This window comes from Streptomyces ochraceiscleroticus, assembly GCF_000720485.1.
GTDB classification, from domain to species: domain Bacteria; phylum Actinomycetota; class Actinomycetes; order Streptomycetales; family Streptomycetaceae; genus Streptomyces; species Streptomyces ochraceiscleroticus.
This window is the reverse complement of record NZ_JOAX01000026.1, coordinates 169,612-215,650: the sequence shown is the minus strand read 5'-3', so window position 1 is coordinate 215,650 and position 46,039 is coordinate 169,612. Positions and strand designations below refer to the sequence as shown.

At 73.4% G+C, this 46,039-nt stretch carries 31 protein-coding genes and 1 other RNA gene (1 of these 32 cut by a window edge); 17 read left to right on the top strand and 15 right to left on the bottom strand.

From position 1 onward, the window contains the following. Positions 1-180 (bottom strand): ATP-binding cassette domain-containing protein (locus IG84_RS0129230; RefSeq protein ID WP_031063436.1); only part of this gene is annotated, 180 nt, incomplete at its 3' end. Continuing rightward, positions 173-1,084: an ABC transporter permease gene (locus IG84_RS0129225; RefSeq protein WP_031063431.1), complete on the bottom strand. Its 912-nt coding sequence runs from the start codon at positions 1,082-1,084 to the stop codon at positions 173-175. The genes IG84_RS0129230 and IG84_RS0129225, both read right to left, overlap by 8 nt. Positions 1,085-1,241: 157 nt before the next feature. Here IG84_RS0129225 and IG84_RS0129220 point away from each other — a divergent pair, with 157 nt between their 5' ends. Next, positions 1,242-1,913 (top strand): TetR/AcrR family transcriptional regulator, encoded by a 672-nt coding sequence (locus tag IG84_RS0129220; RefSeq protein ID WP_078649496.1) that lies wholly within the window; start codon positions 1,242-1,244, stop codon positions 1,911-1,913. A gap of 83 nt (positions 1,914-1,996) precedes the next feature. Here IG84_RS0129220 and IG84_RS0129215 read toward each other — a convergent pair whose 3' ends face one another. From IG84_RS0129215 to IG84_RS0129200, 4 genes are all read right to left on the bottom strand, one after another. Further along, complete coding sequence (locus IG84_RS0129215) at positions 1,997-4,318, bottom strand: bifunctional glycosyltransferase/CDP-glycerol:glycerophosphate glycerophosphotransferase (RefSeq protein WP_051862547.1); 2,322 nt, start codon at positions 4,316-4,318, stop codon at positions 1,997-1,999. Between the two features lie 135 nt (positions 4,319-4,453). After that, entirely contained in the window at positions 4,454-5,440 is a 987-nt protein-coding gene (galE, locus tag IG84_RS0129210; RefSeq protein WP_031063423.1) for a UDP-glucose 4-epimerase GalE, read from the bottom strand. A 25-nt stretch (positions 5,441-5,465) separates the two neighbouring features. Beyond that, positions 5,466-8,285, bottom strand: coding sequence for a stealth conserved region 3 domain-containing protein (locus IG84_RS0129205; protein ID WP_031063420.1), 2,820 nt, complete (start codon positions 8,283-8,285; stop codon positions 5,466-5,468). Beyond that, positions 8,282-9,313 carry a hypothetical protein gene (locus IG84_RS0129200; RefSeq protein ID WP_051862546.1) on the bottom strand — a complete coding sequence of 344 codons (1,032 nt, stop codon included), beginning with the start codon at positions 9,311-9,313 and terminating at the stop codon, positions 8,282-8,284. The genes IG84_RS0129205 and IG84_RS0129200 overlap by 4 nt, the downstream gene beginning before the upstream one ends. Positions 9,314-9,564: 251 nt before the next feature. Here IG84_RS0129200 and IG84_RS0129195 point away from each other — a divergent pair, with 251 nt between their 5' ends. The 3 genes from IG84_RS0129195 to IG84_RS0129185 all read left to right on the top strand — a co-directional run bounded on the left by IG84_RS0129195 (position 9,565) and on the right by IG84_RS0129185 (position 14,109). Beyond that, a complete protein-coding gene (locus IG84_RS0129195) occupies positions 9,565-11,388 on the top strand; it encodes a stealth family protein (protein ID WP_051862544.1) in 1,824 nt (607 codons plus the stop codon). Then, on the top strand, positions 11,385-12,962 hold the full coding sequence (locus tag IG84_RS0129190; RefSeq protein WP_051862542.1) for a glycosyltransferase family 39 protein: 1,578 nt from the start codon (positions 11,385-11,387) through the stop codon (positions 12,960-12,962). The genes IG84_RS0129195 and IG84_RS0129190 overlap by 4 nt, the downstream gene beginning before the upstream one ends. Positions 12,963-13,101: 139 nt before the next feature. Next, on the top strand, positions 13,102-14,109 hold the full coding sequence (locus IG84_RS0129185) for a class I SAM-dependent methyltransferase (protein ID WP_037800984.1): 1,008 nt from the start codon (positions 13,102-13,104) through the stop codon (positions 14,107-14,109). 37 nt (positions 14,110-14,146) lie between these two features. On the opposite strand, the gene IG84_RS0129180 is transcribed toward IG84_RS0129185, so the two are convergent. Then, positions 14,147-17,779, bottom strand: a complete 3,633-nt coding sequence (locus IG84_RS0129180) for a bifunctional glycosyltransferase/CDP-glycerol:glycerophosphate glycerophosphotransferase (protein WP_031063403.1) — start codon at positions 17,777-17,779, stop codon at positions 14,147-14,149. A 172-nt stretch (positions 17,780-17,951) separates the two neighbouring features. On the opposite strand from IG84_RS0129180, the gene IG84_RS0129175 reads away from it, so the two are divergent. Continuing rightward, on the top strand, positions 17,952-20,201 hold the full coding sequence (locus tag IG84_RS0129175; protein ID WP_245659634.1) for a bifunctional glycosyltransferase/CDP-glycerol:glycerophosphate glycerophosphotransferase: 2,250 nt from the start codon (positions 17,952-17,954) through the stop codon (positions 20,199-20,201). Positions 20,202-20,289: 88 nt separating this feature from the next. Here the strand turns inward: IG84_RS0129175 and IG84_RS0129170 are convergent, their stop codons facing one another. The 6 genes from IG84_RS0129170 to IG84_RS0129145 all read right to left on the bottom strand — a co-directional run bounded on the left by IG84_RS0129170 (position 20,290) and on the right by IG84_RS0129145 (position 31,223). Further along, positions 20,290-21,213, bottom strand: coding sequence for a class I SAM-dependent methyltransferase (locus IG84_RS0129170; protein WP_031063396.1), 924 nt, complete (start codon positions 21,211-21,213; stop codon positions 20,290-20,292). After that, positions 21,210-23,555 carry a bifunctional glycosyltransferase/CDP-glycerol:glycerophosphate glycerophosphotransferase gene (locus tag IG84_RS0129165; RefSeq protein WP_051862557.1) on the bottom strand — a complete coding sequence of 782 codons (2,346 nt, stop codon included), beginning with the start codon at positions 23,553-23,555 and terminating at the stop codon, positions 21,210-21,212. The genes IG84_RS0129170 and IG84_RS0129165 overlap by 4 nt, the downstream gene beginning before the upstream one ends. Before the next feature lie 142 nt (positions 23,556-23,697). Then, a complete protein-coding gene (locus tag IG84_RS0129160; RefSeq protein WP_031063388.1) occupies positions 23,698-24,582 on the bottom strand; it encodes a carbohydrate ABC transporter permease in 885 nt (294 codons plus the stop codon). Then, entirely contained in the window at positions 24,579-25,928 is a 1,350-nt protein-coding gene (locus IG84_RS0129155; RefSeq protein WP_037800965.1) for a carbohydrate ABC transporter permease, read from the bottom strand. The genes IG84_RS0129160 and IG84_RS0129155 overlap by 4 nt, the downstream gene beginning before the upstream one ends. A 4-nt stretch (positions 25,929-25,932) precedes the next feature. Beyond that, positions 25,933-27,273: an ABC transporter substrate-binding protein gene (locus IG84_RS0129150; protein ID WP_031063383.1), complete on the bottom strand. Its 1,341-nt coding sequence runs from the start codon at positions 27,271-27,273 to the stop codon at positions 25,933-25,935. A 194-nt stretch (positions 27,274-27,467) separates the two neighbouring features. Further along, the gene (locus IG84_RS0129145; RefSeq protein ID WP_031063379.1) at positions 27,468-31,223 is read right to left on the bottom strand and encodes an FHA domain-containing protein; all 3,756 of its coding nucleotides are present in this window, start codon (positions 31,221-31,223) and stop codon (positions 27,468-27,470) included. 539 nt (positions 31,224-31,762) lie between these two features. Between IG84_RS0129145 and IG84_RS0129140 the strand changes: the two genes are divergently transcribed. The 4 genes from IG84_RS0129140 (at position 31,763) to IG84_RS0129125 (ending at position 37,446) form a co-directional block, all read left to right on the top strand. Then, positions 31,763-33,472, top strand: coding sequence for a serine/threonine-protein kinase (locus tag IG84_RS0129140; protein WP_031063375.1), 1,710 nt, complete (start codon positions 31,763-31,765; stop codon positions 33,470-33,472). A gap of 257 nt (positions 33,473-33,729) precedes the next feature. Continuing rightward, positions 33,730-34,986: a serine/threonine-protein kinase gene (locus tag IG84_RS0129135; RefSeq protein ID WP_031063372.1), complete on the top strand. Its 1,257-nt coding sequence runs from the start codon at positions 33,730-33,732 to the stop codon at positions 34,984-34,986. A 159-nt stretch (positions 34,987-35,145) separates the two neighbouring features. Continuing rightward, positions 35,146-36,258: a peptide chain release factor 2 gene (prfB, locus tag IG84_RS0129130; RefSeq protein ID WP_031063369.1), complete on the top strand. Its 1,113-nt coding sequence runs from the start codon at positions 35,146-35,148 to the stop codon at positions 36,256-36,258. 309 nt (positions 36,259-36,567) lie between these two features. After that, positions 36,568-37,446 carry a hypothetical protein gene (locus IG84_RS0129125; protein WP_031063368.1) on the top strand — a complete coding sequence of 293 codons (879 nt, stop codon included), beginning with the start codon at positions 36,568-36,570 and terminating at the stop codon, positions 37,444-37,446. Positions 37,447-37,585: 139 nt separating this feature from the next. Here the strand turns inward: IG84_RS0129125 and IG84_RS0129120 are convergent, their stop codons facing one another. Further along, positions 37,586-37,795, bottom strand: coding sequence for a hypothetical protein (locus IG84_RS0129120; RefSeq protein WP_031063366.1), 210 nt, complete (start codon positions 37,793-37,795; stop codon positions 37,586-37,588). A 306-nt stretch (positions 37,796-38,101) separates the two neighbouring features. Here IG84_RS0129120 and ftsE point away from each other — a divergent pair, with 306 nt between their 5' ends. The 6 genes from ftsE (at position 38,102) to IG84_RS0129095 (ending at position 43,201) form a co-directional block, all read left to right on the top strand. Then, positions 38,102-38,791 (top strand): cell division ATP-binding protein FtsE, encoded by a 690-nt coding sequence (gene ftsE / locus IG84_RS0129115; protein WP_030250386.1) that lies wholly within the window; start codon positions 38,102-38,104, stop codon positions 38,789-38,791. 32 nt (positions 38,792-38,823) lie between these two features. Then, positions 38,824-39,735 carry a permease-like cell division protein FtsX gene (gene ftsX / locus IG84_RS0129110; RefSeq protein WP_030250383.1) on the top strand — a complete coding sequence of 304 codons (912 nt, stop codon included), beginning with the start codon at positions 38,824-38,826 and terminating at the stop codon, positions 39,733-39,735. A 67-nt stretch (positions 39,736-39,802) separates the two neighbouring features. Further along, positions 39,803-41,023: a S41 family peptidase gene (locus IG84_RS0129105; RefSeq protein WP_031063364.1), complete on the top strand. Its 1,221-nt coding sequence runs from the start codon at positions 39,803-39,805 to the stop codon at positions 41,021-41,023. 18 nt (positions 41,024-41,041) lie between these two features. Further along, on the top strand, positions 41,042-41,557 hold the full coding sequence (gene smpB / locus IG84_RS0129100) for an SsrA-binding protein SmpB (RefSeq protein WP_031063362.1): 516 nt from the start codon (positions 41,042-41,044) through the stop codon (positions 41,555-41,557). 141 nt (positions 41,558-41,698) lie between these two features. Next, positions 41,699-42,069, top strand: a transfer-messenger RNA (tmRNA) gene (gene ssrA / locus IG84_RS39335). 154 nt (positions 42,070-42,223) lie between these two features. Next, positions 42,224-43,201, top strand: coding sequence for an extracellular catalytic domain type 1 short-chain-length polyhydroxyalkanoate depolymerase (locus tag IG84_RS0129095; protein ID WP_031063360.1), 978 nt, complete (start codon positions 42,224-42,226; stop codon positions 43,199-43,201). A gap of 29 nt (positions 43,202-43,230) precedes the next feature. On the opposite strand, the gene IG84_RS0129090 is transcribed toward IG84_RS0129095, so the two are convergent. After that, positions 43,231-44,514 carry an MFS transporter gene (locus IG84_RS0129090; protein ID WP_031063356.1) on the bottom strand — a complete coding sequence of 428 codons (1,284 nt, stop codon included), beginning with the start codon at positions 44,512-44,514 and terminating at the stop codon, positions 43,231-43,233. 129 nt (positions 44,515-44,643) lie between these two features. On the opposite strand from IG84_RS0129090, the gene IG84_RS0129085 reads away from it, so the two are divergent. Both IG84_RS0129085 and IG84_RS0129080 read left to right on the top strand, forming a co-directional pair. Further along, positions 44,644-45,612: a LysR family transcriptional regulator gene (locus IG84_RS0129085; protein ID WP_031063353.1), complete on the top strand. Its 969-nt coding sequence runs from the start codon at positions 44,644-44,646 to the stop codon at positions 45,610-45,612. A 147-nt stretch (positions 45,613-45,759) separates the two neighbouring features. Next, positions 45,760-46,039, top strand: the 5' end (the start) of a protein-coding gene (locus IG84_RS0129080; RefSeq protein ID WP_031063349.1) for a nitrate/nitrite transporter. The gene runs 1,097 nt beyond the window's last position; 280 of the gene's 1,377 nt are visible here — the first part of the coding sequence; the start codon lies at positions 45,760-45,762; the stop codon falls past the right edge of the window.

Sequence of the window (46,039 nt, the reverse complement as noted above, 5' to 3'; positions counted from 1 at the left end):
CAGCGTGGACTTGCCCGAGCCATTGGTGCCGATCAGGCCGATCGACTCACCCCGGTAGGCGGTGAAGGTCACGCCCTTGACCGCGTGCACCTCCCGCACGCCCGTGGAGGGCTTGCGGCGCACGATCGCGGCGTCCTGGACCGCCGGCTGCTGGAGATCGGTGTTCTGCTGCTCAGCCACGGCCGTACCGCTCCTCCGCCTTCCAGAAGTACACAAAGCCCACCAGCCCCATCACGACCGCCCAGCCGGCGGCGCAGGCCCACACGTGCGGGGGGAGCTGCGCGGCGGTGAAGGAGTCGATGAGCGCGAAGCGCACCAGGTCGATGTAGACCGCGGCCGGGTTGATGTCCAGCAGGAACTGGACGATGTCGGGGATGTCCTTGCCGGCGGTCACCACGCTGATGCTGTACATGACGCCGGAGGCGTACATCCAGGTGCGCAGGATGAACGGCATGAGCTGGGCCAGGTCGGGGGTCTTGCTGCCGAGCCGCGCCATGATCATCGCGAGGCCGGTGTTGAAGACGAACTGGAAGCACAGCGCCGGGATCGCCAGCAGCCAGGACCAGCCGGGTACCTGCCGGAATGCCAGCAGGATCACCACGAGCACGCCCATGGAGAACATGAGCTGCTTGAGCTGCATCAGGCAGAAGGAGATCGGCAGGCAGGCGCGCGGGAAATGCAGCGCCCGGACCAGGCCGAGGTTGCCCGAGATCGCCCGCGTCCCCGCCAGCACCGAGCTCTGCGAGAAGGTGAAGATGAAGACGCCGGTGACCAGGAACGGGATGTAGTCCGGCACGCCCCGGTGGGTGCCGAGCAGCAGGCCGAAGATCAAGTAGTAGACCAGCGCGTTGAGCAGCGGCGTGGCCACCTGCCAGAGCTGGCCGAGCTTGGCCTGGCTGTACTGGGCGGTCAGCTTGGCGCTGGAGAAGGCGGAGATGAAGTGACGGCGTCGCCAGAGCTGCCGGACGTACTCCGGGAGCGAGGGGCGGCGGCCGCTGACCGTGAGGCCGTACTTCTCGGCGAGGGCGCGCGGGCCGGGGTCCGGCGGGGCGGCGGGGGCCGGACGCGTGAGGGTCTGAGACATCAGTCCGCTTTCGTGCGTGGACGCGGGCGCGGCGGGGCCGGCGGCGCCCGCGAGGCTGAGGAACTCACGACGAGACGGCTCCGTATCGTCGCAACCCGAGAGTAGGGTGCCGGGACGTCGAAACGCAACCGTTGCGTCGCGACGCTATGCTCCCTGCATGGCAAAGGACCCAGCACCGTCGGAAACGGCATCCCCGGCGACGGCGGAACGGCCTGCGCCGCCGGGCCGGGCCGCGCCGTCGCCCCGCCGGGCGCCGGCCGGCGCCGCCGTGCTGCGCGAGGAGAAGACCGCCGCGATCCGCGCCGCGGTCTTCGCGGAGCTGGCGGCGGTCGGGTTCGGCCGGATGTCGATCGAGGGCATCGCGCGCCGCGCCGGCGTCGGCAAGACCGCCGTCTACCGCCGCTGGCGCTCCAAGCTGCACCTCGTCCTGGACGTGGTCACCGCGCTGGCCGCCGAGGGGATGCCGGTGCCGGACACCGGCACGCTCCGCGGCGACGTACGGATGCTCCTGGAGGTCGCCTCCCGGGCGCTGCGCCACCCGATGGCCGCGCAGATCATTCCGGACCTGCTGGCGGAGGCGGCGCGCAGCCCGGAGATCGCCGAGGCGCTGCGGGGTGCGTTGCACGACAGCCAGGAGTCCATGACGCGCACGATGGTCGCGCATGCCGTGGAGCGGGGCGAGCTGTCGCCGGACGTTGATGTCCGGCTGGCGCTCGACCTGATTACAGGGCCGCTGTACTGGCGGGTGGTGGTCCTTCGGGGGGACCTGCCGAAGGGGTACCTGGACGAGCTGGCTGCGGCGGTGGCCACAGCGTTGGGGGCGCGTTAGCGCTCCGCTGGGGGCGCGGTTCGTTCGGCTGCGGGCCGTATGTGGCTGGTCGCGCAGTTCCCCGCGCCCCTGACGGGGCGCGGTCAGCCCGCCAGGTCCACGTCCACCCCGCCGGCCTGCAGCGGCAGCGTGGTCACGGCCGGACCCACGCCGGCCTCCGCCTCGCGCGGGCTCGGCGCCACCGTGCGCTCCGTGAGCGGTACGACCTCCGGCGTCGCCTCCTGGCCGAGGAACACCCGGCGGACCACGCGTTCCGCTGCGTGGCCGTCGTCCCACTGGCAGAAGCGGGCGCGGAACGCGGCGCGGCGGGCCGCGGCCTGCTCGCCGTCCCAGGAGCCGTCGCGGAAGGCGGCGATCAGCTCGTCCTCCGTGGTGGCGACGGTGCCGGGAGTGTCGCCCGGCTCGCCGGAGAGCAGGTCGAAGGTGACGCCGCGGGACTTCACGTACACGTCCCAGTCGTCCGCGTACGTGATGATCGGCCGGTCCAGGTTGGCGTAGTCGAACATGATCGACGAGTAGTCCGTGATCAGCGCGTCGGCGGCCAGGCACAGCTCCTCGACCGACGGGTGGCGCGAGACGTCGATCAGCGCGCCCTGCTCCTGGAGCTCGGCCAGCCGGGGGTTCTCGCCGTAGAAGTAGTGCGTGCGGACCAGCAGCACCACGTCGGGGCCCAGCTCGCGGGTGACGCGCTCCAGGTCCATCCGCGGGATGTACCCGTTCTGGTAGTCGCGGACGGTGGGCGCGTACAGGACGGCGGTGCGGCCGGGGGCGATGCCCAGGCGCGCGCGGATGTCCAGGACGTCGGCCGCGGTGGCGCGGTAGTACACGTCGTTGCGCGGGTAGCCGGTGTCCAGCGACTGGAAGGCGCAGGGGTAGACCCGCTCCCACTGTTCGGTGGTGTGCTGGTTGGACGAGACGCTGAAGTCCCAGCGGTCGGCGCGCTGCAGGAGCTTGCGCATGCTCATGCCCTTGGCGGCGGCCGGGTACTGCTGCTGGTCGATGCCCATCCGCTTGAGCGGGGTGCCGTGGTGGGTCTGGAGGTGGATCTGCCCGGGGCGCTTCACGATCGCGTCGGCGAAGTTGACGTTGTTGACGAGGTAGGTGGCGCGGGCCATCACCTCCCAGTAGCGCGGGGAGCCCACGATCACGTGGTCGGCGCCCTCGGGGAGGGTGTCCTCCATGCCCTTCTTGATCACCCAGACGCCGTGGATCCGCGGCGCCAGCTCCTTGGCCTTCTCGTAGATCGCGAGCGGATTGCAGGCGGGCGTGCGGTTCCAGTACGCGGCGTAGACGGCGAGGTGCGGGTCGAGGGGGCGGTGCAACTGGAGCTGGTAGAGGCGCGCGTACGCCTGCTTGCCGAGGGTGTGCTTGACCTTCTTCAGCCGCCCGGCGGCCTTCTTGCGGCCCCGCGCGGCCAGCTTCAGTGCCGTGTAGGCGGGGAACGAGCCGCGCGCGAGCGCGTCGTACTGGACGCCCATCACGCCCTTGGGCCGGACGAAGCCGGCGGGCAGGTAGCGGCGGTAGTGCTGGGCGGCGCGGCGGAAGAACTCCGCGCGGGCAGCGGCGGGCACGCGGTCGGGCCGGGCCAGGATGAAGAGATAGTGGTCGATCATGTGCTCGAAGAGGAAGGCGCGCCAGCGGTGCAGCCCCGGCCGCTCCTCGATGAACGCGAACAGCCGCTCGTACTGGTCGAAGGCGGCGAAGTGCTCCCGGCTGGGGGTGCGCAGCGCGTTGCCCTGGCGGCGCTGCCGGTAGTGCACGCAGACCTGGTCCAGCAGCGCGATGCGCTCGGCGCTGAAGAGCGATTCGTAGACGACGACCGCGTCCTCGTAGAAGCCGTCGGGGAAGCTGAAACCGCCGCCGAGGTAGAAGTCCCGGCGGTACGCCTTGTTCCACACGACGGTGAACAGGCGCAGCAGTTCGGGCCGGTCGTCGATGGTGCCGACCTCGGGGCCGGGCGCGGCGAGCACCTCGGCGTCACGGTTGCGCTTGGCCTCGCCCCACCAGAAGGTGCGCGCGTAGTCGTAGACCAGGACGTCGGGGTCCTCGGTCTCCGTCAGCCGGCCGGCTATGGACTCCAGCGCGTCGGGCAGCAGGGTGTCGTCGCTGTCGAGGAAGAGGAGGTAGTCGCCGCGGGCGTGCGCGACGCCCTCGTTGCGGGCGTTGCCGATGCCCTTGTTCTCGGGGAGGTGCAGCGGGACCACGCGCGGGTCGCGGGCCGCGTACTCGTCCAGGATCGCGCCGGAACCGTCGGGCGAGCGGTCGTCCACCGCGACGACTTCGAAGTCGCCGTACGTCTGCGCCAGGACCGAGTCCAGGCAGGCGCGGAGGTAGCCCTGCACCTTGAAGACGGGGACGACGATGCTGAAGCGCGGCGCCGCGTCGGCGCGGTCGGGTGCGGACATTGCGGTGACTACTCCTCGTATCGGACCGGGCACAGATAGCGGAATTGCCCGGAATGAGAGGGCTGTCCGCTACCTGTGAGACGGGAGTGACGAGGAGTTGGTTGTCCGGCGGTGTGAGAAAAGTACGGACTTTGTTCAGCCGCGGCGGGCTTCCGGGTGGTGCAGCAACCAGCCCGCCCAGGCCGAAGCGACCATGTCGCGCACGTCGTGCCGGGCCGTCCAGCCCAGCTCAGCGGTGATCCGGTCGGCGGCCGCGACCACTCGCGCCGGGTCACCGGGCCGCCGCGCGGTGACCTCCGCGGCACGGTCCCCGTAGCCGGTGACCTCCCCGATGAGGTCGACCATCTCGCGGACGGACACGCCCTCGCCGCGCCCGATGTTGAGCGTCAGGTCGCGGACCGGGCCGCGCTCGCCGAGCTTGCGCGCGGCCGCGAGGTGCGCGTCGGCCAGGTCCTCGACGTGGATGTAGTCCCGGACGCAGGTGCCGTCGGGGGTGTCGTAGTCGGCGCCGAAGATGCGCGGCGCTGCGCCCTCGGTGAGCTTCTCGAAGACCATCGGGACGATGTTGAAGACGCCGGTGTCGGCGAGCTCGGGGGAGGCGGCGCCCGCGACGTTGAAGTACCGCAGGCAAGCGGTGGAGATGCCGTGCGCCCGGCCCGCCGCCCGGGTCAGCCACTCGCCCGCGAGCTTCGTCTCGCCGTACGGGCTCATCGGTACGCAGGGCGTGTCTTCGGTGACGAGGTCCACGTCGGGCATGCCGTAGACGGCGGCCGAGGAGGAGAACACGAAGCGGCCGACGCCGCCCGCCACCACCGCCTCCAGCAGCGTCCGCAGCCCCTGCACGTTCTCCCGGTAGTACAGCAGCGGCAGTTCCACCGACTCGGCTACCTGCTTCTTCGCCGCCAGGTGCACCACCCCGGTGACCTCGTGCTCGCTGATCGTGCGGTCCAGCAGCCCGCGGTCCAGCGTCGACCCGACGACGAGCGGCACGTCCTCGGGCACCCGCTCCGCCACGCCGGTGGACAGGTTGTCCAGCACCACCGCACGCTCGCCCGCGCCGGTCATCGCGCGCACCACGTGCGCGCCGATGTAGCCCGCGCCACCAGTGATCAGCCAGGTCATCTCGCTCCTCGCTCCTTCTGCTCGGTCAGCCGCGCTCGTACGGCGACGGTACGGGGAAGTACGCGCCCAGGAAGGCGCGCACCACCCGGTCCTGCTCGGCGGCCGGCACCTCGGCGTCGGCGGAGTCCCCGATGCAGAAGACGCTGTGGCTGCGGGTGGCGAGCAGGCGGCTGAGGACAGTGTGGTGGTCGTACCGGCCGGCGTTCGCGAAGGAGCAGGAAATGGTCGCGGGCGTCGACTTCCCGGTCAGATATCCGTAGTAGTGGTGCAGGGACGAAGCGATGGAGAGATCGGTACGGGCCCGGAAGCGACTGCCCGCCGTCGCCGCCACCTCCTCGGGGAAGCGCTCGGCGAGCTCCGCGAGGACGCTGCGCCGCAGCGGGTGCGGGGCGTGCAGGAAGCTGTGCGTGGCGACCCGGCCGAACTCCCGCTTCAGCAAGGCCCGGTTGTTCTTGGCGGCGGCGAAGTAGCCCTCGTCGTCCTCGGTGACCTCGCCGGGCGGTACCGCGGTGGGCGAGCGGAAGAAGTGCGCGGTGCCGTTGCTGTGGAAGAACGCCGACGGTGGCACCGGACGGCCCAGGAACACATCGTCGTTGAAGTACAGGAACTGCTCGGACAGTCCCTCGATGCGGTGGAGCTGGCTCTCGATGGCGTGCGAGTTGAAGGTCGGCAGCACGGACGGGTCGGCGAACAGCTCCCGGTGGTCGACCACCTTCACGCCCGGGTGCGCGGTGTGCAGCCAGTCGGGCACCTGGCCGTCGGTGACGAGATGGACGGTGCGGACCCAGGGCGCGTACATCGCCAGCGAGCGCAGCGAGTGCCGCAGTTCGTCGCGGCTGCGGAAGCGCGCGTCGCCGCTGTCCACGTGGTCGGTGGCGAGGCCGGCCGCGCGCCGGGCCGCGTCCCGCCGCTCCCGCCAGTCCGGATCGGCGTCGTCGACCCAGGTGTAGACGACGTCGACGGGGAAGTCGACGTCCCACATCAGGGTGTCGGTGAAGGCGGCGAGCGTGGGGTGGTCCCGGTCCGCGACCCGCCACTTGGCGGTCGGCTCCAGGCCGGGCAGCCGCGGCCCGAGGAGGGTCGTGCCGCGCGGGGCCTCCCGCCACCCGTCCTCGTCCACGGCCCAGAACTCCACCGTGCAGCCGAATCCGGGGCCGTACCGCAGCGTGCGGCTCTCGCTGGTCACCGGCTTGAAGACGCGTACCCCCGCGACCTCGCCGGCCTCCCGCAGCCGCTCGGCCAGCAGCGCGCCCGGCGCGTGGCCGCGCGGCGAGACCAGCTCGCCGTACACCGGCTCGCCGGCCAGCTCCTCGGCGAGCGCGGCCAGCGTCCGCTCCCGGTCCTCCACGGCCACCGCGACCCGGTGCGCGAGCGAGTCGTCGCGCAGCAGGATGTAGCCAATGCCGTGTGCCGTGAGCGCGTCGGTGGCCAGCTCCAGATTGCGGTCGGCGACCTGCGGCGCGGTGAGGTCGTCGCGCAGCTCGGCGAGGCGCCCGGCGGAGCGCACCAGCCGGCCCGTCCGGTCCTGGGCCTTGAGCAGGACTTCGCGGGCCTTCTGCGCGTCGGCGGAGGCGGCGAGCGGGCCGCCGTGCGGGGCCGCCACGCTGAACGCCCGGCCGCCGCCGGCCGCGATGCGCAGCGCGGTGCGGTCGGCGCGGGCCGCGAGCCGGCCGGGGTCGTCGCGGCGGGCCATCAGCTTCTCGAACAGCCGCTCCCACTCGGCGGTGACCCGCGCGCCGGAGAAACGCTCGTACACGCCCGCGCGCGCGGCGTTCCCGTACGCCCGCAGCCGCTCCTGATCACCCATCAGTTCACCGAGCGCCGCCGCCAGCGCGTCGACGTCGCCGGGCGGTACGAGAAGCCCGTCCACGCCGTGCCGGACGATCTCGGCGGGGCCGGTGACGATGTCGTACGCGACGACCGGCACCCCCGCGGCGAACACCTCCAGCAGCACCAGCGGGAACGCCTCGTTCCGGGACGGCAGCAGGCACAGGCTCGCCTTCGCCCACTCCTCGGCCATCTCCCGCGTCCGGCCGAGGAGTTCGACCCGGTCGTGCGGCGCCAGGCCCTCGATCAGCTGCCGCAGCCGGACCTCGTGCGGCCCGTCGCCGAAGATCCGCAGCCGCCAGTCCGGATGGTCCTCGGCGGCCTGCGCGAAGGCCCGTACGGCGTGGTCGAGCTGCTTCTCGGGGGTCATCCGGGCGGCCACCACGATCGTGCGGCCCGCGAGGTCGGAGCGCGGGCGGTAGCCGTCGGGCACCGCGTTCGGGATCGCGGGGAGTTCGGGTGCCGCCGGGCCGAGGGACTCGCGGAACCACTCGGCGGTGCGCTCGGTCAGCGACACCAGCGCGTCGATGCGCGGCGCGTACCGCAGCAGCGGCTCGCCGCTGACGCCGCGCAACTGGGAGGCGCGGTGCTCCTGATGGACCGTGACCACCCGGCCCTGCACCAGCTCGGCGGCCGCGGCCATCAGGGCGGGCGTGGTGGTGACCAGCACGTCGGTGTCCAGCGCGGCGAGCGCTGCGCTCATCTCGATGTCCGAGAGCCGGTTGAAGGTGTGTTCCCAGGCGGGCTCGATCAGCTCGCTGGGGAGCGAGGTCAGCGTGCGGCAGGCCGCCTCGTCCAGGCCGCTGCGGCGCACCGGCCGCTCGTACGGCCCGGTCCGGTCGATCAGGTAGCGGCGCCGGATGTCCCGGCCGGCGGGGAAGAACGGCTCGGCGCGGGTGCGGAAGACGCTCAGCACCTCGACGTCGTGGCGCGCCGCGAGGTGGGCCGCCTGAGTGTACGCGGCCATTTCCGTGCCGCCCATCTCGTCGCCGAGGGTGAGCAGGAACGTGATCCTCATGGCCGGTCCTCCGAGGTCTCGTGGGCGCGGGCGGGTGGCGCGTACGCGGCGCAGCTGACGGCGAGGGTCCCGGCGGCGGAGAACTGGGCGTGCACTCGCAGCAGCCGGCCGTCCGCGAGCGCTATGGAGCGGTAGGGCGTACGGAAGACCCGCTTCGGGCGGCGTACGTCGGTCAGCCGGCGGCCGACCTTCAGCCGGGTCCGCCCGGACCGCAGCCGTACTTCCCAGGTGTGCTGGACGTGCCCGTCGGCAGCCATCGCGGGCAGCGGCAGGTCGGCCGTGAGGTGGCCCGAGTGCTGCTCCAGCGGCATCGGCAGCACGGTGCCGCCGCTGCCCTGCCGGACGGCCTCGGCCGTCCAGACGGCGTGCCGGGGCAGCGGGCCGACCAGCCGGACCTGCACGGTGACGCGGTCCCAGCGCAGGCCGAGCGCGACCAGTTCGGCCTGCGGCGCGGGCGCGGTGACCTTGAGGAGCGCACGTTTGTCCGGTGAGCGCACGGGGCGGAAGACGGCGCCGCTGCCGGGGTCGGGGGAGTGCGGGAGGGTCGGCCCGCCGCCGGTGCGGGGCGGTGCCGCGCCGAGGCCGGCCAGGATTTCCCGGCCCGCCGTGTCCGTCACGGCCAGCGACAGCCGCCAGATGCCGGGGCCCAGCGCGAGGGCGCCGGGCTCGGCGTACTCGGCGGGCTCGTCGTGCGGGGCGAAGTGCAGCGGGGCCGTGGCGGTGAGCAGCAGGGTGCCGTCCGGCTGGAGCTCGGGCGTCAGCGGGGCGGTCCGGCGGTGGCCGCGATGGTTCAGATGGAGCAGTGCGGTGCCGATCCCTTGGGCGCGGCGGGGGTAACGCACCGCCACGTTCAGGGTGCGGCCGCCCAGGACGGAGAGGTGGACGGGGCGCAGGACGGGCCGCGGGCGCAGCCGTGCGGCGAGCACCGGGACGGTGTCGACGCGCTCGATGCGGCGGCGTACGCCGCCCGCCGCGCGGCGGGCGCGGCGGCCGGCTTTCACCGCTCGGGACAGCAGGGCGTGATCCATGGCGGCCGGTGCTCCCTTCGGTGGGACGCGGGGCGGCGCCCGTTGGGCACGTGGCAGGGCATCCTTCTCGTCCTCTGGCGAGTCATCCCTTGAGTGAGCCTCCCCCATGGGCGCGTGGGCACCCATGGGAATCCGGGTGCACAGGGGATGTGTACCAGGGCGTACGGCGTCATAGTTGCATCAAACGCCCATAGGGGTAAATGACCGGACCGCGGGGAGACGCGAAGGGGGAGACCGGAGTGAGTGCACAGATGGGACAGCGGACCGCCGAGCCACGCCGCCGGCCCGTACGGCATCCGGGTGCGCGCCGCGCCGCGGGGACGGTGCGGCGGATCAACCCGGAGGCGTCGACCCTGGTGTCGGTCTACCGCAAAGCGGTACCGGAACACCTGCGGCGGGCCATCGCGACCCGCAGCACCCCGGAGCTGCGCCGCCGCATCAAGCAGCAGGTGAGCTGGCTGGCGACGGCCAGACACCTGGACGGGCTGCGCACCCGGGGCGTGGCGCTGTGCCACCGCGCCCTCGCCGCCGGGCCCGGCCGGGCCGTCACGATGGCCGACGGGCACCCGCGCATCGCCCTCGTGCAGCACGACCTCTCACCCGCCCGGGCCCGCCGCGACAACCTCGTCACTGTCGCCGAGACCCTGGAGCAGGCCGGCGTCGACCACTTCTGCGTACGCGGTAAGGAGCGCGGCCGGGGCGTGGTCGCGGTGGCCGAGGAGGACGGACCGCGGGCGCTCGCCGCGCTGGCCGCCCGGTGCCGCGCGCTGCCCGGCTACGTCTCGCTGCTGGCCCCCGGCAACGAGGTCCGGCACACTGCGCCCGGTTACGACTCCGGCGGCTGGCACCGGGCCGGGCGCGCCGGGCTGTTCCGCGTGACCTGGTTCCGTACCGACCCCGGCCGCTCGCTCGTGCTGGACGAGGCGTACGGCTGCGACGTGGAGTTCTGGCCGCGCGAGGGGGACCGGCTGATCGCCCCGCGGCGGAACGCCGTCACCGAGTGGGTGCCGGCGCGCGGGCACCGGATCACCGTCCCCGCCGCGCTCTTCACCTGCCCCAACGGCTCGGGCGACGACCGCGCCCCGCGGGTGGCCACCTACCGGGACTTCACCGTCCCGCTGCCCGGCGACATCACCTTCCCCGTCGACGTCGTCTACACCTGGGTGGACGGCGCCGACCCGGCCTGGCTGGAGCGCCGCGCGGCGTACACCGGGCAGGCGTACCACGACGAGGCGGCCAACGCCGCGCGCTACGCCAACCGCGACGAGCTGCGCTATTCGCTGCGCTCGCTGGACATGTACGCGCCCTGGGTGCGCGACATCTACCTCGTCACCGACGACCAGGTACCGCCCTGGCTGAACACCGCGCACCCGCGTATGAAGGTCGTCAGCCACCGCGAGATATTCACCGAGACGAGTGCGCTGCCGACGTTCAACTCGCACGCCATCGAGAGCCAGCTCCACCACATCGAGGGCCTCTCGGAGCACTTCCTCTACTTCAACGACGACGTCTTCCTCGGCCGGGAGGCGTCACCGCACGACTTCTTCCTGGCCAACGGGCTGACGAAGTACTTCCCCTCGCCCGCGCTCGTACCGCTCGGCCCGCCCGGCGACGACGACGTCCCGGTGTCCGTCGCGGGCAAGAACAACCGCGCGCTCATCGAGGCCCGCTTCGGCACCACACCGGTGCAGAAGATGAAACACGTCCCGCACGCCCTGCGGCGCAGCGTGCTGGAGGAGATAGAGCGGGAGTTCCGCGCCCAGCACCGGGCGACCGCCTCGCACCGCTTCCGCAGCATGGACGACATCTCGATCCCGTCCTCGCTGCACCACTACTACGCCTTCCACACCGGCCGCGCGCTGCCCGCCGACATCGCCTACTCCTACCTCGACCTCTCCCGGCCCAGCGCCGCCAACCGCCTGGACCGGCTGCTCGCCCGCCGCGACCGGGACGTCTTCTGCCTCAACGACACCCAGTCGCAGGAGACCGACCTGGCGGAGCAGCTCGCGCTGCTCCGGCCGTTCCTGGAGGCGTACTTCCCGCTGCCGAGCCCGTACGAGCTGCCGGAGCCATGAGCGGGCCGGGCGTCGTCGACCCCGAGGAGGAGCGGCCACCGTCCGCGGCGCCGGGCGGCCGCGCCCCGCTGACCGTGCGCGGCGGGACGCGCGCGGGGCGCCGCGCCACCCTCGTCGCGGTGCTCGTCCCGTGCGCCGTCACGCTCGCGCTGGGCCTGTGGGGCCTTACCCGCGGCACGTTGTGGCGGGACGAGGCGGCCACCGCGCAGCTCGCGGGCCGCTCGCTGCCGCAGCTGTGGCACCTGCTCGGCACCGCCGACGCGGTGCACGGCCTGTACTACGCCCTGATGCACGGCGTCCGTGCGCTGCTGGGCGGTGGCGAGAGCGCGCTGCGGCTGCCGTCCGTGCTCGGCGCGACGGCCGCGGCCGGACTCGTGGCGCTGACCGGCAGCCGGCTGGCCGCGCCACGCGTCGGCCTGTGGGCCGGGCTGCTCTTCGCCGCCTTCCCCACGGTGAGCCACTACGCGCAGGAGGCCCGCTCCTACGCGCTGGTCACGGCCGGCGCCGCGCTGTCCACGCTGCTGCTGACGAGTGCCGTACGGCGCGGCCGGGCGCGGGACTGGACGGCGTACGCGGCGGTCACGGCGCTCACCGCGCTGCTCCACGAGTGCGCCGTGCTGCTGCTCGCCGCGCACGCGCTGACGCTGCTGGTCTCGCGGGTGCCGCGCGCGGTGTGGTGGCGCTGGGCCGCCGCGGCCTGCGCGGCGGCCCTCGCGCTGCTGCCCCTCGTGGCGCTGTCCCGTGGCCAGAGCCACCAGTTGAACTGGCTGTACCCGCCGGGGCTGCGCGCCGCCTGGCTGCTGCTGCGGTCGTTCGCCGGGCCGTCCGTGCCGGTCGTCGTGGTGGTGTGCCTCCTGCTGGCGGTGGCAGCGCGGCGCCCGCTGCCGCGCCGCGGCCCACTCGGCCTGTCCGCCGTCGCGCTGCCGCTCGCCCTGCTGCCGCCCGCCCTGCTCTTCGTGGCCTCGCAGTGGTACCCGGTCTTCCTCGACCGCTATCTGCTCTTCTCACTGCCGGGCGTGGCGCTGGCCGCGGCGGCCGGGGCGGAGCGGCTGGTGGTCGCGGTGACCGTACGGCGGTCCCGGCGGCTGCCGCCGCGCGCGGTGGCGGCGGCGGGCGCGGCCGCTGTCGCCGCGGCGTTCCTGTGCCAGCTCCCCGCCCAGCAGCGCGAACGGCTGCGGACCGGCCGCCCGGACGACCTCGCTGCCGTGGCGGCGGCCGTCGCGCGCCGCGCCGCTCCCGGGGACGGCGTCTTCTTCGTCCCCACTTACGCACGCCGGGTACGGCTCGCCTACCCGGAGCAGTTCGCCGGGCTGACGGACCTCACACTCGGCGTCCCGGGCGCGGAGTCGGGCACGCTCTACGGTCGGGAGGCGCCGCTGCGGGAGATCCGCACGCGGCTGGGCCGCACCGGCCGCGTCTGGCTGGTCGCCGCCGACGGCGTGGACCGCACCCGGTGGTTCCGCCACAACGACCGGGAAATGGCCAAATGGCGGCTGCTGCACGCGCTCTACGCGCAGCGGTACTGGCTGGACGGGCCCGGCGGCAATGTCGCCCTCTTCGTACGGCGGAACTGAGCGCGTCGGTACTGAGCACGCGGGACGGAACGCGTCGGAACAGGGGTACTTCTTACGCGCCGACCACCGGCCGCATTCCGGAATTCCGGCCGCCCGGCGGCTAATGTCTGCCGCCGCGATTTCCGTCGAGAGGCCGGACATGACCCCACTGAACACCGAGACCGTCGCCGCACCCGCCGGAGCCGCGGGCACGGCGCTGCCGCGCCCCGGCACGCTCGCGGACGTCAAGGGCTGGTTCTTCGACCAGGACCAGGTGCTCTTCGACTGGCTGCTGACCCACCAGGCCCGCTCCGGAGTACGCGGCAACCTGCTGGAAATGGGCGCGTACCTGGGAAAGAGCGCCGCTTTTCTGGGCCGTTACCGCCACTCGGGGGAGGAATTCACGGTCTGCGACCTCTTCGATTCCCCGGCCGGGGACGCGGCCAACGACGAGGAAATGCAGCGCTCCTATGCGACGCTCAGCCGCCGCGCGTTCGAGGCGAATTACCTGTCCTTCCACGACGAGCTGCCCACGATCATCCAGGGCCCCACCTCGCTCGTCCCCGAGAAGGTCGCCCCGGGAAGCTGCCGCTTCGTGCACGTCGACGCCTCGCACCTGTACGAGCACGTACGCGGTGACATCGCGGCCGCGCGCCGCGTGCTGTCACCCGAAGGAGTGGTCGTGCTGGACGACTACCGCTCCGAGCACACGCCGGGCGTCTCGGCCGCCGTCTGGGAGGCGCTGTTCACCGAGGGGCTGCGGCCCATCTGCCTGAGCCGCTGCAAGTTCTACGGCACCTGGGGCGACCCGGCGCCCTGGCAGGAGGCGCTGATCCTGGAGATCGTCGGCCGCGCCGACTGCCACGCCGACCTCCAGACCATCGCGGGGCACCGGGTGCTGCGCCTGGTCGGCGACCGCGGCCCGGCCCTGCCCGAGCCACCGCGGTCCCGGCACTACGAAGTGCTGCGGGCCGAGGAACGCGCGGCCGAGGAGATCCGGCAGCGCCGCGAGGAGAGTGACGCACGGGCCGCGGCCGCCGCCGGCGAGGCCGAGGCGGCGCAGCGCCGGGCCGCCGCCCGCCGCCCGAAGGCCCGCGCCCGGCGGGCCGCGCTCCTGCTGGTGCCGCCCGCCGTCACCAAGGTCCTCCGGCGGCTGCGGCGCCGCTGATCCCCGGGCCGCGGCCCCAGAGACCAGCAGGCCGGCCTCAGTCCAGCAGGTCGGCGGCCCGGGCCGTGGCCCGCCCGTCGTCCCGCGCGCAGTACGCCGCACGGAAGCGCGCGTAGGCGTCCGCGCTGCGCCGTGCGACCCCGTCCAGGTCGCGCAGCGCGTCCACCAGCTCCCCGGTGTCACTCAGCAGCGGCCCCGGCGCCTCGGCCTCGAAGTCGAAGGTGAAGCCGCGCACGGTGTCCCGGAAGTGCTCCAGATCCGGCGTCAGGAACAGCATCGGACGCCCGGTGTTGGCGAAGTCCACCGCCAGCGAGGAGTAGTCCGTCACCAGCACGTCGGCGGCCAGCAGCAGCTCCATCGCGTCCGGGAAGTCGGTCACGTCCCGCACGAAGCCGTCGGCCCCGCCCGGCACCCGGTCGGCCACCAGCGGATGGCTGCGCAGGAGCAGTACGTGATCGTCGCCGAGCGCCGCCCTGGCGTGCGCGACGTCCAGCGGCAGATGGAGCTGGTAGTGGTCGGCGTCGTACGCCTTGTCGTCCCGCTGCGTCGGCGCGTACAGCACCACCTTCTTGTCCGCGGGGATGCCGAGGCGCTCCCGTACCCGCCGGGCCGGCTCGTCGCGGTCACCGGAGACGCCGCCGGCGACCAGGACATCGGTGCGCGGCAGGCCGGTCTCGTGGATCTCCCCTTCGTACCCCAGGGCCCGGCCCAGCAGGGACGTGCTGTGTGCGTTGGGGGAGAGCAGCACGCTCCACTGGTGGCCGCGGCGCGGCTGCGGCCACAGGTGGACCAGGTCGGCGCAGAGCGTGCCGGCCAGGTCGGTGCCGATGCGCTTGACCGGGGTGCCGTGCCAGGTCTGCAGGACCCGCTGGCCCGGACGGCGGACGAACCACTCCGGGAGATGGGTGTTGGTGACGATGCGTCGGCTGCGGGCCAGCGCCTCGTGCCACTCGGTGCTGCCCAGCAGCACGGGCCGGGCGCCCTTGGGAACGTGCGTGTGGGCGTCGCGGACCACCCACAGGTGTTCGGCGCCCGGATCGCGGCGCGCCAGCTCCCGGTGCAGGGCACGCGGCGAGTCGCCGCCGCAGCGCCCGTCGAAGCTGCTGAAGAGGACGGTTTCGCGCAGCGGGCGGGAGCGGCGCCGCGGGTAGTGCTCCTCGCGCAGCAGCCGCTGCCGGTACGGGCCGCGGTCCGTGTCCGGCACCGCGGGGCCCGCCTCGACGAAGAGCCGGTCGTGGAAGCGGCGGTCCACGGTGAGCGGCCGGGGCGCCGACGGGCAGGCCGCGGGCAGCCCGGCGAAGAGCGTGGGGCACAGCCGTACGGGCAGGTCACCGGCGCCGTGCCGGTTGCTGCCGAGGGCGGGACCGACCGCTGCGGCGATCGCCCCGGCGGCCGCGTCGTACGCCGCGTCCGCGTCGTACTCGGCGCCCGGCCCGACCGCGTCGGCGGTGCCGGCCGTGCGCAGGAAGAGGTACCAGCGGCCCTCGCGCAGCGGCCGCTGCCCGCCGCAGGTGGGGACGGCGGCGGGCCGCAGGACGGCCGTGAACCGCTCGCCGTCCCGGGTGGCGGGGAACACCGCCTCGGCGGCGTACCGGCTGTGCCGCAGCACGGCCGCGAGCGGCGCCCCGCCCCCGGCCGCACCCGGCAGCCGCCCCGCCACCTCCAGTGACCCGTCGGGCCGCCACGCCAGCCGGTCGGCGAACGGCTCCGGGGCGCGGAGGTGCAGGACCAGATTGCCGGCCGCGGTGGCGGTGACCACCAGCTCCCGGCCGCCGCTGTCGACCCCCCGCCCAACAGGCGCCGTGGGGTCGGCCGCGATCCGGGCCGTCCGGCCGTCCGCGTAGACCAGTACGGGGTCCCAGGTGGCGGCGGCCTCCTGCCCGGCACCCGTGGCGGCCTCACCCCTGGCCAGCTCGGCCGGGTCGATGCGCAGGGTGAGGCGGTGGCCGGTGCCCTCGGCGGTGATGTCCGCCTCCGTGAGCGGCCGTTCGAGGCGCTCGTCCGTGCCGCGGTGGGTCAGCCGCAGCGCCACCGGCGCGTTGGCCGAGGCGTCCCGCACGGTCAGCTCGGCCGCGCCGTCGCCCACCGTGCGCTGCCCGGCCAGCCGCCGCACGGTCCGCTCCACCGACAGGTGCAGCCGCCCGTCCTTGTACCAGGGCACCACCCGCATCCCGTCGGCCACCTCGTGGGGCAGCGGGGACGCGCCGGAGCCGGCGTCCAGGGCGCGCAGCGCGGCCGGCCGGACCACCCCGGCCCCGGCCACGACGATGCCCACCTTCCACTGGCCGGGCTTGAAGGTGCCGCCCTTGGCCAGCCGCTTCGGGTCCACCGTGATCTCGAAGCCCGACCAGTCGTAACAGTGCTGTTCCTGGCGGGAGTTGTGGGTGGCCTCCGGCGCGGGCACGGACCGCACCGGCAGCACGATCCGGCGCTTGCCCGACATCAGCACCGCCGCCTTCAGACAGCTCAGCCGGCCGGGCGCCGCGATGTTGCGGATGTAGGCGTAGCCGCGCAGCACCAGCTTGCCGTCCCGCCACACCGCCTCCCGCAGCCGCGCCCGTACCGGCAGGTCCTTGGTGGTGAGCCGGGTGACCTCGGGCGGCAGCGGGATCGGGCGGCCGCCGCCGACGGAGAGCACCGCGCGCTTGCGCAGCGGCGGGCCCGCGACGTGGAAGCCGGAGTTGTTCCGCTGCTGGTACTCCAGCAGCCGCAGCAGGTCGTCCAGGCGGTCCTCCCGGATCAGCGTCCACTTCATGCGCTGCTCGACGGGGAGTTCGGCGTACAGCGTGGGGTCGATGCGGCTGAGGAAGTCCCGGGCGCCGGTCATGAAGACCCGGTGGTACTCCTCGCCCGCCATGGGCAGCGCGTCGATGAAGTACTGCAGGTCGTCCAGGAGGACGGAGCGGTCGTAGTCGCGCTTGTGCCGCGTCCAGCGGGTGCGGTCCGGGTCGGCGAGGAAGCGGCTGACGCCGTCGACGGCGGCGAGCCGGTCGCGTACGCCCTTCACGTCGGTGCGGCGGCGGGTGATCGAGCCCTCGCGGATGCGCCAGTAGTAGACGTGCTCATGCAGGACGTCGACGGCCTCGGCGAGGAAGTGCGCGGGGATGGTGAGCGGGGTGTCCTCGTAGAGCACGCCCTCGGGGAAGGCGAGCCGGTGGCGGTCCCAGAAGGTGCGCCGGAAGACCTTGTTCCAGGCCACCCGGTCGGCCAGCAGGGTCAGGTCCCGGCTGATGTGGGTGCCCAGCACCGTGCGCGTCATGGTCTTGTGCTGCCACGCCTGGCTGCGGCCCTCGGCGGTCAGCCGGTAGACGTTGCCGGTCGCGAAGTCCGAGCCGGACTCCTCCAGCAGGGAGACCAGGCCCTCGTAGGCGCGCGGCGGCAGCACGTCGTCGCTGTCCATGAAGGTGAGGTAGGCGGTGCGCGGATCGGCGTGCCGGGCACCGGTGTTGCGGGCGTGTCCCAGACCCCCGTTCTCCTGCGTCACCAGCCGGAAGCGCGGGTCGCGGGCGGCGAACTCCCGGGCCAGTTGTGGCCCGGAGTCGGTGGAGCCGTCGTCGACCATGACCACGTCCAGTTCCCGCAGGGTCTGGGCGGCCACGGACGCGAGGCACTCGGGGAGGTACTCCTCCACGTTGTAGATCGGGATGACGACGGTGAGCCGGGGATCCATGGAGCAGACCAGACCTTTTCCAGGGGGACGCACGGGACACCAGTCCAACCCCCTGCGGACTCACCCGTCACATTTGCTGCGCTGTTCGAGTGACCGGCCCCGGCGGAGGAACCGGACGGAGCGTGATCGCCCGCCTACGCTGCTGCTGCACCCGTGCGTACCGAACCCCTGGATGGCCATGCCCCGCTTCAGCGTCATCGTCCCCGCCCGCGGCGTGCAGGGTTTCCTGCGCCACTGCCTGGACTCCGTGCTCACGCAGTCCTTCGAAGGGGTGGAGCTGATCGCCGTCGACGACTGCTCGGACGGCGGCGACGGGGCGATCATCGACGCGTACGCGGCGGCCGATCACCGGGTCATCGCACTGCACCTGGAGCGGCCCGGCGGCGTGGGCCCGGCCCGCAACGCCGGCGTCCGCAGCGCCACCGGCGAGTACCTCCTCTTCCTCGACGGCGACGACTTCCTCGCGCCCGGCGCGCTGGCCGCGATCGACGCGCGGCTGCGGGCGGCGGGCGAGCCCGATGTGCTGCTCTTCGACCACGACCGGATCGACGTCTGGGAGAAGCGCCACGGAAGCGCGGACCGGGAGTTCCTGGAGGCGCACGCCGATACGGTCTTCACCGCGGAGGACGTGCCGGAGTGCCTGGCCGTGCTGCCGGCGCCGTGGAACCGCGCGGTCCGCCGCGACCTGTGGGAGGCGCACCGCTTCGCGTTCGCCGACGGCCCGTACGACGACGTCCCCGTGGTCTTCGAGGCTCTGCTGGCGGCGGCCCGGATCGCCTGTCTGGACCAGGTGTGCGTGACCTGGCGCAAGCGCCGCCGGGGCAGCGCCTCCACCGTCCCCGGACGCCACCACTTCGCGGTCATCGGCCGGTACGACGCGGTGTTCCGCGCGCTGACCGGGACCGGGACCGGGCTGGGCGGCGGCACCGAGGCGGCCCGTGGCGTCCTGTTCGCGCACGCGGCCGGCCGGCTGCTGCGGATCATGGAGGACGACGGCCGGGTACGCGCGGGGGACCGCCCCGACTTCTACCGTGAGCTGGCCCGCCTGCTGCGCCGGCACCGCCCGGCCGGCGCCGAGCTGCCCACGTACCTGAACTCCTACGCCGTCTACCGCTCCATGCAGCGTGCCGGAACGCTGCGGCACCGCACCGCCAAGACGCTGCGCGCCCGCCGGCACCGCACCGCGCGCAGCGTCTACCGCCGCTACTACGGCCTCCAGCTGCGCCGCCCGGTCGACGAGAACCTCGTGGTCTACGCCGCCTACTGGAACCGCGGCGTGCTCTGCAATCCCGCCGCCATCCACGCGAAGGCCCGCGAGCTGGCGCCGCACCTGCGCGGCGTGTGGGTGGTGGACCGCCGGCACCGCGAGGACGTACCGCCGGGCGTGGAGACCGTACTGGTGAACTCCCGCCGGTACTGGGAGGTGCTGGCCCGCGCCAAGTACCTCGTCAACAACGCCAACTTCTCCGGCACCGTCCACAAGCGCCCCGAGCAGGTCTACATCCAGACCCACCACGGCACCCCGCTGAAGAAGATGGGCATGGACCTGCGCCGGCATCCGGCCGCGGCGCACGGCGTCAGCTTCCTGCGGATGCTCGACCACGCCGACCAGTGGGACTACTGCCTGTCCTCGAACCCGCACTCCACCGAGGTGTGGCAGCGCGTCTATCCCAGCGACTACGAGACGCTGCCGACCGGCTACCCGCGCAACGACCGGTACTTCACCGCCACCGCGGAGGACGTCCGCGGGATCCGCGCCGGGCTGGGCATCGCGCCCGGCACCACCGCGATCCTCTACGCGCCCACCCACCGCGACTACGAGCGCGGCTTCAACCCGCCGCTGGACCTGGAGCGCTTCGCCGAAGCGCTCGGCGAGGGATACCAGCTCCTGGTCCGCACGCACTACTTCTACGGCGCCGACTCGCGGCTCGCCGCGCTGGAGGAGGCGGGCCGCATCCTGGACGTCTCCCGGCACCCGTCCGTGGAGGACCTGGCCCTGGCCTCCGACGCGCTCCTCTGCGACTTCTCGTCGCTGATGTTCGACTACGCGGGCCTCGACCGGCCGGTCGTCGTGCACTCCTCGGACTGGGAGGCATACCGGCACGCCCGCGGCGTCTACTTCGACCTGCTCTCCGGCGAGCCCGGCGACACCCCGGGCCACATCGCCGCCGACGAGCAGGCCATCGCCGAGGTCTTCCGCTCGGGCCGCTGGGCGGACGAGCGCTCCACGGAGCTGCGGGCCGCGTTCCGGGAGCGGTTCTGCCCGTACGACGACGGCCTGGCCGCCGAGCGCGTCGTCCGCCGGGTCTTCCTCGGCGAGGAGACGCTGCTGCCGGTGGTGCCAATGGCCGAGCGCACCGTCGCCCCGGCACCGCCCGAGGCGGAGCTCGACGGGGACGCCGAGCCCTGCGCACGGGCGTGAGGTGGCGCGCCCCATAAGGGGCGCGGGGAACTGCGCGACCGGCCACATACGGCCCGCAGCCGACGAACCGCCCCCCCCCGCGGAGCGGCTAGCGCCCTCGGTTACGGGCCGCGACAATCGCCTTGGTAACAACAGGCGGCAGCACATTCACCGCGACCCGCCGCAGAGCGCTACGCCCCTGCCGCCCCCCGCGTCCCGCAGCATGCGGGAGCCCGGCCGCCGGCGCACCGGGCCGCACCCGATGCCGCGACACCGGATGCACCGGCTCCTTCGCCCCCTTCGCCGACAGTCGGATCAACGGTTGCCCCGCAACCTCCTGCACCTCGTGCCACAGGTCCTCGCGCGAGCGCAGCCACTCCAGCAGCTCGGCGCGCACCGGCTCCGCGTCGCCCCAGGTGCCGTAGAACTTCGTGCCGGTGATGCACAGCGGCTTCAGCCCGCCGGTGGTCACCGCCTGCCAGGTGGCCGCGGCCACGCCGGGACAGTGCTCGGCGCGGTAGTCGTCCAGGACCACCACGCCGTGCGGGCGCAGCAGCTCCCGCACGGCCAGGATGTCGCCGTGCACATGCTCGTACAGGTGCGAGGCGTCGATGTGCGCGAAGCGGCAGCTCTCGTCCTCGACGTGCGTGCGGATCACCGAGGACAGGCCCTGGACGAGATGCGGCAGCTCGTCGTGGAAGGAGAGGTAGTTGGCCTCGAAGGCGCGGCGGGTGAGCGTGGCGTAGGACTTCGCCATCTCCTTGGAGTTGGAGGCGTCCTCGGCGGGGGAATCGAACAGGTCGCAGACCGTGAAGCGGTCACCGGCACGCAGCCGGGCGCCCATGAAGATGGCGCTCTTCCCCATGTACGCGCCGAGCTCCAGCAGGTCGCCCGGTTCCTTGCGGCGTTCCTGGCGGGCCAGGAACCAGTCGAACATGAGCTGGTCGGCAGTGAAGAACCAGCCCTTGACGTCGGCCAGGCGGGTAGGTCGCGGGAGTTGTTCGGCACTCTGGTCTGCGGTGAGGGCAGTCATGTGCGGTCCGTCTCCAGACGGTCGGGGGATTCGATGGCGACATGCGACGCGTGTGCTGTTGTGGGCCCGGGCACCGGCTGCGGCACCGCGAGACTGCGGGCCCGCGCGGGAGAGGGCGCGGGCCGGCGCTCATGGAGGGGTACGGCGTCGGGAGGTGACCCCTCGTCCCCGAGGAACACACGGCGTACCACGCGTTCCGCGGCGTGGCCGTCATCGTAGGGGCAGAAAAGTGAACGGAAAGTGGCCCGCAGAGCGGCCGAACGGGGTCCGTGCCATGCGGGACTCGCGAAGATGTCGATGAGCTCCTCCTCGCTGCGGGCCACCGGCCCCGGCGGGTGCCGGAGCAGGTCGAAATAGGTGCCGCGGGCCGCCCGGTACGCCTCCCAGTCGTCGGTGAGGACCACCACCGGCCGGTCGAGGTTCACGTAGTCGAACATGAGCGAGGAGTAGTCGGTGACCAGCGCGTCCGAGGCCAGGCAGAGGTCCTCCACGCACGGGTGGCCGCTCACGTCGATCACCCCGTCGCCGGGCGGCGCCGGCGGGACGTCCGCGGCGTACGGCGGGCCCTCCAGCGAGGAGAAGTGCGGCCGCACCAGCACCACGAAGCCGGGGCCGAGCTCCCGCAGCAGCCGGTGCGGGTCCAGCGCGGGGCGCCGGGAGCGCCGGTAGTCGCGGTGGGTCGGCGCGTACAGGATCGCGGTGGCGGACGGCGGGATGCCCAGCTCGGTACGGATGCGCAGCACGTCCTGGGCGGTGGCGCGCAGGAACCGGTCGGTGCGCGGCTGCCCGTACTCCAGCGTGGTGTAGCCGGCCGGGTAGACCCGCTCCCAGGTCAGGGTGGCGTGGCGGTTGGCGGAGAGGCTGTAGTCCCAGCTGTCCACGCCGCGCAGCAGCCGCGCGAAGTCGGTGCCGCGGGCCGCTGCCGGGCGCTCCTGCAGGTCCAGGCCCATGTGCTTGAGCGGGGTGCCGCGGTGCGTCTGCAGCAGCACCTGGCCCGGCCGCTTGGCCAGCCGCCCGTCGAAGTGCACGTTGTTGACCAGGTACTTCGAGCGGGCCAGCGCGGTCCAGTACGCGGCGGTGCCGGGCCGCAGCCACCGCACGCCCGGCGGCACGCTGTCCTCGTACCCGGGCGCCGCCACCCACGCCGTGCGCATCCCCGGGCACAGCTCGCGCAGCTTGGCCTCGATGGCGGCGGGGTCGCCGGCGTAGCCGCGGTGCCAGTGCGCGGTGAAGACCGCGTGGTCGGGCCGTACCGGCAGCCGCCGCTGGAGCCGGTAGTGGAGGCCGAGCGCGGCGCGCCGCGTCCGCCGCAGCAGCCACCGGGCGTGGCGCGCGACGGCCCGGCGCAGCCGCTGCGCGCCCGCCAGCAGCCGGAACGGGCGGTGCCAGCCGAGCCGTACGAGGCCGTGCCGGACCCGCACGGCGAGCCGCGGCGGAGCGCCGTCGACAGCGGCCGGGGCGGGGTCGGCGCAGCGGTACCGGCGGCAGTGCGCTGCGGCCCGCCGGAAGAACTCGGCACGGCTGTCGCGCGGCAGCCGCCCCCGCGCCGTGTAGACGGCCGTGAGGTGGTCGGTCATCCGGCGGACCATCAGCGGCCGCCAACGGGCCAGCTCCGGGCGGGAGTCGAGGAAGGCGAACACCCGGTCGTACTGGTCGAAGATGTCGAAGTGGCCGCGCCCCGTGGTGCCGAGGATGCTGCCCCGGCGGCGCTGCCGGTAGTGCACGCAGACCCGGTCCAGTACCGCGATCGACTCCGCGGTCGCCAGCGCCGGGAACGTCCAGGGCGTGTCCTCGTAGTAGCCCGGCGGGAAGGACAACCCCTGCCGCTGGACGAAGTCCCGGCGGTACGCCTTGTTCCACACCACCATCAGCAGCCGCAGCAGGGCGGGCCGGTCGGCCAGCCGGAAGGCCGGCGGGCCGTCCTCGGCGAGCAGATGGGCGTACTGGTTGCGGGCTGCGGTGCCGGACCAGGTGGTGCGGGCGTAGTCGTAGACCAGCACGTCCGGGTCGCCGGTCGCGGCCAGCCGGTCGGCGACGGCCCGCAGCGCGCCCGGCGTGAGGGTGTCGTCGCCGTCCAGGAAGAGCAGGTAGTCGCCGCGCGCGTGGGCGATGCCGGCGTTCCGGGCCGGGCCGAGGCCGGTGTTGGCCGGCAGGTGCACGGGCCGTACCCGGTGGTCGCGGCGGGCGGCGTCGGCGATGAGCGCCCCGCAGCCGTCCGGTGACCCGTCGTCGACCGCGATCAGCTCGAAGTCCGTCCACTCCTGGGCGAGGACGGACTCCAGGCATTCCGGCAGATACGCCTGGACCTGATAAGCGGGAACGATGACGCTGAACCGTGGCAAGAGCACTTCCATGAGTCGGCGGCCGGCTGCGCTGTCGGTCAGCGATCGTTCCCGGCCCCGCCGCGCCGTCATGCGGCGCGGCGGCCGGTTACGTCCGGGTGGCGGGCGACTCGCACCCGTACGAGTGAGCCGCCGCCGGCTCCTACTTCACCGCGCCTGCCATCACGCCGGAGACGAACTGCCGCTGGAAGGCGAAGAAGACCGCCAGCGGGATGATCATCGAGATGAAGGCGCCGGGCGCCAGCACGTCGATGTTGTTGCCGAACTGGCGTACCTCCTGCTGGAGCGCCACGGTGATCGGCGGGTTGCCGCTGTCCGCGAAGATCAGCGCGATCAGCAGGTCGTTCCACACCCACAGGAACTGGAAGATGCCCAGCGAGGCGATGGCCGGGCCGCCCAGCGGCAGGACCACCCGGGTGAACAGCCGCAGTTCGCTCGCCCCGTCCAGCCGGGCGGCCTCCAGCAGCTCGCGCGGGATCTCGGCGAAGAAGTTCCGCAGCAGGAACACCGCGAACGGCAGGCCGAACGCCGTATGGAAGAGCACCACCCCGGCCGTCGTCTCGAAGAGCCCGACCGCGCCGAAGAGCTTCGCCACCGGGATCAGCGCGACCTGTACCGGGACGACCAGCAGCCCCACCACGACCATGAACCAGACGTCCCGCCCGGGGAAGTCCATCCACGCGAACGCATAGCCCGCCAGCGACCCGATGACCACCACCAGCACCGTCGCCGGCACCGTGATCAGCGCGGTGGTCCACAGCGAGTCCATGATCTTGGCGTTGCCCAGCAGATTGCCGTACCCGGACCAGGTGAGCTGCGCCGGCTTGACGAACACCTCCCACCAGCCGCTCTCCGCGACGTCCGCCGGATCGCGCAGCGAGGAGATCAGCAGCCCGACCGTCGGCATCAGCCAGAACAGCCCGACCAGGATCAGGAAGACCCGCAGCACACCGCCGCCGGTACGGGCCGCGATCCGCGCGGCCAGGGACTGCCGGGCGCGTACCGCCCCGTCGGCCACCGCCGTCATCGCTGCCGCTCCTTCCGCAGGCGCCGGATATTGATGATCAGCACCGGTGAGACGAGGAGCAGCAGGAACACCGCGATGGCGGAGCCGATGCCCTGGTTCACGTCCGTGCCGAAGGACGACTGGTAGAGCTGGAGGGCGAGCACGTTCGCCTCGTCCTGGCTGGCGCCCGGCGCGATGATGTACACGAGGTCGAAGATCTTCAGCACGTTGATCATCAGCGTGACGAGGACGACCACCAGGACCGGCGCCAGCAGCGGCACCGTCACCCGGCGGAAGACCTGCCACTCGTTCGCGCCGTCCACCCGGGCCGCCTCCAGCAGCTCCCGCGGCACGCTCGCCAGGCCCGCCGCGATCAGCACCATCGCGAAGCCCGCCCACATCCACACGTAACTGCCGATGATCGCGGGCGTCACCAGCGCCGGACCGAGCCAGTCGACGCCGTTGTACGCCTCGGCGAAGTTCGACGCGGGCAGCCGCAGCTTCGCCCCCTCGGCGCGGGCGGGCAGCGCGTACGTCCCGTCCGCCTCGGTGGTCGCGGACGCCACGACCTTGCCGTCCCTGACCGCCTGGATCTCCAGGCCGGCCAGCGCCTTCTCCTGCTTGTCGATCCTGTTCGGAGTGCCGCCGCCCCCGCGCGTGAAGTCCAGCCAGGCGGTGCCGGTGATCTGCCCGGGGCGCGGCTTCGCCGCCACGGCCCGCTGCGCGCCCTTGAGGTCGTCCGGCTGCACCGCCACCAGCGGCAGGCTCACCGCGGTACCGGTCCTCGCCGCCTCCTTGGTGGTGAACGCACCGCCGCCGGACGCCTTGAGGTCGGAGTTCGGCCGCGGATTGGCCCCCGGATACGGCGCGGGCTCGGCGAAGGTGTCGTGCACGCCCACCCACACCGCGTTGGCGACCCCGCGCTCCGGGTCCTGCTCGTACACCAGCCGGAAGATGATGCCGGCGGCCAGCATGGAGATCGCCATCGGCATGAAGACGACCAGCTTGAACGCGGTGCCCCAGCGCACCCGCTCGGTCAGCACGGCGAAGATCAGGCCGAGCGCGGTGGCCACGGTCGGCGCGACCACCACCCAGATGATGTTGTTCTTCAGCGCCGTGCGGATGCGGTCGTCGGAGAACAGCTCGGCGTAGTTGCCCAGCCCCACGAAGCCGCTGCCCGGCGCGTCGAAGAGGCTGCGCCAGACCGAGTACCCGATCGGATAGACCACCAGCGCGCCGAGCAGCAGCAGCGCCGGGAGGAGGAACGCGCCCGCGATCCACGGGCGCGTCCCCGTCACGCTCTTGCCGGGCTTCCTCGTGCCCTTGCCGGACGCCTGCGCGGCGGCCGCGGTGCCTCCGGAGGTCATGGCATCAGTTCCCGAACGACTTCGCGGCGTCCTTCTCGAGCTGCGCCTGGGTCCCCGCGACGTCCTTCGGGTTCTTCAGGAAGTCCTGCAGCGCCTTCCACTCGCCCTGTCCCGGCTTGCCGCCGAAGGACGCCGGGGCCTGGTCGGACATGTCGAAGCGGAAGTCGTCACCGGCCGCGACCAGCGCCTTGCCGATCTCCCGGAACACGGTGTTCGGGTAGACGGCCGGGTCCAGCTTCTTGTTGGCGGAGACGAAGCCGCCCTGACCCGCCCAGATCCGGGCGGCGTCCGGGGACGCCAGGAAGGTCAGCAGCGCCTGCGACGCCTTGTTGTCCTTCAGCGCCACCGCCACGTCGCCACCGGTCACCACCGGCGACTCCTTGCCGACCGCCGGGAACGGGAAGACCTTGGCGTCCGTACCGACCTTCGCCTTGGTCTGGCCGATGTTGGCAGCGGCGAAGTCGGCCGAGGAGACCATCGCGGCCTTCGGGTCGTCCTTGAACGTCTGCGTCACCGACTGCGGGAACGCCGTCTGCAGCGCGCCCCCGTTGCCGCCCGCGAGCAGCCCCTTGGCACCGAAGAGCGAGCCGAGCGTGGTGAGCGCCTGCTTCACCGACGGATCGGTCCACTTGATCTCGTGCTTGGCGAGCTGGTCGTACTTCTCGGGGCCGGCCTGCGAGAGGTAGACGTTCTCGAACCAGTCGGTGAGCGTCCAGCCGTCCGCGCCGCCGACCGAGACCGGCTCGACGCCGGAGTCCGCGAGCGTCCTGGCGGTCTTCAGGAAGCCCTTCCAGTCCTTGGGCTCGGACACCCCCGCGTCCTCGAACGCCTGGGTGTTGTACCAGACCAGCGACTTGTTGCTGGCCTTGAAGTACACGCCGTAGCTCTTGCCGCCGTAACTCCCCAGGTCCTGCCAGCCCTTGGAGAAGTTCTCCGACAGCTCCTTCTTCGCGTCCGGGCCGAGCGGCTTGACCCAGCCCTTCTTCGCGAACTCCTGGAGCACGCCGACCTGCTGGAGCATCGCGACGTCCGGCGCGCCGCCGCCGGCGACCTTGGAGCCGATGAAGCCGGCCATGTCGTCGCCGCTGGGCACGAATTCCACCTCGGCGCCCGTGCGCTTCTCGAACTCGTCCAGGACCTTGGTGAAGTTCTCCCGCTCAGGACCGGTCCACACCGCCGTCACCTGGAGCGTCTGTCCGTTCAGCTTCGGCAGCCGGACGGTGGGCGCGCTCTCGCCGCCGCCCTTGCCCTCGCTCTTCTTGCCGCTGTCGCCGCCGCAGCCGGTCAGTGCCAGCGCACCCACCGCGACAAGTGCCGTTGCCGTACGAAGCGTTGCGTGACGCATCCGTCGCCCTCCCGTTGGCCGTGCGACAGTCCTACCCGCGCCAGGGGGTCCGAGCAATACCGCGTCCGACCGCAACTCCCCGTCGTGACCGGGCCGTTATCGCAGTGGGTGACTCTCCTTGTCCGTACGGCGACCGATTCGTTGTATGTCACGGCGTTGTATGTCACCGCGTTGTACGCGGGGCAGAGCCGGTGTCACGGCAGGGACCGGGCGGCCTTCTGCAGCGCACTGGCCAGCAGGGCCAGGTCGGTCGGGCCGTTCCCCAGCTCGCGCAGCGGGCGGCGGGCCGGCGGATCGCCCATGCGGTGCCACTCCAGGGGCACGACCGTCGGCCGCAGGGTCGACGTCCGGGGTATCCGGCCCGTCACCCGGCCGGCCTGGAAGGGCGTGGCGGAGCCGTCGGCCGCTCGGTACAGCCGTCCGCGCCCGATGGGCAGCGGCTCCTCGGCCGGGTCGCCCTCCGCGCCCAGCCGCGCGCGCAGCCCGGCCCGCTCAGCCGTGGCGGTGGCCGCCGTGCGGTCCGGATGGCCGGTCGCGGCGATCAGATGCACGCCGAGCGCGGCGCCCTCCCGGGCGACCGCCTCCAGCGCCCGCACGACCGACCCGGCGGCGGGCCGCCCCGTACTGCCCAGCGCCGGTGCGACCAGCGCGTCGAAGTCGTCGACGATCACGAACAGCCGGGTCATCGGCGACACGGCCGCGAGCCCCTCGCCCGCCGCTGCCGGGCGCTCGGCCTCCTCGGCACCGGGCGCGCCCTGCGTACGGGGGCGCAGCCGCAGCGTGTTCGTCGCCGGCGCGTCCAGCAGGCCGGAGTCCTGCACGCCGGGCGCCGCGGAGCCGGGGATCTCTGCGGCGGCGCCCGCAGCCGCTGCCGTACGGCCCTCGGCGGACCGGCGCGGGGCGACCACTCGGGGCGCCGCGACGTGCTTGGCGCGCCACTCGGCGAAGCCCGTGCCGCCCAGTATCTCGGCGCGCCGCTTCAGCTCCGAGACCAGCGCCTGCGCGAACTCCCGCATCCGTACTGGGTCGGAGGCGGCCAGATGCGCGGTGACGTGCGGCAGGTCCGTGCACAGCCGCAGGCCCTCGCCGCGCTCCGTGCCCGCGCCGTCGACCAGGACCAGCGAGAGCAGGTCCGGACGGTCGGCGGCGGCCAGCGAGGCGGCGATCGAGCGCAGCAGCTCGGTCTTGCCCGTGCCCGGGCCGCCCTCCAGCAGGAAGTGGCAGCCGTCGACGGCCGGGTCGGCGTACACCGGGCCGTGCGGGCCCGCGCCCAGGACCGCGGCGGCCGCGGGCTCCTCGCTGTCCGCCGCGGCCGCCCAGCGGGCCATCAGGGAAGCGGGCGTGGCACGGGCCAGCCCCAGCTCGTCCAGCAGCCGGGCGCTGTCGGGCAGCGGCACGGCGGCGCTGCGCGTGCTGCGGCCCGCCCGCACGGTATCGGCCTCGCGCAGCGGCGCCAGGGCGCGCGCGAACCGCTCGGCCCACGGCGCGGAGACCGCGTCCACCGTCGCGACCGTGCCGTTCGCCCCCGAGGCATACGCCCCGGAGCCGTTCTGCGGGACGCCGTTCACGGCGATGCTGCTGCCCGGGGCCAGCGGCGCGGCGGGCTGGACGACGCGCAGCGCCGTGGCCACGTCACCGCTGAGCACCGCGAGCGCGCCGCACTCCCCGAAGGCCGGGGACGCGGCACGCGCCGCTTCGTACGTCGCCGTGAGCGGATACAGGGGCGAGGCGGCCGGGGTCTCGGCCAGCGCGAGCACATGGATGCCGGCCGACGGGCCGCCCGCCGCCAGCCGGGCCACGGTCTCCCGCAGCCCGGCCGTGCCGGGATCGCCGTCGGCGATCACGAGGGTGTACGGGCCCTGGTGCCGGGCCGCGGCGGCGGCCACCGCCGACCGGTCGGCGCTCGCCCAGCCGGGGCCGAGCGGCCCGTCGTCCAGCCGGCGGACCAGCTCGGCCGTGCGCGCCGCCGCCTGCTCCTTGTCGTACGCCAGCAGCAGCCGGCAGTCCTGACCGTGCGCCGGGCGCACATGCGGCAGCCAACCGAGCCAGGACCACTCCTCCAGGCGCTCCGCCGTGCCGCGCGCGCGGTCGGCGGCGAGCAGGACGATCTCCAGCGTGCCCGGCGCATGCAGCGCCGCGAGCTGGGCGACCGCGGCCCGGGCCAGCCCGGCGAGCCGGGGGCGCGGCCCCGCCAGGCCCAGCGACCCGGCCGAGCGCAGCGCGACGGTCACCGGCACGGCGCTGCGGCTGCCGTCGCGGTCGGCGGTGCCGAGCCGGACGGCCAGCGCGTCCGGATGCCCGGCCTCCCGCTCCCACAGCCGGGGGCCGGGGCCGAGCGCGGTCAGCAGGATCGTGGCGGCGTCCGGCCAGCGGCCGTACGCGGCCGGGATACGGGCGTCGCCCGGCAGGGCGCCGGGGGCCGCGCCGGCCTGGGGCTGCGGACCGGGGCCGTACCCGGCCGCCTGCCGCGCGGCCTCCGCGTCCGCCGCGTCCTCGGTGGCGCCGCGCCCGCCGGCCAGCCGCCGCGCCCACGCACTCCAGCCGCCGCCGCGGCGGGTGGGCTTGCGGGACGCCTCGGGCCCGGCGGGCTGCCCGGCGCCGGGGGACGGCTCGGCACTGCCGATGGGCTGCGCGCCGGGCGGTGCGGACGGGGCCGCCAGCGGCTGCCCGCCGCCGTGGGTCGCGGCGGAACGGGGATCGGGCGCGGGGGTGCCCCGGACGGGGGTGCCCCGGCGGCCGGAACCCGGGCCGGGCGCGGCGTCGGCGCCGTCGGCGGGGTGGCCGTGCGCACCACCCGCTCCGGCGCCGTACGGCTGGTCGTGCTGCTGATCGTGTCGCTGGCCGTACTGCCGGTCGCGGTACTGGTCCTGGCGTCCTGTCCCGTACTGGTCCCCCCCGTATTGGTCCGCCGCGTACTGGTCCGCCGCGTACTGCGCCGGCGTGTACTGGTCCGTCCCGTACCGATCCGGCGCGTACGGGTCCGGCGCGGGCCGTCCCGTGGCGCGGGCGTCGGGGGAGTGGACCTCGGCCGACCGCGCGCCCGCGGCGTACGCCTCCGCACCCGGCGTCCCCGCGGCATACGGACCCGCCGCGGCCGGGGGCTCGGCCCCGTGCCCGGCCGGCCGGGCGGCCTCCGCTCTCCAGGCACCCGCGGCCGGGCTCCCGCCGGCCGAACCCGCGCGGTCCTGCCCGGGGGCCGTCTCGTGGTCGTGCCGCTCGCTGCCGTGCGCAGGGGAGGAGCCGGTGCCGTGCGGCGGGCGCTGCCCCTCGGTACCGCCGCCCGCCGGGTGCACGCGCAGCCGGCCCTCGCCGTCCGGGGTGGCGGCGAGCACGGGGTCGGGGGCGCCGGGGGAGGGCTGCAGGCGGAGCGCCGACTCGCCGATCCGGAGCAGCGCGCCCGGCGGCAGCGGCACCGGGCGGTCGTCGAGGTCGGCGCCGTCGACGGCCGTGCCGTTCGTCGAGCGGAGGTCGGCCACGGTCACCGCGCCGTCCGCCGCCACCGTGACCGCGCAGTGCATCCGGGAAACGTCGGGGTCGTCCAGCGGCACGTCCGCGTCCGTGGAGCGGCCGATGCGGATCTGGCCGCCGTGCAGCAGATGGACACCGCCGGCGTCCGGGCCCGAGACGACCCGCAGCCGGGCGGGACCGGCCGGCAGGCCGTGCGCCGGGGCCGGACCGGGGCCCTGGAGGGAGAGGACCGCACCGTCTATGAGGGGCGGCTCGCCGAGCGCGGCACGCTGGACGTCGAGCCGCTCCTGCCCCGCGTAGAGCACGACGGGACCGCTGCCTGCGCCGGCCCCGCCGACGTCCGCGCCGGCGCCCGCGACGGCCGCCGCGAGGCCGCTGGCCACCGCCGCGAGCGCCGTCCCGGCAGGGGCCGTCACGAGCACGTCGCAGGCCCGAGTGGGGTGGCCGCTGCGCGGCCCGAGGACGGTCAGCCGGATCTGCATCGCCGTCAACGGTCCCTTCCGCCCGGCAATGCGGCGGGGCCCAGTACCTCCCCCCACCACGCCCGGACACGTCGGCACGTACAAGTCCAAGTCCGCGTGCATGCGCACGCCGCACGCCGCGGCGCAGCGCCCCCGTCCCCACCGCTGCCGTGCTGGAGAGCATCCTCGCACCTGCCACCGACAAGACGCGTGGCGACTGTCGTTCAGTGATCTTGTTCGGTCACCGATGTATGCAAAAGTGGCTGCTTGTGAACCATGATCGGCCAAAGATCGCTCCGTGACCGGTCAGCGATCGGCCGGGAGGGCAACCATCCGTACGTGAGCGGCGTCTTCCCGGGGAGCCCCGCCGGGTCCCGACCGGACCGGCCGGCCGGCAGCGCCCCCCGGACCACGGGATCCGCCCGGCCGCCGCCGCGAAACACGGCACTATGGTGGGGCGGAAGGGACCGCCCGCACACCGGAGTGGTCCCACATCCCCCACAGCCCGACAGACAGCGCAGATCAGGCAGCTGCTCAGTGACGACCAGGGAGCGCATGACGTGCGGCCGGTAGGCAGCAAGTACCTGCTCGAGGAGCCGCTCGGACGCGGCGCCACGGGCACCGTCTGGCGGGCCAGCCAGCGGGAGGCGGCAGGCGCCGAGGCAGCGGTGGCCGGACAGCCCGGCGAGACGGTCGCGATCAAGGTCCTCAAGGAGGAGCTGGCGCACGACCCGGACGTGGTGATGCGCTTCCTGCGTGAGCGCTCCGTCCTGCTGCGGCTCACCCACCCGAACATCGTCCGCACCCGCGACCTGGTCGTCGAGGGCGATCTGCTCGCCCTGGTCATGGACCTGGTCGACGGCCCCGACCTGCACAAATACCTGCGCCAGAACGGTCCGTTCAGCCCGGTCGCGGCCGCGCTGCTGACCGCGCAGATCGCCGACGCGCTGGCCGCCAGCCACGCCGACGGCGTCGTGCACCGCGACCTCAAGCCCGCGAACGTGCTGCTCGCCGGGGCCGAGGGCGCCGCCGAGATGCACCCGATGCTGACCGACTTCGGCATCGCCCGCCTCGCGGACTCCCCGGGCCTGACCCGCACGCAGGAGTTCGTCGGTACGCCCGCGTACGTCGCGCCGGAGTCCGCCGAGGGCCGCCCGCAGACCTCCGCCGTGGACATCTACGGCGCGGGCATCCTGCTGTACGAGCTGGTCACGGGCCGTCCGCCGTTCGCCGGCGCGACCGCCCTCGAAGTGCTGCACCGCCACCTCAGCGAGGACCCGCAGCGCCCCGGCAGCGTCCCCGAGCCGCTGTGGACCGTCATAGAGCGCTGTCTGCGCAAGCGTCCCGAGGAGCGGCCCAGCGCCGAGAACCTCGCCCGGGCCCTGCGCGTGGTCGCGGCCGGCATCGGCGTGCACGCCTCGCCCGCGGAGGCGGAGGCAGCCCTCGGCGTCGCCGGGCTGCTCGCGCCCGACCCGGCGCCCGCGCCGGTCCCCGACACCGGCGCCGCCGACCCCACGCAGGTACTGCCCTCCACCGGGGCCGGCGGCGGCCAGTACGACCCCTCGGCCGCGACGAACGTCATGCCGACCACGGGAGCGGGCGCCGCGGGCGCGGCCGGTGCCGCCGCGGGTGCCGCGGCCGCCGGCTTCGGAGCCGACTCCGGGCAGCCCCCGGGCAGCGGCGACCCGACGCGCGCCATGCCGCCCGTACCGCCGGGGCCGCCCGGCGGTGACCCGCAGCAGCCCGAGGGGCCGCACCCCTGGGAGAACCAGCTCCGCGCCGCCCGGGACCGGAACGAGCAGACCCAGGTCCAGCAGTACCTCAGCCCGGAGGACGACCCGCTGCGCCACCGCCCCCAGCGCCGGCCCGCGCAGCCCCCGCCCTACCAGCAGCAGCCGCAGCAGCCCCCGCAGCAGCAGTACGGCCGCCAGCAGCCGCCGCCGTACCAGCAGCAGCCGCAGCGTCGACAGCCCCCGCCGCAGCGGTACGAACCGCAGCGGCCGCCGGCCCCGGAGCCGCGCCGCCGCGAGCGCGAGCCGCGCCGGCGCAGCGCCAACCCGGTGCGCATCCCGGGTCTCGGCTGCCTCAAGGGCTGTCTGATCATGATCGTGCTGCTGGTGGTCGGCTCCTGGCTGGCCTGGGAGCTCGGGCTCAAGGACCTGTTCGCCACGGGGCGCGGCTACTGGGAGCAGATCAGCCAGTGGTACTCGACCGTGTCGGACTGGGTGTCCACGATCGGCGACGCCTCGAAGTCGGTGGGAGGCCCGTAGGGGCCGCCCCCGCACGGACCCGGGGACCCGCCACCCGCCTCCGGGGTGGCGACGCCGCAGAATTATCGGTTTGTCGATATTTCCGCGGTTTTTCCGGCGGAGAAGTGGCGGTTGACGGCGTCCGGGGCGCCGAAAGCGCCGCCGTCCGCGTAGTTTTGTCGCCAGCATCGGCCCGGGTGCCCCGCGCCCCGGGCCGCGGCCCCCGCGCATCCGCGCCGCGGGCCGTCACCTGTCGGACAAGACCCGTCGGAGCAGTCTTGGCACGGAAGATCGGCAGCCGGTACACCGCCCACCAGATCCTCGGTCGCGGCAGCGCCGGCACGGTGTGGCTGGGCGAGGGTCCCGAAGGGGCCGTGGCGATCAAGCTGCTGCGCGAGGACCTCGCCTCCGACCAGGAGCTGGTCGGCCGCTTCGTACAGGAGCGCGCCGCCCTGCTCAGCCTGGACCACCCGCGCGTGGTCGGCGTCCGCGACCTGGTCGTGGACGGCAACGACCTCGCCCTGGTGATGGACCTCGTGCGCGGTACCGACCTGCGCACCCGGCTGGACGCCCAGCGCCGGCTGGCCCCGGAGGCCGCGGTCGCCATCGTGGCCGACGTCGCCGAGGGCCTGGCCGCCGCGCACGCCGCGCGCATCGTGCACCGCGACGTGAAGCCCGAGAACGTCCTGCTGGACATGGAGGGCCCGCTCGGCCCGGGCGGCGCCCACCCCGCCCTCCTCACCGACTTCGGCATCGCCCGGCTGGTCGACTCGCCGCGCCGCACCCGCTCCACCCGGGTCATCGGCACCCCCGACTACCTCGCCCCCGAGATCATCGAGGGCCTCCCGCCCCGCGCGTCCGTGGACGTGTACGCGCTGGCCACGGTCCTGTACGAGCTGCTCGCCGGCTTCACCCCCTTCGGCGGCGGGCACCCCGGCGCGGTGCTGCGCCGGCACGTCACCGAGCGGGTCGCGCCGCTCCCCGGCATCCCGGACGAGCTGTGGCAGCTCCTCGTCCAGTGCCTGGCCAAGGCCCCCGCCTCCCGGCTCCGCGCCCCCGAGCTGGCGGCCCGGCTGCGCGAGATCCAGCCCTCGCTGGCGGGCATCCCGCCGCTGGACATCGACGAGCCGGAGAGCGAGGAGGAGGCGGACGAGGCGGCGGGCCAGGACGCGGTCCGGGAGGACGGCCCGTACCACCCGGCGGCGCCTGAGGACGGCGGCCGGGTCCGCGGCGCGGTGCCGCTGGTCCACGGCGCGGCCCCGGACTCGAACCGGGAGACGCACACGAGCATGCGCGTACCGGGCCCGGACGAGCTGGCCGGCGGGGCGCACGGCACGGCCCGCACGCCCCGCGCCGCGGGCGAACGCCGGGCGGGCTCGGCCCGCCACCGGGTACGCAAGCGCCGGGTGCGGCTGGGTGTCGCGGCGGCCGGCCTGGTGGCCGTCGCGGGCCTGACGACCTGGCTGGTCTCCGGCGACGACACCCCGGACGACGCCCGTCCCGGCACGGAGCAGACAGCTCCGGACGTGCCGTAGCTCAAAGAAGCGCCGCGTAAGGGAGCGCCCCGTCAGGGGCGCGGGGAACTGCGCGAGCAACGCCAACGGCGCCGCGGGTGGCCACCGGCCGGGGGCCCACCGGAACGCCCGGAGACGGCCACGGCTCACGTCGGCCCACCCAGCCGTTAGGCTGGAGGCGTGGCAGTCGTCGATGTATCCGAAGAGCTGAAGTCCCTCTCCTCGACCATGGGGTCGATCGAGGCCGTCCTGGACCTCGACAAGATGAGGGCCGATATCGCTGCGCTCGAGGAGCAGGCAGCGGCCCCCGACCTCTGGGACGACGTGGAGAACGCCCAGAAGGTCACCAGCCGGCTGTCCTATCTCCAGGGACAGCTCCGCAAGGCCGAGGAGCTGCGAGGCCGCGTCGACGACCTCGAGGTGCTGTTCGAGCTGGCCGCCGACGAGGGCGACGAGGACACCCAGGCCGAGGCGGAGGCCGAGCTGACCTCGGTCCGCAAGGCGGTCGACGAGCTGGAGGTGCGCACGCTCCTCTCCGGCGAGTACGACTCCCGCGAGGCCGTCGTGAACATCCGCGCCGAGGCGGGCGGCGTCGACGCCGCCGACTTCGCCGAGAAGCTGCAGCGCATGTACCTGCGCTGGGCCGAGCGGCACGGCTACAAGACGGAGCTGTACGAGACCTCGTACGCCGAAGAGGCCGGCATCAAGTCGACCACCTTCGCCGTCAACGTGCCGTACGCCTACGGCACGCTCTCCGTGGAGCAGGGCACGCACCGCCTGGTCCGGATCTCCCCGTTCGACAACCAGGGCCGCCGCCAGACGTCGTTCGCCGGCGTCGAGGTGCTGCCCGTCGTCGAGCAGACCGACCACATCGAGATCGACGAGTCCGAGCTCCGCATCGACGTCTACCGCTCCTCGGGCCCCGGCGGCCAGGGCGTGAACACGACCGACTCCGCGGTCCGCCTGACGCACATCCCGACCGGCATCGTGGTCTCCTGCCAGAACGAGCGCTCGCAGATCCAGAACAAGGCCACCGCCATGAACGTCCTCCAGGCGAAGCTGCTGGATCGGCGCCGCCAGGAGGAGCAGGCCAAGATGGACGCCCTCAAGGGCGACGGCGGCAACTCCTGGGGCAACCAGATGCGGTCGTACGTCCTGCACCCGTACCAGATGGTCAAGGACCTGCGGACGGAGTTCGAGGTCGGCAACCCGCAGGCGGTGCTGGACGGCGACATCGACGGCTTCCTGGAGGCCGGCATCCGCTGGCGCAAGCAGCAGGAGCAGGAGAAGTAAGCCGGGTACTCCCGCAGCAACCGTCGCCTCCGGGGCGGCGGTTGCTTTTTGATGTGGTGATTTGGTTACAGTCGTACGCCGCCGACCCCCGCAAAGTATTGCAATACGGTCATCCGCTCTTTATTTGACCTTGACGGTCCGTTGGGATCTGGGAAGGGTAGTGCGCGGCATGCGTACGTCTGGGGCGCGTGTGAACGGGGAATCGAGCGAACCGCCCGCGAAGCGGGCCGCGAGTCGCATACCCCCATCGGCCGTCGCCCCGCACAGAAATGCCCCAATGACACATGAGCTACTGGGGGTAGCAACCAGATGACCAAGAAGACGCGGGTGCGCGTGGCGCGCGTTGCAGCCGGCGCGGTGATCGCGCTGGGCGCGTCGCTGACCGTGACGGGCGCCGCTTCGGCGACCGAGTCGGACCAGTCGACCGCTGCGAGCGACGACGGTGTCGGCATCATCGGCGGCCTCTTCGGCGGCGGCGACGGTGACGACAACGGCGGCGCCAGCGGTGGCGACACCGCTGGTGACACCGGCGGTGACGAGACCGGCGGTGGCCTCATCAGCGGCGGCGGCGACGGCGGCGAGGACGACGGCGGCGTGATCGGCGGTGACGACAACGGCGGCCAGAACGGCGGCGACAACGGCATCGGTGGCGGCGACGGCGGCGACGACAACGGCGGCGCGATCGGCGGCGACGACGGCGGCGCGATCGGTGGCGACGACGGCGGCGCGATCGGTGGCGGTGACGACAACGGCGGCCAGAACGGCGGCGACAACGGCATCGGTGGCGGCGACGGCGGCAACGGTGGCGACAACGGCATCGGTGGCGGCGACGGCGGCAACGGTGGCGACGACACCATCGGTGGCGGCAACGGCGGCGACGACAACGGCGCCACCGGCGGCAGCACCGGCGGCGACGTCAGCGGTGGCGACGAGGGCACCGGTACCGACAACGAGGGCACCAAGCCGGTCGAGCAGCCTGGCGACTCCAAGGAAGACATCGCCAACACGCCCGGTCAGGCCCAGGACACGCCCAAGGGCGGTCAGCAGCAGGCCGGCGGCGAGCTGGCCGAAACCGGTTCGTCCGGTACGACCTTCCTGCTGATCGGTGCGGCGACGATGATCGCCGGTGGCATCGGCTTCCGCATGATGCCGCGCCTGATCAACAAGGGCGGCGCCGCCGCGGCCTGATCCAGGCCCGGCGCGGCACCGTAGAACGTGCCGCAGCAGCATGACGTACAGCAGAGGGCCCGGCGCGCAACCCGCGCCGGGCCCCTTTGCGTATGCGTCCCGCTTGCGTATGTGTCCGGTCCGTAGGTGATCCGCAGGATCAGCCGGGGGTCAGCCCACCCGATGCCAGCAGGCCCACCGCGACCAGCGCCACCAGCAGCACCACGAGGGTCGCCGGGGTGACCTGCGCGAAGAGCCCGGTCAGGCCGCTCTGCTGCTGCATCCGCTCCCTGCTGGCCCGGCACACCGGGCAGCGGCCCTCGCTCACGGGGGCCGCGCAGTTGGCGCACACCAGTCGGTCGTACGTCATGCGACCTCCTTCTCACCGGCTCCAACGCGCGGGCCGGCGCATTGGTTCCCTCTTCTACTGTGCCAGCTCGCGGGTCCCTCGGCGCGCGTACCGGAATCCTTGCAGCGCACGGCGTATTCAGGCCGCCCGCGGGCCCTCGGCCGGAGCCGGAATGTGCTCGTTTTGTCCCCGTAGGTGCCGTGAATAAACGCACCAAGACCGGACGCCGACTGCGCCGCGGCTCGCGCTTCGCGTATGGTCACGCTCACCGACGGGAGCCGCAACTCGGCAACCCGTGCCCCTACCCAGGTCGACCGTGGTGCATCAGTGATCCGATTCGACAACGTCTCCAAGACCTACCCGAAGCAGAACCGCCCCGCGCTCAGGGACGTCTCGCTCGAGATCGAACGAGGCGAGTTCGTCTTCCTGGTGGGCTCCTCGGGCTCCGGCAAGTCCACCTTCCTGCGGCTGCTCCTGCGCGAGGAGCGGGCCAGCCACGGTGCGGTGCACGTACTGGGCAAGGACCTCGGGAAGCTGTCCAACTGGAAGGTCCCGCAGATGCGGCGCCAGGTGGGCACGGTCTTCCAGGACTTCCGGCTGCTCCCGAACAAGACCGTCGGGCAGAACGTCGCGTTCGCCCTGGAGGTCATCGGCAAGCCGCGCGGCCAGATCCGCAAGACCGTCCCCGAGGTGCTCGACCTCGTCGGCCTGGGCGGCAAGGAGGACCGGATGCCGGGCGAGCTGTCCGGTGGTGAGCAGCAGCGCGTCGCGATCGCCCGGGCGTTCGTCAACCGCCCGATGCTGCTGATCGCCGACGAGCCGACCGGCAACCTCGACCCGCAGACCTCCGTCGGCATCATGAAGCTGCTGGACCGGATCAACCGCACCGGCACGACGGTGGTCATGGCGACCCACGACCAGCAGATCGTCGACCAGATGCGCAAGCGGGTCATGGAACTAGAAAAGGGCCGGCTCGTACGCGACCAGTCGCGCGGCGTGTACGGCTACCAGCACTAAGCGTGTACGGCCCCCAGTACTGAAAGGACGCCATGCGCGCCCAGTTCGTCCTGTCGGAGATCGGCGTCGGTCTCCGCCGAAACCTCACGATGACCTTCGCCGTCATCGTCTCCGTGGCTCTCTCGCTCGGCCTCTTCGGCGCCTCGCTGCTGATGCGCGACCAGGTCAGCACGATGAAGGGCTACTGGTACGACAAGGTCAACGTCTCCATCTTCTTCTGCAACAAGAACGACGCCGACTCCGGCGCCAACTGCGCCAAGGGCGCGGCCACCACGCAGCAGAAGAACGACATCCGCGCCGAGCTGGACCGGCTGCCGATCGTCGAAAAGGTGCAGTACGAGTCGAGTGACCAGGCGTACAAGCACTACAAGGAGCAGTTCGGCGACACGCCCGTCGCGGGCCTCGTCACCCCCGACCAGTTGCCCGAGTCCTTCCGGGTCAAGCTGAAGGACCCGACCAAGTTCGCGGTCATCAAATCGGCCTTCAGCGAGCGGCCCGGCGTCCAGGAGGTCCAGGACCAACGGGACACCGTGGAACCGCTGTTCAACCTCCTCAACGGCATGAACATCGCCGCGCTGTGCGTGATGGGGCTGATGCTGGTCGTTGCGCTGCTGCTGATCGTCAACACCGTACGGGTGTCGGCGTTCAGCAGGCGGCGGGAGACCGGGATCATGCGGCTGGTGGGCGCCTCCAGCTTCTACATCCAGATGCCGTTCATCCTGGAGGCCGCCATCGCGGGCCTGATCGGCGCCGCGTTCGCGTGTGTCCTGATCGTCGGCGGCAAGTTCATCCTCGTGAACAACTGGCTGGCGGAGAAGATCCAGGTGATCAACTTCATCGGCTGGGACTCCGTGGTGGCGGTACTTCCATTGGTCCTGCTCATCGGTCTTCTGATGCCGGCGCTCGCCGCGTTTTTCGCGCTCCGCAAGTATCTGAAGGTGTGAGTTATGCCAAGAGCGCCGTACGGGCAACTGCCCGTACGGCGCTTCTTTCTGGCCTAGACTCACCGGCATGTCGGGCCGATTGCACTTTGTCCGGCCCCGCCGCATCCGCCGCGGGGCGGCCCTGACGTTGGTCTTCGCGAGCGTGCTCGGCACGGGCGCGGCCGCCGGTACCTGGGGCGGCGAAGGCCGAGAAGGGGCGGAGCGCCGGATACCGGTACGTACGGTCGCTGACGGCCGCTCAGCAGCGGACGGCACGGCGGACCGCGAGGCCGTCGAGGCGGCCGCCAGCGAAGCGCTCAAGGCCGGCAAGTCCGGTACCCAGGCCGCCGCCGATGTGGTCAGCCGCAGCGGCGACCGCTGGTCGACGGTCTACACCGCGGGCGAGTACGAGGACTTCAGACAGCAGCTCGACGGCGAGTACGTCGGCGTCGGCCTGTGGCTGCGCCCGGCCGAGGGCGGTCACGTCCGCGTCTCTCGCGTCCGCCCCGACAGCCCCGCGGCGCGGGCCGGCATCGCACCCGGTGACGCGCTGCTCGCCGTCGACGGCCACCCCACCCGGCACCGCCCGGTCACCGAGGTCGTGGCCCGGCTGCGCGGCGACGCCGGTGCCGAGCCGCACACCCGGGCCGCCGCGGCCCCCGGTACGCCCGTCGCACTGAAACTCCAGCGCGCGGACCTGCACTGGTCCACGACGCTGCACCGCGCCCGGCTGCGCACGGCGAACGTCACGGTCGAGCGGCCCGCGGCGCCCGGAGGCATGACCCGGATCAAGGTCGAGGCGTTCGCCAAGGGCACCGGCGAGGAGGTGCGCGAGGCGGTCCGCTCGGCGCCGCCCGGCGGCGTCCTGCTGGACCTGCGCGGCAACACCGGCGGACTGGTCGGGGAGGCGGTCACCGCGGCCGCCGCGTTCCTCGACGGCGGCCTGGTCGCCACGTACGACGTGCGCGGCAGCCAGCGCGCGCTCTACGCCGACCGCGGCCGGGCCACGAAGTCGCCGGTGGTCGTGCTGGTCGACGGCGGCACGATGAGCGCGGGCGAGCTGCTGGCGGGGGCGCTGCAGGACCGCGGCCGGGCGGTGGTGATCGGCTCGCCGACCTTCGGCAAGGGCTCGGTGCAGATGCCCAGCAAGCTCCCGGACGGCTCGGTCGCCGAGCTGACCGTCGGCCACTACCGCACGCCGTCCGGCCGCGGCGTCGACGGCCGCGGCATCACCCCCGACATCCCCGCCGACGACCGGGCGGAGAGCCGGGCCAGGACAGTAATGAGTGGCCTCGGAGGCGGGTCGTAGTGCGAAAATGGCCGCACTATGGCTAAGGCGAACGCGAACACGAAGGCGAAGCGACAGGCCGCGGAGGCCGGGCGCAAGCTCATCGCGCAGAACAAGAAGGCGCGGCACGACTACCTCATCATCGACACCTACGAGTGCGGCCTCGTGCTCTCGGGCACGGAGGTGAAGTCGCTGCGGCAGGGTCGGTCTTCGCTGGTGGACGGCTTCGTCCAGATCGACGGCGGCGAGGCGTGGCTGCACAACGTGCACATCCCCGAGTACGCGCAGGGCACGTGGACGAACCACGCGGCACGCCGCAAGCGGAAGCTGCTGCTGCACCGCGAGGAGATCGACAAGCTGGCGTCGAAGTCCCAGGAGACGGGCCACACGATCGTCCCGCTCCAGCTCTACTTCCTGAAGGGCCGGGCGAAGGTCGAGATCGCGCTGGCCAAGGGCAAGAAGGAGTACGACAAGCGGCAGACCCTGCGTGAGCAGCAGGACCGCCGCGAGGCGGACCGCGCGATCTCGGCGGTGCGCCGGCGGCAGCGGGCCTGACCTGCGCGGAAGGCCCGGCGAACGCCCCCTGGGAATATGCTGGCACGGTGCCACGTTGTTCCCGTACGATGGCACATGTACCCCGCAGGACGGGGTGCACGGACTCCGCGCAAGTGGGGCCCACACTTGAAAAATCAACATGGGGATGATCGGTTTCGACAGCGGATGTCGAAGCAGGGGAAGCGAGCCGAGGAAGCGGCAATGATCTCGTTAACCATATGTCGCAACCAATAATCGCCAACACCAAGCGCGATTCCTTCGCCCTCGCTGCCTAAGTAGCGACCTGCGAAGTGTCAGCCCGGGGATGATCCCGACCCGGTTCCTGGCATCAGCTAGGGGTCTTATCCACTGAGCCCGGTCACGGGGCTGAGTGGAGACATCAAACAGTGACTGAGCCCGTCGGAGACTTGTCCGCGTGATCTCCGGGGCCGAGAAAATCGCAGCGGACTGCGCTCGGAGAAGCCCTGATTCTGCACCGTTGGACGCGGGTTCGATTCCCGCCATCTCCACCGAACGGAGGCCCCGGCCTCCGGACATCCCATGTGGGCAGAAGCCCCGCCGCCGTCAGGCAGCGGGGCTTCTGTCATGTATGACCATGGCGCGGGCGTCGGATGTGGCGTTCCGCGCCATATCGGGTGCCGCCCCGCGCTCCTACCGTCCTCCGACATGTACAAGACAACCAAGCGCACGCTGAGCGTTCTGGTCGCGGCCCTGCTGGCCGCCCTCTTCCTGCCGTCGCCGGCGACGGCACACGCGGCTTCCGGCACCATCGAGGAGGTCACCGGCTTCGGCACCAATCCGGGGGCGCTGCGGATGTACCGCTACGTCCCGCAGGGCCTGCCCGCCGGCCGCCCCGTGGTCGTCGCGCTGCACGGCTGTACGCAGAACGCCCCCGCCTACGGCAAGCAGAGCGGCTGGACCGAGCTCGCCGACCGCTGGGGCTTCTCCGTCGTCCTCCCGGGCCAGAGCAGCGCCAACAACCTCAACTCCTGCTTCAACTGGTTCCAGGCGGGCGACATCGAGCGCGGCCACGGCGAGGCCGCGTCCATCCAGCAGATGACCGCCCGCCAGCTCGCCGACGCGGGCGGCTCGAAGGCGTACGTCACCGGACTTTCGGCCGGCGGCGGGATGACGGCGGTCATGATGGCCGCGTACCCGGAGACATACACCGCGGGCGGCGTCGTCGCGGGCCTCCCGTACGGCTGCGCGCAGGCGGCCGGCTCGCCGTACGTGTGCATGTACGTGGGCGCCGCCCAGACCCCCGCGCAGTGGGGCGACCGGGTGCGGGCCGCGCGCCCCGGGTACACCGGACCCTGGCCCCGGCTCACCGTGTTCCACGGCACGGCCGACACGACGGTGAAGCCGGTGAACATGGCCGACCTCGTCGAGCAGTGGACGAATGTGCACGGCACCGACCAGGCCCCCGACGCCAGGGACACGGTGGGCGGCTATCCGCACGCGGTGTACCGGGACGCGGGCGGCGCGGTCGCCGTCGAGACGTACGAGATCACCGGCATGGGGCACGGGCAGCCGCTGGACCCGGGTACGGGCCCCGCGCAGTGCGGCACGGCCGGCGCTTACATGCTCGATGTGAACCTCTGCGCCGCGTACGAGATGGCGAAGGGGTGGGGGCTGGGCGGCTGAGGCCGCGGGCCCGGGCCCGCCGGCGCGGGTCAGCCGCGCCGGCGGGCCGGGAGGCGGCCCAGGAGCGTCACGGTCAGGGCGAGGGCCGCGGCGGTTGCCGGTACGGCGTATCCGGAGCCGTCGGGGCCCAGGTGGTCCGTGGCCCAGCCGCCCGCCGCCGAGCCGGTCGCGATGCCGGCCAGCAGGGCGGTCACGGCGAGCGTCAGGCCCTCGTTGACCTGGCCGGCGGGCGTCAGTGCCTGCACCCGGCCCATGCCGGTGACCATGGTGGGCGCGGTCGCCATCCCGGCCACGAGCAGGACGCCCGCCAGGACGGCCGGGCTGCCGCTCGCCGCCCCGAGGAGCGGCAGCAGCATCAGGACCGCCATGGCCGCCACGCAGCCGGTGAAGCGCGCCGCGGGCCGCCCGGCGGGCGGCAGCAGCCCGTACAGCAGGCCAGCGGCGCACGACCCGGCCGCCTGCAGCGCCAGGATGCCGCCCGCCGCCGCCCGGACGCCGTGCCCGTCGGCGAAGCCGATCGTGACGACCTCCAGGGAGCCGAACACCGCGCCCGTACAGAGGAAGGTCAGCAGGAGCGGCGGCAGGCCGGGGCGGCGCAACAGGGAGCGGGCGCGGTCCGTACGGGGCGCGGGCGGCGGCTCCGTACGGCGCTGACCGGCGAAGAGGAGCACGCCGGCCAGCAGCAGCGCGGCCCCGGTGAGGGTGCCCGCCTCCGGGAACAGCGCCGTGCACAGGAAGGCCGCGAGCACCGGGCCGAGCATGAAGCACACCTCGTCCGCCGCCTGTTCGAAGGAGTTCGCGGTGTGCAGGGCGCGGGGATCGGTGCGGAAGAGGTGTGCCCAGCGGGCGCGGGACATGCCGCCGGTGTTGGGCGTGGTGGCCGTGCAGAGGTACGCGGCGAAGAGCGTCCAGGCGGGTGCGTCGAGCCGTACGCACAGCACGAGGGCGAGCGAGCCGGCCACCGCGAGCAGCGCGGCGGGCGGCGCGACCCTGGCCTGCCCGTACCGGTCGACCAGCCGCGCGGTCCACGGCCCGACGACGGCGGTCGCGGCGAGCCCGACGGCGGTCACGGCCCCGGCCAGCGCGTACGAGCCGCGCGACCCGGCGATCATCAGGACCGCGCTGACGCTGAACATGCCCATGGGGAGCCGCGCCATCAGGTTGGCCGCGGTGAAGGCCCGGGTGCCGGGGACAGCGAAGATCCGGGCGTACGGGCGGAGGAACGGCAGCCGCGGGACGGCGGGGGTGCGGCGGCGCGAGCGGGCAGGAACGGGCGGGGCGGTCACCGGCCGGGAGGCGAGGAAGAGGATCACCCGTCCACGGTCGGGCAGGCCGCGCCGTACCGTCCAACACCTCTTCACCACGCATTCACCGTCTCCCGTTGTCAATCTGTTGCCCGGCAGGTCTCCGTACCGCCACTTCGTCTTTGTCACCATGGGCGCGTGCCCCACGACATAGAGCCGCGACTGCTGCGGGCCTTCACGGCCGTCGCCGACGAGCTGCACTTCACCCGTGCCGCCGCCCGTCTGTACGTCGCCCAGCAGGCCCTCAGCCGGGACATCCGCCGCCTGGAGCGCGACCTCGGCACCGTGCTGTTCCTGCGCACCACCCGGCAGGTGCGTCTCACCCCCGAAGGCGAGCGGCTGCTCCCGTATGCGCAGCGCGTGCTGGCCGCGCACGACGAGCTGTCCGCGGCGTTCCACGGAGGCGCGGCGCACGAGCAGCCGCTGCTCGTCGACGTCGGCGCGCCCGTGGGCACCGCGCACCGGGTACTGGAGCGGGCCCGGGCGGCGGCACCCGGCCTGGAGTTCGCCGCGCGCTTCCACAGCGGCCTGACCGGCGCTGCCGAGGGGCTGCTGACCGGCGGCCTGGACGTGTCCTTCGGGCGGATCGCGGGGCTGCCGCGCGGCGTGCGGACCCGGCTGGCCCACCACCCGGTGCGGTACGAGCCGATGGCCGTCCTGCTGCCCGCGGAGCACCCGCTGGCCGCTCGTGCGGCCGTCCCGCTGGACGCGCTCGCGGGGGAGACGCTGTACACGGGGGCGGGCAATGCGCACACCGCGGAGTGGACCGCCCTGGCGGCGCGCCTCTTCGAAGGGCGCGGCATCCGGGCGGCGGCGCCGTACCCGGAGATCGACGGCCCGGACGAATTCCTCCGCGTCGTACGGAAGCGCGGCTGGTCGGTGCTGGCCAGTGTCGAGTTCATCGAGGCGCCCGGGATGGTGCTGCGGCCCCTCGTGGACCCCGTACCGCTGTCCCCGGTGTCGGTGGTCTGGCGCCGGGGGCTGCGCCACCCGGGGCTGGACGCGCTGCTGGCCGCGGCGCGCGAGCTGGGCAAGGAGGGCGGCTGGCTGGCCCGCCCCGAGGGCGCCTGGCTGCCGCCCGAGGACGCCCGGCTGATGGCGGCGTGAGCGCCGCGCAGCGTGCCCCGGCCGGTACTCACCGTGCCCCGCCGACCCGGGTGAGCGCGATATTGCGTCGGTGACACCTGGCGGCACCGCGGCGAAACGAGCCGTCCCTAGCTTCGGAACGGGAGAACCCGAGAGCTGGGAGGCACGATGGCAGCCACGACAGGCGGGACCGCACGCAAGGGCGGGCGGTGGATCGAGGAGTGGGATCCGGAGGACGAGGGGTTCTGGGCGGAGAAGGGGGAACGGATCGCCCGGCGGAACCTGTGGTTCTCGGTGCTGTCGGAGCACATCGGGTTCTCGGTGTGGAGTCTGTGGTCGGTGATGGTCCTGTTCATGGGGCCCGAGTACGGGCTGGACCCGGCGGACAAGTTCTTCCTGGTGGCCGTGCCGACGCTGGTCGGCGGCGTGCTGCGGGTGCCGTACACCT

Excerpts from the sequence above, each read along its gene's own strand:
- IG84_RS0129095 (WP_031063360.1), top strand. The coding sequence starts at position 42,224 with ATGTACAAGACAACCAAGCGCACGCTGAGCGTTCTGGTCGCGGCCCTG.
- IG84_RS0129215 (WP_051862547.1), bottom strand. The coding sequence starts at position 4,318 with ATGTCCGCACCCGACCGCGCCGACGCGGCGCCGCGCTTCAGCATCGTC.
- IG84_RS0129195 (WP_051862544.1), top strand. The coding sequence starts at position 9,565 with ATGGGACAGCGGACCGCCGAGCCACGCCGCCGGCCCGTACGGCATCCG.
- IG84_RS0129145 (WP_031063379.1), bottom strand. The coding sequence starts at position 31,223 with ATGCAGATCCGGCTGACCGTCCTCGGGCCGCGCAGCGGCCACCCCACT.
- IG84_RS0129225 (WP_031063431.1), bottom strand. The coding sequence starts at position 1,084 with ATGTCTCAGACCCTCACGCGTCCGGCCCCCGCCGCCCCGCCGGACCCC.
- IG84_RS0129200 (WP_051862546.1), bottom strand. The coding sequence starts at position 9,313 with ATGGATCACGCCCTGCTGTCCCGAGCGGTGAAAGCCGGCCGCCGCGCC.
- IG84_RS0129120 (WP_031063366.1), bottom strand. The coding sequence starts at position 37,795 with ATGACGTACGACCGACTGGTGTGCGCCAACTGCGCGGCCCCCGTGAGC.
- IG84_RS0129105 (WP_031063364.1), top strand. The coding sequence starts at position 39,803 with ATGTCGGGCCGATTGCACTTTGTCCGGCCCCGCCGCATCCGCCGCGGG.
- IG84_RS0129205 (WP_031063420.1), bottom strand. The coding sequence starts at position 8,285 with ATGAGGATCACGTTCCTGCTCACCCTCGGCGACGAGATGGGCGGCACG.
- IG84_RS0129150 (WP_031063383.1), bottom strand. The coding sequence starts at position 27,273 with ATGCGTCACGCAACGCTTCGTACGGCAACGGCACTTGTCGCGGTGGGT.
- IG84_RS0129155 (WP_037800965.1), bottom strand. The coding sequence starts at position 25,928 with ATGACCTCCGGAGGCACCGCGGCCGCCGCGCAGGCGTCCGGCAAGGGC.
- smpB (WP_031063362.1), top strand. The coding sequence starts at position 41,042 with ATGGCTAAGGCGAACGCGAACACGAAGGCGAAGCGACAGGCCGCGGAG.
- galE (WP_031063423.1), bottom strand. The coding sequence starts at position 5,440 with ATGACCTGGCTGATCACTGGTGGCGCGGGCTACATCGGCGCGCACGTG.
- IG84_RS0129170 (WP_031063396.1), bottom strand. The coding sequence starts at position 21,213 with ATGACTGCCCTCACCGCAGACCAGAGTGCCGAACAACTCCCGCGACCT.
- IG84_RS0129180 (WP_031063403.1), bottom strand. The coding sequence starts at position 17,779 with ATGGATCCCCGGCTCACCGTCGTCATCCCGATCTACAACGTGGAGGAG.
- IG84_RS0129220 (WP_078649496.1), top strand. The coding sequence starts at position 1,242 with ATGGCAAAGGACCCAGCACCGTCGGAAACGGCATCCCCGGCGACGGCG.
- IG84_RS0129160 (WP_031063388.1), bottom strand. The coding sequence starts at position 24,582 with ATGACGGCGGTGGCCGACGGGGCGGTACGCGCCCGGCAGTCCCTGGCC.
- IG84_RS0129125 (WP_031063368.1), top strand. The coding sequence starts at position 36,568 with ATGACCAAGAAGACGCGGGTGCGCGTGGCGCGCGTTGCAGCCGGCGCG.
- IG84_RS0129175 (WP_245659634.1), top strand. The coding sequence starts at position 17,952 with ATGGCCATGCCCCGCTTCAGCGTCATCGTCCCCGCCCGCGGCGTGCAG.
- ftsX (WP_030250383.1), top strand. The coding sequence starts at position 38,824 with ATGCGCGCCCAGTTCGTCCTGTCGGAGATCGGCGTCGGTCTCCGCCGA.
- IG84_RS0129190 (WP_051862542.1), top strand. The coding sequence starts at position 11,385 with ATGAGCGGGCCGGGCGTCGTCGACCCCGAGGAGGAGCGGCCACCGTCC.
- IG84_RS0129185 (WP_037800984.1), top strand. The coding sequence starts at position 13,102 with ATGACCCCACTGAACACCGAGACCGTCGCCGCACCCGCCGGAGCCGCG.